Origin of the sequence: Erysipelatoclostridium sp. An15 (assembly GCF_002160675.1) — a bacterium.
In the GTDB taxonomy this organism is placed as follows: Bacteria; Bacillota_I; Bacilli_A; order Erysipelotrichales; family Coprobacillaceae; genus Thomasclavelia; species Thomasclavelia merdavium.
The window spans coordinates 1-57,671 of the sequence record NZ_NFLA01000013.1; the positions used below are offsets into that span (position 1 = coordinate 1).

53 protein-coding genes, 1 rRNA gene and 1 pseudogene (1 of these 55 running past the window's edge) are annotated in these 57,671 nt (G+C 29.9%); 12 read left to right on the forward strand and 43 right to left on the reverse strand.

Annotated features, from left to right (window positions below; genetic code table 11):
- From B5E92_RS05875 to B5E92_RS05915, 9 genes are all read right to left on the reverse strand, one after another.
- Positions 1-79 (reverse strand): 16S ribosomal RNA (locus B5E92_RS05875); the annotation flags it as partial.
- Between the two features lie 270 nt (positions 80-349).
- The gene (gene nifJ / locus B5E92_RS05880) at positions 350-3,868 is read right to left on the reverse strand and encodes a pyruvate:ferredoxin (flavodoxin) oxidoreductase (RefSeq protein ID WP_087300144.1); all 3,519 of its coding nucleotides are present in this window, start codon (positions 3,866-3,868) and stop codon (positions 350-352) included.
- A gap of 621 nt (positions 3,869-4,489) precedes the next feature.
- Complete coding sequence (locus B5E92_RS05885; RefSeq protein ID WP_087300147.1) at positions 4,490-4,945, reverse strand: hypothetical protein; 456 nt, start codon at positions 4,943-4,945, stop codon at positions 4,490-4,492.
- Positions 4,946-5,845 (reverse strand): UTP--glucose-1-phosphate uridylyltransferase GalU, encoded by a 900-nt coding sequence (gene galU, locus B5E92_RS05890; protein WP_087300149.1) that lies wholly within the window; start codon positions 5,843-5,845, stop codon positions 4,946-4,948.
- A gap of 14 nt (positions 5,846-5,859) precedes the next feature.
- Positions 5,860-6,492 (reverse strand): rhomboid family intramembrane serine protease, encoded by a 633-nt coding sequence (locus B5E92_RS05895; RefSeq protein ID WP_087300151.1) that lies wholly within the window; start codon positions 6,490-6,492, stop codon positions 5,860-5,862.
- Between the two features lies 1 nt (position 6,493).
- On the reverse strand, positions 6,494-7,486 hold the full coding sequence (locus B5E92_RS05900) for a DNA-processing protein DprA (RefSeq protein ID WP_087300153.1): 993 nt from the start codon (positions 7,484-7,486) through the stop codon (positions 6,494-6,496).
- A 15-nt stretch (positions 7,487-7,501) separates the two neighbouring features.
- Positions 7,502-8,482 carry an asparaginase gene (locus tag B5E92_RS05905; RefSeq protein WP_087300155.1) on the reverse strand — a complete coding sequence of 327 codons (981 nt, stop codon included), beginning with the start codon at positions 8,480-8,482 and terminating at the stop codon, positions 7,502-7,504.
- Between the two features lie 86 nt (positions 8,483-8,568).
- Positions 8,569-11,235: a pyruvate, phosphate dikinase gene (gene ppdK / locus B5E92_RS05910; protein WP_087300157.1), complete on the reverse strand. Its 2,667-nt coding sequence runs from the start codon at positions 11,233-11,235 to the stop codon at positions 8,569-8,571.
- A 130-nt stretch (positions 11,236-11,365) separates the two neighbouring features.
- Positions 11,366-12,967, reverse strand: a complete 1,602-nt coding sequence (locus B5E92_RS05915) for a DEAD/DEAH box helicase (protein ID WP_087300159.1) — start codon at positions 12,965-12,967, stop codon at positions 11,366-11,368.
- Positions 12,968-13,097: 130 nt separating this feature from the next.
- Here B5E92_RS05915 and B5E92_RS05920 point away from each other — a divergent pair, with 130 nt between their 5' ends.
- Positions 13,098-13,478, forward strand: coding sequence for a PH domain-containing protein (locus B5E92_RS05920; protein WP_087300161.1), 381 nt, complete (start codon positions 13,098-13,100; stop codon positions 13,476-13,478).
- A 102-nt stretch (positions 13,479-13,580) separates the two neighbouring features.
- On the opposite strand, the gene B5E92_RS05925 is transcribed toward B5E92_RS05920, so the two are convergent.
- The 3 genes from B5E92_RS05925 to B5E92_RS05935 all read right to left on the reverse strand — a co-directional run bounded on the left by B5E92_RS05925 (position 13,581) and on the right by B5E92_RS05935 (position 16,662).
- Positions 13,581-14,405, reverse strand: a complete 825-nt coding sequence (locus B5E92_RS05925) for a hypothetical protein (protein WP_087300163.1) — start codon at positions 14,403-14,405, stop codon at positions 13,581-13,583.
- 10 nt (positions 14,406-14,415) lie between these two features.
- Positions 14,416-15,207: a 3'-5' exonuclease gene (locus B5E92_RS05930; protein ID WP_087300165.1), complete on the reverse strand. Its 792-nt coding sequence runs from the start codon at positions 15,205-15,207 to the stop codon at positions 14,416-14,418.
- A gap of 180 nt (positions 15,208-15,387) precedes the next feature.
- Complete coding sequence (locus B5E92_RS05935; protein WP_087300166.1) at positions 15,388-16,662, reverse strand: serine dehydratase subunit alpha family protein; 1,275 nt, start codon at positions 16,660-16,662, stop codon at positions 15,388-15,390.
- Between the two features lie 146 nt (positions 16,663-16,808).
- Between B5E92_RS05935 and asnA the strand changes: the two genes are divergently transcribed.
- From asnA to B5E92_RS05950, 3 genes are all read left to right on the forward strand, one after another.
- On the forward strand, positions 16,809-17,816 hold the full coding sequence (gene asnA, locus B5E92_RS05940; RefSeq protein WP_087300168.1) for an aspartate--ammonia ligase: 1,008 nt from the start codon (positions 16,809-16,811) through the stop codon (positions 17,814-17,816).
- 229 nt (positions 17,817-18,045) lie between these two features.
- Complete coding sequence (gene ppk1 / locus B5E92_RS05945; RefSeq protein ID WP_087300170.1) at positions 18,046-20,085, forward strand: polyphosphate kinase 1; 2,040 nt, start codon at positions 18,046-18,048, stop codon at positions 20,083-20,085.
- 22 nt (positions 20,086-20,107) lie between these two features.
- On the forward strand, positions 20,108-21,175 hold the full coding sequence (locus B5E92_RS05950; protein WP_087373308.1) for a 6-phosphofructokinase: 1,068 nt from the start codon (positions 20,108-20,110) through the stop codon (positions 21,173-21,175).
- 36 nt (positions 21,176-21,211) lie between these two features.
- Here the strand turns inward: B5E92_RS05950 and B5E92_RS05955 are convergent, their stop codons facing one another.
- Positions 21,212-21,493 carry a thioredoxin family protein gene (locus tag B5E92_RS05955; RefSeq protein WP_087300172.1) on the reverse strand — a complete coding sequence of 94 codons (282 nt, stop codon included), beginning with the start codon at positions 21,491-21,493 and terminating at the stop codon, positions 21,212-21,214.
- A 142-nt stretch (positions 21,494-21,635) separates the two neighbouring features.
- Here B5E92_RS05955 and B5E92_RS05960 point away from each other — a divergent pair, with 142 nt between their 5' ends.
- From B5E92_RS05960 to B5E92_RS05970, 3 genes and pseudogenes are all read left to right on the forward strand, one after another.
- A complete protein-coding gene (locus B5E92_RS05960; RefSeq protein ID WP_087300174.1) occupies positions 21,636-22,466 on the forward strand; it encodes an alpha/beta hydrolase family protein in 831 nt (276 codons plus the stop codon).
- A gap of 164 nt (positions 22,467-22,630) precedes the next feature.
- Positions 22,631-22,999, forward strand: a pseudogene (locus tag B5E92_RS05965) (GNAT family N-acetyltransferase); the annotation flags it as partial.
- 65 nt (positions 23,000-23,064) lie between these two features.
- Positions 23,065-23,541 (forward strand): flavodoxin, encoded by a 477-nt coding sequence (locus tag B5E92_RS05970; protein ID WP_087300176.1) that lies wholly within the window; start codon positions 23,065-23,067, stop codon positions 23,539-23,541.
- 9 nt (positions 23,542-23,550) lie between these two features.
- On the opposite strand, the gene B5E92_RS05975 is transcribed toward B5E92_RS05970, so the two are convergent.
- From B5E92_RS05975 to B5E92_RS06095, 25 genes are all read right to left on the reverse strand, one after another.
- Complete coding sequence (locus B5E92_RS05975; protein WP_087300178.1) at positions 23,551-25,161, reverse strand: amidohydrolase; 1,611 nt, start codon at positions 25,159-25,161, stop codon at positions 23,551-23,553.
- Between the two features lie 74 nt (positions 25,162-25,235).
- A complete protein-coding gene (murI, locus tag B5E92_RS05980; RefSeq protein WP_204215259.1) occupies positions 25,236-26,012 on the reverse strand; it encodes a glutamate racemase in 777 nt (258 codons plus the stop codon).
- Positions 26,013-26,084: 72 nt separating this feature from the next.
- Positions 26,085-26,777: a DUF5714 domain-containing protein gene (locus B5E92_RS05985; RefSeq protein WP_087300180.1), complete on the reverse strand. Its 693-nt coding sequence runs from the start codon at positions 26,775-26,777 to the stop codon at positions 26,085-26,087.
- Positions 26,778-26,805: 28 nt separating this feature from the next.
- Positions 26,806-27,603, reverse strand: coding sequence for an SDR family oxidoreductase UcpA (gene ucpA / locus B5E92_RS05990; RefSeq protein WP_087300182.1), 798 nt, complete (start codon positions 27,601-27,603; stop codon positions 26,806-26,808).
- An 81-nt stretch (positions 27,604-27,684) separates the two neighbouring features.
- Positions 27,685-28,239, reverse strand: coding sequence for a sugar O-acetyltransferase (locus B5E92_RS05995; protein WP_087300184.1), 555 nt, complete (start codon positions 28,237-28,239; stop codon positions 27,685-27,687).
- Positions 28,240-28,353: 114 nt separating this feature from the next.
- Positions 28,354-29,703, reverse strand: a complete 1,350-nt coding sequence (rlmD, locus tag B5E92_RS06000; protein WP_087300186.1) for a 23S rRNA (uracil(1939)-C(5))-methyltransferase RlmD — start codon at positions 29,701-29,703, stop codon at positions 28,354-28,356.
- Between the two features lie 106 nt (positions 29,704-29,809).
- Positions 29,810-30,502 carry a hypothetical protein gene (locus B5E92_RS06005; protein WP_087300188.1) on the reverse strand — a complete coding sequence of 231 codons (693 nt, stop codon included), beginning with the start codon at positions 30,500-30,502 and terminating at the stop codon, positions 29,810-29,812.
- A gap of 48 nt (positions 30,503-30,550) precedes the next feature.
- Positions 30,551-31,984, reverse strand: coding sequence for an Asp-tRNA(Asn)/Glu-tRNA(Gln) amidotransferase subunit GatB (gene gatB / locus B5E92_RS06010; protein ID WP_087300190.1), 1,434 nt, complete (start codon positions 31,982-31,984; stop codon positions 30,551-30,553).
- A 6-nt stretch (positions 31,985-31,990) separates the two neighbouring features.
- Positions 31,991-33,439, reverse strand: coding sequence for an Asp-tRNA(Asn)/Glu-tRNA(Gln) amidotransferase subunit GatA (gatA, locus tag B5E92_RS06015; RefSeq protein ID WP_087300192.1), 1,449 nt, complete (start codon positions 33,437-33,439; stop codon positions 31,991-31,993).
- A complete protein-coding gene (gene gatC, locus B5E92_RS06020) occupies positions 33,439-33,729 on the reverse strand; it encodes an Asp-tRNA(Asn)/Glu-tRNA(Gln) amidotransferase subunit GatC (RefSeq protein WP_087300194.1) in 291 nt (96 codons plus the stop codon). Before gatC ends, gatA begins: the two co-directional genes overlap by 1 nt.
- A gap of 9 nt (positions 33,730-33,738) precedes the next feature.
- Positions 33,739-34,851 (reverse strand): CamS family sex pheromone protein, encoded by a 1,113-nt coding sequence (locus B5E92_RS06025; protein ID WP_087300196.1) that lies wholly within the window; start codon positions 34,849-34,851, stop codon positions 33,739-33,741.
- A gap of 46 nt (positions 34,852-34,897) precedes the next feature.
- On the reverse strand, positions 34,898-36,892 hold the full coding sequence (gene ligA / locus B5E92_RS06030) for an NAD-dependent DNA ligase LigA (RefSeq protein WP_087300198.1): 1,995 nt from the start codon (positions 36,890-36,892) through the stop codon (positions 34,898-34,900).
- Positions 36,893-37,010: 118 nt separating this feature from the next.
- Positions 37,011-37,943 carry an HAD domain-containing protein gene (locus tag B5E92_RS06035; protein WP_087300200.1) on the reverse strand — a complete coding sequence of 311 codons (933 nt, stop codon included), beginning with the start codon at positions 37,941-37,943 and terminating at the stop codon, positions 37,011-37,013.
- Between the two features lie 48 nt (positions 37,944-37,991).
- The gene (locus B5E92_RS06040; RefSeq protein WP_087300202.1) at positions 37,992-40,136 is read right to left on the reverse strand and encodes an ATP-dependent helicase; all 2,145 of its coding nucleotides are present in this window, start codon (positions 40,134-40,136) and stop codon (positions 37,992-37,994) included.
- Between the two features lie 113 nt (positions 40,137-40,249).
- Positions 40,250-41,167, reverse strand: coding sequence for a dihydroorotate dehydrogenase (locus tag B5E92_RS06045; protein ID WP_087300204.1), 918 nt, complete (start codon positions 41,165-41,167; stop codon positions 40,250-40,252).
- Positions 41,160-41,915 (reverse strand): dihydroorotate dehydrogenase electron transfer subunit, encoded by a 756-nt coding sequence (locus tag B5E92_RS06050; protein WP_087300206.1) that lies wholly within the window; start codon positions 41,913-41,915, stop codon positions 41,160-41,162. The genes B5E92_RS06045 and B5E92_RS06050 overlap by 8 nt, the downstream gene beginning before the upstream one ends.
- A 9-nt stretch (positions 41,916-41,924) precedes the next feature.
- Positions 41,925-43,193, reverse strand: a complete 1,269-nt coding sequence (locus B5E92_RS06055) for a dihydroorotase (RefSeq protein WP_087300208.1) — start codon at positions 43,191-43,193, stop codon at positions 41,925-41,927.
- Positions 43,186-44,058 carry an aspartate carbamoyltransferase catalytic subunit gene (locus tag B5E92_RS06060; protein WP_087300210.1) on the reverse strand — a complete coding sequence of 291 codons (873 nt, stop codon included), beginning with the start codon at positions 44,056-44,058 and terminating at the stop codon, positions 43,186-43,188. Before B5E92_RS06060 ends, B5E92_RS06055 begins: the two co-directional genes overlap by 8 nt.
- 161 nt (positions 44,059-44,219) lie before the next feature.
- Positions 44,220-44,702: a pantetheine-phosphate adenylyltransferase gene (gene coaD / locus B5E92_RS06065; protein WP_087300212.1), complete on the reverse strand. Its 483-nt coding sequence runs from the start codon at positions 44,700-44,702 to the stop codon at positions 44,220-44,222.
- Positions 44,702-45,253, reverse strand: a complete 552-nt coding sequence (rsmD, locus tag B5E92_RS06070; RefSeq protein WP_087300214.1) for a 16S rRNA (guanine(966)-N(2))-methyltransferase RsmD — start codon at positions 45,251-45,253, stop codon at positions 44,702-44,704. Before rsmD ends, coaD begins: the two co-directional genes overlap by 1 nt.
- Before the next feature lie 3 nt (positions 45,254-45,256).
- Positions 45,257-45,604 (reverse strand): YlbF family regulator, encoded by a 348-nt coding sequence (locus B5E92_RS06075; RefSeq protein ID WP_087300216.1) that lies wholly within the window; start codon positions 45,602-45,604, stop codon positions 45,257-45,259.
- Position 45,605: 1 nt separating this feature from the next.
- Positions 45,606-45,803 carry a YlbE-like family protein gene (locus tag B5E92_RS06080; protein WP_239404279.1) on the reverse strand — a complete coding sequence of 66 codons (198 nt, stop codon included), beginning with the start codon at positions 45,801-45,803 and terminating at the stop codon, positions 45,606-45,608.
- The gene (gene ylbD / locus B5E92_RS06085) at positions 45,778-46,080 is read right to left on the reverse strand and encodes a spore coat protein YlbD (protein WP_087300218.1); all 303 of its coding nucleotides are present in this window, start codon (positions 46,078-46,080) and stop codon (positions 45,778-45,780) included. The genes B5E92_RS06080 and ylbD overlap by 26 nt, the downstream gene beginning before the upstream one ends.
- 26 nt (positions 46,081-46,106) lie before the next feature.
- Positions 46,107-47,333: an FtsW/RodA/SpoVE family cell cycle protein gene (locus B5E92_RS06090; protein WP_087300220.1), complete on the reverse strand. Its 1,227-nt coding sequence runs from the start codon at positions 47,331-47,333 to the stop codon at positions 46,107-46,109.
- A gap of 1 nt (position 47,334) precedes the next feature.
- A complete protein-coding gene (locus tag B5E92_RS06095) occupies positions 47,335-47,601 on the reverse strand; it encodes a UPF0223 family protein (protein WP_087300222.1) in 267 nt (88 codons plus the stop codon).
- Positions 47,602-47,710: 109 nt separating this feature from the next.
- Between B5E92_RS06095 and B5E92_RS06100 the strand changes: the two genes are divergently transcribed.
- Together B5E92_RS06100 and def are read left to right on the forward strand one after the other, a co-directional pair.
- Entirely contained in the window at positions 47,711-47,938 is a 228-nt protein-coding gene (locus tag B5E92_RS06100; RefSeq protein WP_087300224.1) for a hypothetical protein, read from the forward strand.
- Between the two features lie 62 nt (positions 47,939-48,000).
- On the forward strand, positions 48,001-48,570 hold the full coding sequence (gene def, locus B5E92_RS06105) for a peptide deformylase (protein ID WP_087300226.1): 570 nt from the start codon (positions 48,001-48,003) through the stop codon (positions 48,568-48,570).
- A gap of 33 nt (positions 48,571-48,603) precedes the next feature.
- On the opposite strand, the gene B5E92_RS06110 is transcribed toward def, so the two are convergent.
- Both B5E92_RS06110 and B5E92_RS06115 read right to left on the reverse strand, forming a co-directional pair.
- On the reverse strand, positions 48,604-49,887 hold the full coding sequence (locus B5E92_RS06110) for an O-acetylhomoserine aminocarboxypropyltransferase/cysteine synthase family protein (RefSeq protein WP_087300228.1): 1,284 nt from the start codon (positions 49,885-49,887) through the stop codon (positions 48,604-48,606).
- Between the two features lie 136 nt (positions 49,888-50,023).
- On the reverse strand, positions 50,024-50,446 hold the full coding sequence (locus B5E92_RS06115; RefSeq protein WP_087300230.1) for a hypothetical protein: 423 nt from the start codon (positions 50,444-50,446) through the stop codon (positions 50,024-50,026).
- Positions 50,447-50,588: 142 nt separating this feature from the next.
- Here B5E92_RS06115 and B5E92_RS06120 point away from each other — a divergent pair, with 142 nt between their 5' ends.
- Positions 50,589-51,248: a hypothetical protein gene (locus tag B5E92_RS06120; RefSeq protein ID WP_087300232.1), complete on the forward strand. Its 660-nt coding sequence runs from the start codon at positions 50,589-50,591 to the stop codon at positions 51,246-51,248.
- Positions 51,249-51,305: 57 nt separating this feature from the next.
- Positions 51,306-52,544 (forward strand): 6-phosphofructokinase, encoded by a 1,239-nt coding sequence (locus tag B5E92_RS06125; protein ID WP_087300234.1) that lies wholly within the window; start codon positions 51,306-51,308, stop codon positions 52,542-52,544.
- A gap of 20 nt (positions 52,545-52,564) precedes the next feature.
- Here the strand turns inward: B5E92_RS06125 and B5E92_RS06130 are convergent, their stop codons facing one another.
- Complete coding sequence (locus tag B5E92_RS06130; RefSeq protein ID WP_087300236.1) at positions 52,565-53,887, reverse strand: PLP-dependent aminotransferase family protein; 1,323 nt, start codon at positions 53,885-53,887, stop codon at positions 52,565-52,567.
- A 120-nt stretch (positions 53,888-54,007) separates the two neighbouring features.
- Here B5E92_RS06130 and cysK point away from each other — a divergent pair, with 120 nt between their 5' ends.
- A complete protein-coding gene (gene cysK / locus B5E92_RS06135) occupies positions 54,008-54,922 on the forward strand; it encodes a cysteine synthase A (protein WP_087300238.1) in 915 nt (304 codons plus the stop codon).
- Between the two features lie 22 nt (positions 54,923-54,944).
- Here cysK and B5E92_RS06140 read toward each other — a convergent pair whose 3' ends face one another.
- Both B5E92_RS06140 and B5E92_RS06145 read right to left on the reverse strand, forming a co-directional pair.
- Complete coding sequence (locus tag B5E92_RS06140; RefSeq protein WP_087300240.1) at positions 54,945-55,682, reverse strand: YiiX/YebB-like N1pC/P60 family cysteine hydrolase; 738 nt, start codon at positions 55,680-55,682, stop codon at positions 54,945-54,947.
- Positions 55,683-55,693: 11 nt separating this feature from the next.
- A protein-coding gene (locus B5E92_RS06145; RefSeq protein ID WP_087300242.1) for a Tex family protein crosses the window boundary here: on the reverse strand, positions 55,694-57,671 show its 3' portion. 167 nt of this gene lie beyond the right edge of the window; the window shows 1,978 of its 2,145 coding nt (coding positions 168-2,145); the start codon falls outside the window, past its right edge; the stop codon is at positions 55,694-55,696.

The following is a 57,671-nucleotide window of genomic DNA, read 5'->3' on the forward strand; positions in this document are numbered from 1 at the left end:
CCGAAGGCTCGCGTTCGACTTGCATGTATTAGGCACGCCGCCAGCGTTCATCCTGAGCCAGGATCAAACTCTCCATTGTCTTATCCTTTTCAAAGCCTATCGGCTTCTGCTCTCTTTTTCCTTATTAATTGACGTGTGTTCTTTTCGATTCTGTTCAGTTTTCAATGTCCTCTCCGGCTCTTTTGCCGACTAGTTTATCCTACACTCTTTTGTTGAATATTTTCTATTTCCCAAGTGCATTGTTATTCTAGCATTAATATTTACAATTGTAAAGATTTTTATACAATTTTTTTATAATTTTTTTACTTTTTTTCATTTTTAAAGAAAAATCAGAGGTTTCCCTCTGATTTTATACCATTCTTTCTAATCTTTCACGACGTTTTTTAGCATCTAATAAACATTTATCCATTAATTCATCAGCATGTTCTGGATTAACTTTAGATAATTGCGCGAAACGATTTTCTGATAACAAGAAATTTTTAAAGTTATCAAAGTTTGGTGCTTTAGAATCGATTTGTAATGGATTCTTTCCTTGATCTTCTAATCTTGGATCATAACGTAATAAATTAAAGTATCCACAAGCAACTGCTTCTTTTTGTTGTCTTTGATGATTTGCTAAACCACCCTTAATTCCATGTTCAGCACATGGTGCATAAGCGATAATTAATGATGGTCCATCATAGCTTTCAGCTTCTTTTAATGCTTTGATAGTTTGAGCAGTATTAGCTCCCATTGCAATTTGGGCAACATATACATGTCCATAAGCCATTGCAATTTGGGCTAAATCTTTTTTAGCTACAGATTTACCACCAGCAGTAAATTTAGCGATTGAACCAGCTTGTGAAGATTTTGATGATTGACCACCTGTATTAGAATATACTTCAGTATCTAATACTAAAATATTTACATTTTGATTATTAGCTATTACATGATCTAATCCACCATAACCAATATCATATGCCCAACCATCTCCACCGATGATCCATTGTGATTTTGTAACCATGTCACCTTCATGATTTAATAATTCTTTAATATTTTCATTAGCAGAATCATTAACAGCTGCTAAAATCTTTGGTGTTAATTCTCTTTCTTTATTACGGTTACCTTTATTATCTACATATTCTTCTAGTAATGCTTTTAATTCAGGTTCACAATCATCTTTATTTTCTTCAATAATTTTTAATAAATGACCTGTTTTATAGTTTTCAGCTAATTTCATTCCAAAACCATATTCAGCATTATCTTCGAATAATGAATTTGCCCATGCAGGTCCTTGACCATTTGGATCAATTGTACAAGGAGTTGAAGGAGTAGAACCAGAGTAAATTGAACTACATCCTGTAGCATTTGCAATCATCATATCTTTACCAAATAATTGAGAAACTAAACGATAGTATGGTGTTTCACCACATCCACCACAAGCTCCTGATACTTCGAAATAAGGTCTCATGAATCCAACACCTTTAGCAGTAGTTAAAGGATATTTATCATCACGATATTTCACTTTAGCATACATATAATCTGCTAATGGAGCATGTTTTAATTCTTCTTTAACATTAACCATTTCTAATGCTTTTTGACCTTTTTTACCTGGACATTCAGTAACACATAATCCACATCCAACACAGTTATCTGGTGAAACTTGGATACGATATACTAAACCACCCATATCTTTACCCATTGGTGTTAATACGTCATCAGCAATATCTTCTGGTAAATTAGCCATTTCTTCTTCATCTAATAAGAATGCACGAATTGTTGCATGAGGACATACCATTACACAGTTATTACATTGGATACAATTTTCTTTATTCCAACGAGGCACTTGAATTGCAATAGCTCGTTTTTCTTTAATTGCCACACCTGATTTCATAGAACCATCTAATTTATCCATGAATGCAGATACTGGTAAATCATATCCATCTAAGCTATTAATTACAGAAACGAATTGGTCAAAATGTTCATCTCCTGTAGTAGCTCTAGTATTATTAACTGTTAAATCAGACCATGTAGGATCAACAGTTACTTCTTCAATAGCATCTTTTCCAGCATCAATAGCTTTATAGTTTAATTGAACAATAGCATCACCTTTTTTACCATATGTCTTTTTAGCCATTTCTTTCATATATTCAACAGCCTTATCAATTGGTAAAATTTGTGGATTTAATGCAAAGAATGCAGATTGTAAAATTGTATTAGTTCTACGTCCCATTCCAATTTCACTTGCAATATCGTTAGCATTTATAATATAGAATTTAGCTTTTTTATCTGCCAATTGTTTTTTAACTCGATTTGGTAAATAATCTACTATTTCTTCTTTTGAGAATTCAGTATTTAATAAGAATGTTCCCCCATCTTTAAGATTTTTTAACATATCATATTTAATTACATAGTTATCTAATGAACAAGAAATAAAATCAGCATTATTTACATAATAAGTAGCTCTAATTGGAGAATGTCCAAATCTTAAATTAGAACGAGTAGCTCCACCAGCTTTTTTTGAATCATAAGCAAAATATGCTTGTGAATATAAATCAGTATGGTCACCAATAATTTTAATTGATGATTTATTAGCTGAAACTGTTCCATCTGATCCTAAACCATAGAATAAGCAAGCTGTATAATCAGCTTCAACATTGAATGTTGGATCTTCTTTTAATGATAAATGAGTTACATCATCATTAATACCGATTGTAAATGATGTAAATGGATCTTCTTCTAATAAATGATCATAAACAGCTTTAATTTGACGTGGTGTAGTATCTTTAGATCCCATACCATAACGTCCACCAATTATAGTTTTTACATGTTTTGCATCTTTTAATACACTTACAACATCTAAGTATAAAGGTTCCCCAGTAGCACCCATTTCTTTAGTTCTATCTAATACTGCAACTTTTTCAACTGTATCAGGTAAAACTTTTAATAAATATTTAGGTGAAAATGGCCGATATAAATGTACTTTAATTAAACCAACTTTTTCGCCTCTGCGATCTAATTCATCAATTGTTTCTTTAATTGTTTCTGTTACAGAACCCATTGCAATAATTATTCTAGTAGCATCTGGTGCTCCGTAGTATGTAAATGGTGCATAATGTCTTCCTGTAATTTCAGAAATTTTTTGCATATAATCATTTACAATTTCAACAACAGCTTCGTAATGTTTATTTTGAGCTTCACGTCCTTGGAAATAGATATCATCGTTTTCAGCGCCACCTCTTTCAATTGGATTGATATGAGGGTTTAACGCATTTTGCTTGAATCTTGCTAATGCTTCTTTATCTAACAAGCTTTCAAGAACATCATAATCCATTACTTCAACTTTTTGAATTTCATGAGATGTTCTAAATCCATCAAAAAAGTGCATAACTGGAACTGAAGCTTTAATTGCAGTTAAATGTGCAATTCCTCCCAAGTCCATAACTTCTTGAACTGAATGAGAGCAAATCATTGGCATTCCGACTTGACGGCATGCATATATATCTTGATGATCACCAAAAATATTTAGTGCTCTAGTAGCCAATGCTCTTGCAGACACATGGAAAACACCTGGTAATAATTCACCAGCAATTTTGTATAAATTTGGAATCATCAATAAAAGTCCTTGAGACGCTGTAAAAGTGGTAGCTAAAGCTCCTCCTTGTAAAGCCCCATGGACAGCACCAGCAGCCCCAGCTTCAGATTGCATTTCGATTACGTTTACTGGTGAACCAAAGATATTTTTCTTACCTTGAGTGGCCCACGCTTCTGCATTTTCTGCCATTGGAGATGAAGGTGTAATTGGATAAATACTAGCAACTTCTGTAAAGGCATAGGCGACATGCGCAGCAGCAGTATTACCATCCATTGATAAAAACTTTTTAGCCATTTTTTTAAATCCTCCTTTTGCATAACTTCATTATACTACTTTGTTTATATAAATGTCAAAAGACTTTACTTATTGAAAAATCTCAAAAATATCAATTTTTCAAACTTATTTAAAAGATTAAAATTAGAAACCTGAATATCGTATTTTTATTCAATTTATTAATAAGATTTTATCAAAAAATTCAGTCACGTATGAAACACTTTATAAATCAATTGTAGTATATTTCCATAAAAATAACGTTTTCAATTATTACAATAATGTCTAAAAATTTTTAAATAGTTTTTAAATCTAATGAGTCATAACTTTTTAGCAAAAACAACCACTAAACCATATATTATTAACACACATAATAAAACAATTATTTTTATACTATAATTATAATTTTCATTTACCCTTAAGTACAATGCCTATATTACATCGCACTATTACATTAAAACATAGTAAAATTATTTGTATTGCCAACATTAAAATTTTTTATATTAAAAGATAATTTAAAATAAAAAAGCTGTAACTTTAAATAGTCAAAACTACTTAAAGTTACAGTGTTTTTATTAGATTATAGAAAATTAATGTTTTAAAATATCTTTTTTAACATAGTCAATTGATAAAATAACATTACTATTAATCTTTAATTGACAAATAAGAAACAATTGCCCCAAATAAATAAATTATCAGACTTCTAAAATCACCAGTAAACAACAATCTAAGATAAGTCAAAAATAAATCAAATATAATCGAAAAATCATTTATTGGTAAAGTCAAATAACTGTATAGAGTTTGTGAAACAACAATTCCTAAAAAATAAGTTATGACAGAAATAATAGCTAACTGCTGTCCACTTTTATTTAAGACACGTCGTATTGCCTGAGCTTGAATAATTCCAATTACAACCGTTAAAAGCATAAAACTAAATCCAGTTGAAATAAGAAGAACATTTAAAAACGCTGTTACCGCAATACCAACTGCAAAAGCAATTAAATAGTCACTGCCACGAACTTTTTCAGTGTTATGCTGATTAAAAAAAGCTTTTGCTTCTTTTCTTTGCTTATATTCTTGATATTTTTCATTAAATCCCATTTACATTTCTTCCTCTACAATTTTTTTAATATAATCGTGAACTTTTTCTTTTAAATCATCTCTTTTTAAAGCAAAATCAATTGTTGCCTTAACAAAACCAAATTTATCTCCTACATCATAACGAATACCTTCAAAATCATATGCATATACTGCCTGTATATCCATTAATCTTTTAATAGCATCCGTTAACTGAATTTCATTTCCTGCCCCTTTTTGTTGTGTCTCTAACAATTCAAAAATCTTTGGTGTTAATACATAGCGTCCTAACACCGCCATATCACTAGGCGCCTTATCAACTTCTGGTTTTTCAACCATATCATTAAGTTTAACTAAACGGCCATTACTTTCAACAGGATGAGATTTAGATGGACTGACAATCCCATATTTATTAACATCTTTATGATCAACTGTCTGCACTCCTACAACTGAAGCTTCTTTTTTCATAAAACTATCAATCAACTGTTTTAAAGCCGGTTTACCACCTTCATTAACAACTACATCATCACCTAATAAAACCGCAAAAGGCTCATCTCCGATAAACGATTTTGCACATAATACAGCATGCCCTAACCCTTTAGGTTCTTTTTGACGGATATAGTAAATATTAGCCATATTGGCAATATCCTGGATCATTTTAACCTGATCCATTTTTCCAGCTTCAGTTAAACGAGCTTCTAATTCATATGATTTATCAAAATGATTTTCCATTGAATGTTTATTTGAATTAGTAATAATCAAAATTTCTTCAATTCCACTATCAACAGCTTCTTGAATAATATATTGGATTGTTGGTGTATCAACAATCGGTAGCATTTCCTTTGCTAACGCTTTAGTAGCAGGTAAAAAACGTGTTCCAAGTCCCGCTGCTGGAATAATTGCTTTTTTTACTGTTTGTTTCATTTCTTCTCTCCTTATTAATTAACAAAATTATGGTCATTTGGTTTCCAAAATGAAAGAGGCATAAATTTAATCACTAACAAAGTTGCAACAAACCCGCCTATCATTCCAGAAACATGTCCAGATAACGATATTGATGGAATCAATACAGAAATCAAAAGCATCAAAATAACACTAGGTGCAATTTGTTTAAACAGGTAAGCATAAACATTTTTAAATTTCCAAGCCAAAGCAAGTAATGAACCCATTAAACCGAAAATTACCCCTGAGATACCTCCCATTATACTATTAGCACCACTTCCAGTAAACATATAATAAATACATGGTAAAACTGTCGTTGCCAGCGCTGAAGATAATAATATAATTAAATAGCGTTTCATTCCCAACAAATGTTCCATAACTGAGCCTAAATTTATCAAAGAATAACAGTTACAAAAAATATGCATAATTCCAAAATGAATAAAATTTGCTGTTATTAAACGATAATATTGATTTAGTTCAATTACCAAAATCGGATTAAATCCCCCAGCTTCAATTCCCTGATAAGCATTCATTTCAAATCCATATTTTATTGTTGTATATATATAAACAACAATACAGATTCCAACAATCAAAGATGTTGCTGGAAACTTACGATAATCATAATCCATTTTATTCTCCTATAAATTCAAATATTGACATTTGATCAATATTTATCTCATTGTTTTCAATTACTTTTTTATTTTTTTCATAAATCATATCAAATGTATAATCAGATAAAACATCATTTACATACACCGGTGTTACTCCCATATCTAACAAACGATCATTTCCTAAATAAACCCCTTCAATTGCCATTGGAATTGTCCATTTATTATGTAAATTCTGTAATGCAGTAAACCAGGTAGCACCGTTATTAATGCTACTTGAAATAATAATCTGATATTTTGATAAAGCACAAACATAACTATTACGATCAATAGCATTAGTAACATCAAAGTAAGAATTCGGATCTTCTGCACATAACATTACTAATTGCCCATTTTTAATATAACGACTATATTCTTTTTGTTTAGCCGCTAAACGTTCACAGACAAAACTTACACAATTACAGCCATGTTGTAAAGCATATTTTAACGCAACAGTATCAATTCCTTTTGAATCATTAGAAATATATACATAATCTTCATCCACAACTTTATCAATCAAACGTTTAGTATGAATTCGATCTTTTTTTGTTACTTTAACTAACCCCATTAACGAAATACCATTTTTAATTATGCTAATATCACCACAATAAAATAAATATAACGGTGCTCTTTTTCTTAAATGTTTTGTTAAAAGATTAGGGAAATTATCTTCGTATTTTGTAGTGACATTGATACCTTTTTCTTCAAAATTATTCAAGATACTTAAAAATATATTTAATGTTTTTATTCGCTTGCTCATTTTATAAGCAACAAACTCATTGATCTCTAATAATTCCTCTAATTCACTTTGACTCATCGACAATAAACTAGCTGGTCCTTTTAACCCATGTTTTTTAATTGCCTTTTCGACTACAAGCCATTCGTCATTCGATAAAGGCGCTTCTTTATAGGCTTTTAATCGGGCACAAAACAACATCATTGCAATGCTATCAAGATTTAATCTAATTTGTCCCATTATTATGCCCCTTTCCTAATATTCATTAAATATCTTCTTAATTTCCTTAATATCATTAGTATATGCTAATGATAACATCAATAATACCCGTGCCTTTTGACCTGATAAAGTGTTGGCTGGAACACAAATATTATCAGGATCAAAATATTCATCTTCAATGACAATCCCTTGCTGTACTCGAGAAGCACGGACAAAAACAATGCCTTTTGCACTTAAACTTTCGATTTTTTCTAACCAGGCTTTATTGTAATTACCACGGCCACTGCCAATTATGACAATCCCACGATGATTTTGAGCCATAAAATCTAAAATACGGGCATCAGCACCAACATAATAATATACAATTCCTACAGCTGGCAATTTAGCTAAAGTCATCTTACTAAACACTGATAATAAAGTATGTTTTTTAAACATTCTTGAAAACATCATTACTTTATCATCGTTCATATATCCAAGACAGCCAAAATCTTTTTGATCAAAAGCATCAGTTTTAAAGTTATTAGTTTTTTGAATATCACGACCAGAATATATCGTACTTGAAAAAACCGCCATAACACCATGACCAATTGCTTCATCACTTGATGCTAAGCATACTGCCTGATATAAATTCAACGGACCATCAGCACTAGTAGCGCTAGCTGGTCTCATTGCCCCAGTTAAAACTACCGGTTTGTAGGTATGCAAAGTTAAATTCAAAAAATAAGCTGTTTCATCGAGCGTATCTGTTCCATGGGTAACAACAACACCATCAACATCATCTCTTTTTGTTAGTTCATTAATTTTATTAGCTAAAATAATCCAGCGTTCTTCATTCATTTCATTACTATCAAAATTAAACAGCTGGATTGCTTCTAAATCTGCAACATCATTAATTAATGGAATAGATTCTACAATATTTTCGATGGCAATTGTACCAGCATGATAATTAGCTGTTTTTCCAGCTTTACCACTACCTGCAATTGTACCACCTGTTGCTACTATAACAATTTTCTTCATTTAATCACCAAAAACATTATAACAAAATAATTAGACGATAAAAAGAAAAAACGTCTCTTTATTCAAGAGACGTTAAATTTATTATCTTATTTATCAGATACGATAACTTTATCTTTGTTATGTTCTAAGATAATTTGTTCTGCAGCAGCTTGTGCAGCAGCTAAACGAGCTACTAATACACGGTATGGTGAACAAGAAACGTAATTTAAACCTGCTTTGTGGCAGAATTTAATAGATTCAGGATCTCCACCATGTTCTCCACAGATTCCTAATTTAATATCAGGACGAGTGCTACGACCTTTTTGAGCAGCAATTTCAATTAATTGTCCAACACCATTTTGATCTAATGAAACAAATGGGTCAACTTGGAATACTTTTTTATCAATGTAATCTGGTAAGAAGCTTCCAATATCATCACGAGAGAATCCAAATGTCATTTGAGTTAAGTCGTTTGTACCAAATGAGAAGAATTCTGCGTGTTTAGCGATTTGATCAGCAGTTAAAGCAGCTCTAGGAATTTCAATCATAGTACCAATCTTATATTGGATATCAGAGTTTTTAGCTTCTTTAGCAGCTTCAATAGCTTTTACTACATTATTTTTAACATATACAATTTCAGCTTCACTACCAATTAATGGTAACATGATTTCTGGAACAATTGTACATCCTAATTCTCTTTCAACATCGATTGCAGCATCAACAATTGCTTTTACTTGCATATTGTAGATTTCTGGATAAGTTACTGCTAAACGAGATCCACGATGTCCTAACATTGGGTTCATTTCTTTTAATGAAGCACCTTTAATTTTAACTTCTTCTAAAGTCTTACCTAATTTATCAGCAACTGCTTGATATTCTTCATCAGTATGTGGTAAGAATTCATGAAGAGGTGGATCTAATAAACGTACTGTTACTGGTAAACCTACCATAGCACGATAAATTCCTCTAAAGTCTTCTACTTGGAATTTATATAACTCATCTAATGCTTTAATTCTTTCTTCAACTGTATCAGATAGAATCATTTGTCTTACATATTCAATTCTATCTCCTTCAAAGAACATATGTTCTGTACGGCATAATCCAATACCTTCAGCACCAAATTTAATTGCTACTTCAGCATCTCTAGGACTATCAGCATTTGCACGAACTGCTAAAGTTTTAACTTCATCAGCCCAGCTCATTAATTCAGCAAAGTCACCAGTTAATTCTGATTCTTGTACTTCTAAGACACCTTCGTATACTTTACCAGTAGTACCATCTAATGATAATTCAGTTCCTTCTGGATAAGTTACACCATCAATTGTAAATGTTCTTGCATCATAATCAATTGATAATGCTTTAGCACCTACGATACAGCATTTACCCATACCACGAGCAACTACAGCTGCATGGCTAGTCATACCACCAGTAGAAGTTAAGATACCTTCGCAGTCAACCATACCTTGGATATCTTCTGGTGAAGTTTCATGTCTTACTAATAAAACATTTTCTCCAGCTTCTTTCATTTCATGAACTTTATCAGCTGTTAAATATACTTTACCTGAACCAGCACCTGGTGAAGCAGGTAAACCTTCTGCTAATTCTTTACCATTTTTCAAAGCTTCTTCAGTGAAGTTTGGATGTAATAATTGAGATACTTGATCAGCTTCAATTCTAGTTAAAGCTTCTTGTTTTGTAATTAATCCTTCATGTACTAAATCTACTGCAATTTTTAAAGCTGCTTGACCTGTACGTTTACCATTACGAGTTTGTAAAATGAATAATTTTCCATTTTCAACTGTAAATTCACAGTCTTGCATATCACGATAATGAGTTTCTAAGCCTTTAACAATTTTTACTAATTGAGCATAGATTTCTGGCATATCTTCTTCTAATTTAGCGATTTTTTGAGGTGTTCTAATACCAGCAACAACGTCTTCACCTTGTGCGTTAATTAAATATTCACCATAAATATGATTATCCCCATTAGCAGCATTACGAGTAAATAATACCCCAGTTCCTGAGTCATTACCCATATTACCAAATACCATTTGTTGAACGTTTACTGCAGTACCTAAATCATGAGAAATACCGTTTAAATTACGATAGATAATAGCACGTTCATTATTCCAAGATCTAAATACAGCTAGAACAGCCCCCATTAATTGTTCTTTAGCATCTTGTGGGAAATCTCTTCCTAATTCTGTTTTGAAAATTTCTTTATATTGAGGAATAATAATATTTTCAAAATCATCTGCAGTGATATCCAAATCACTTTCATATCCATTTTTAGTTTTTAATTCAGTTAATTTTTCTTCAAATTTTTCTTTGTCGATTTCACAAACGACATCACTGTACATTTGAATAAAACGACGATAACTGTCATAAGCAAATCTTCTATTGTTTGATTGTTTTGCTACTACTTCAACAGTTTGATCATTTAAACCTAGGTTAAGAATTGTATCCATCATACCTGGCATAGAGAATTTTGCCCCAGAACGTACAGAAACTAATAATGGGTTTTCCATATCTCCTAATTTTTTACCAGCTAATTTTTCAAGTCTTTCTAAGCATTCATCAATTTGTTTTTTCATTTCATCATTGATGATTTGTCCATCAGCATAATATTCATTACATGCTTCTGTTGTAACAGTGAAACCTTGAGGTACAGGTAATCCTAAATTAACCATAGCAGCTAAGTTAGCACCTTTACCACCAAGAAGGTCACGCATCATTTCGTTCCCTTCACTAAACATATAAACATATTTTTTCATCTAATCTAATCCTCCTTAGAATTAATCCATGAGTATATTATACACATCTTATTCAATCGGTTCAAGTGTAAGCGGTTTAAAAATTATTTTTTCCAAAAAAAAGATTGCGCTTTCACACAATCTTTCTATCTTACTTTTGGTTTGCAATTTCTATTTCAATTCGACGATTATTGATCTTTTGACGATTACATTTTTTTAACACCTTACTAATTACCTGTTCATTAATATCGACAAAAGTAAATTTTCTTTTAATATCAATATCACCAATATCATCTTTTCTAATTCCAGCTTTAGAAACAAAGAAATTAATAATATTACTTGCTTTAATGCGATCCATACTACCAGCAGTTATAAAAATTCTTACATAACCATCTTCATTTCTTTGCCGTTGTTTTTTAGAATTAGTTATCTCTTGAATTTCATCACGTTTATAATCATATCCTAATTGTTGACGATATAACATATGTAATAATGCTGCAGCAAAATCTGGTAATAATGTTGGATCTAATTCATTGATAATTGATTTAAATTTCTTATGATTTCCAGCTAAAATTTCATCTTCGACCTGACTTACTAATGTTCCAATCTTATTTTCAGAAATTTCTTGAAGAGTAGGTATTTTAGCTTTAGAAATAGTTGTTTTAGTTACTCGTTCGATTTGTCTTAAAAAGCTTTTTTCGCGTGGCGTAATGATAGTATAAGCCTGTCCTTCTTTATTAGCACGACCAGTACGTCCAATTCGATGAACATAAGATTCGATATCTTGTGGTAACTCGTAATTAATTACGTGGGTTACGTTTTCAACATCGATTCCTCGAGCAGCTACATCAGTAGCAACTAAAAAATTAATAGTTCCATTTTTAAACTTTCTTAACGTATTCAAACGATGATTTTGTGATAAATCACCATGCATAGCTTCAACATTATATTTTGCCTGTTGCATTTTTTCTGTAACTTCATCAACACTTCTTTTAGTACGGCAAAAAATAATACCGGTTTTAATATCAGCAGCATCGATTAATCTACACATCGCTTCAAAACGATCTTTATGCTTTACTTCATAATAATATTGTTTAACTGAAGTTGCTGTAGTTTGTTTTGAAATTACCGCAACGTGTTTAAAATCATCATGCATATAATTTTGAGCAATTTTTTTAATTCCTGCTGGCATTGTTGCTGAAAATAAAATCGTTTGACGATCATCATCGACTTTTTCAAGGATCGTTTCAATATCTTCAACAAATCCCATATTTAACATTTCATCAGCTTCATCTAATACAACATACTTGATATTGTCTAATTTTAAAACATTACGGCGCATTAAATCCATAACCCGTCCTGGTGTTCCAACAATAATATCAACACCTTTTTTAATATTACGAATCTGTCGTTCAATTTCACTGCCTCCATACACACAAGTAATTCGACAATCACTGAATTTACCAATTCGTCCCAATTCTTCATGAATCTGCATTGCCAATTCACGAGTTGGTGATAAAACAATTGCCTGTGGCAATATATCATTACCAGCTTTTAACTTTGATAATAAAACACTTCCAAATGCTAATGTTTTTCCAGTCCCCGTTTGAGCCTGCCCAATTACATCAACACCTGTTAATAATACTGGTATTGCCTCTTCTTGAATCCGTGAAGGGTTAGAAAATCCCATTGTTGCAATTGCTTTTAATACATTTTTACTTAATCCTAATTCATTAAATTTATTTTCAATCATTCTACATACCTTTCTAAATATTTCTGTGAGAGTATATCATATAATTTTATCTTATACAATTTAATTTTTTATTTTAAAACACCAAAATTATTGATATAATTTTTAAAAGCAAATAAAGGTGGTGAACTTTATGAATAACAATACTGTTTGGAAAGATCGAAAACATTTTATGTGGTTTCCAATTAGTTTCACTAAATATGAAATTAAAAATGAACGTTTATATCAAGAAACCGGTCTTTTTAATACTCACTATGATGAATTACTTTTATACCGAATCACAGATCTATGTCTTAAAAGATCATTAGCACAAAAAATCTTTGGTACTGGTACAATTGTTTTATCTACTAAAGCAGATAGTGATAAAGAAGTTTTATTAAAAAATGTAAAAAATCCAAAAGAAGTAAAAGATCTAATTTCACATCTTGTTGAAGAAGCTAGAGATCGTAAAAAAGTAGTTGGCAAAGAATTCTTTGATGATAGTAGTGATGATTTAGATGATTTTGATTTATAAAAATAAAGCTATTGGTTAAGCAAAGTTACCAATAGCTTTATTTGTTAATTTATCGACAATCAATTATATCTATCCTTTAGTTTTCATTAATATTAAACATTTTTATTTTAGCACTTGTTCAGTTACAAAATCATATACTAAAAAATTTTCATGATTTTTAAATAATATATCACTATCAACAGTAGTTAACATATATGTAATTCGATTCAAAATATTAAATACATTTTCAAAATCACTATTTTTTAAAGTATTATCACGATGCAAGACAAAAATATTACGATGGCTGCCTTGATATCCTTTAAAATAAGCTCGATCCTCACGGTAAAAAGTTATCAAATACTCATAATCATCATTTTCTTTATCATCTAAATTATTATAAATCCATAATTCGTATTTATCATCTAAAATATAATAAATAAGCTTAACAACTGAATAATTTTCATTATTTTTCAACAAATGAAAATTATAAATACCACTAAAATCCAAATCCTTTAAGACACCATAGCAATCATATAAAGCTTTATCAATAAAATTCTGTTTTTTTACCGATAAATAATATTTTTGTTTAGGTTTGATTGCTTCTAAATGCTTAGCCATCTGGATAAATTTTTCCATTGTTTTATTATCTGATTCAATAATATAATCCCAAACAATTACTTTAATACTATATGCACGCTTATTATCACTAACAGTATATAATAATTTATCTTCTAATTTTAAATTTCCAGCCAGCTGCCAAAAACGAGTATCCAAGTTATTGGCAGCTAATACAGTTTTTCCTTTTAAAAAAGTATAATCGTGATATTTTTTAATTCCCACCATAGTATTAATAATATCACTTAGTTCTTCAAATGATTTATCTTGTTCAATATCAAAAACTTCATTTATATCTTTATATATAATTTTTAATCGATATTTATTTGCCATAATTCCTCCACTACTCATTGATTTTCATCAATAAAGCTGCCATATGCTTACATTTATTACCACGCATTGCATAAGGACAATTACATGCCATCTTTTTTATTTTACCCTGTTCAACAATAATTGACACTAAATAATCTTGACTACCTTTAACACTAGCTACAATCTGTTGTTTTTCTTGATATATAATATCTACACTGTTATTGTCATATATTTGTTGTCCATTATTTATTATCTGTTTTCTAAATAAACTTTGCCAATTATCAATTGTTGCTTCTTGCAATTGTTTTTTATGATTTTTTAATTCCTGAATCTTATCAAAACAATAACGAGTAGCCTTTACATCTTCTAAAGCATCATGTGCTTTAAACTCAAAACCAAAGTACTGAGCGCAAACAGTCAGTGATTTCCATTTATAACCACCACGATAACTTTTTTCTCCATAAATTGGAGCAAACTCTTTCATTGGATCACGAAACTGGTATTTTGAAACATCAATACCATAATTTTCCAACATTCCTTTTTCAAAAGCAATATTGTAACAAACAATAAAATCATAATCTTCAAATATACTAATAATCTGTTCTAAATAATGTTCAAAAGGCATTTTATTTTTTACCACAGCTGGTGTAATCCCATGAACTTTTTGAGCATCTACCCAAGAAAAATGATGCTTAGGGCAACACAACTCATGTAATAAAATTTCATCATCTTGATTAATAATAGCTACTTGTACTACTTCATCATCATGATATTTATTGATTCCGGTAGTTTCAAAATCCATTACAACATAACGCGCGCTCATTATTTCACCTCACATATGACTAGTTTATCATAATAATTAATCTAAAGCCAATAATAAGTATTTATTTAAAAAATAAAAAAATAGTTGTTTATTTTAAAATATTTTATCTTTACAATCTATTTTTACTAGTTTTCAAATTTTCTAATAAAAAAGCCATCTAATAGTCTAGACAGCTTTTAACTAACAATTTGTCATAATCTTGATTATTTCTTTATCAGTTTCTTTCATGCCTTCTTTACCAAGTCTAACAACATTAGCGATAGTATTTTCAACTCCTTTTTTAACGATACCGTCACCATCTTTAAACTGCTGTCCTTCAATATACATTCGATATCCTAAAATCCCAGCATCAACACTTGCAGCAATTTTAGCTGCACAAGAAGACTTTGCTCCATCACAAATAATTCCTGAAGTTATCGCCAATGAATTTACAATAGTGTGAGCAATACATTTATAATCGCCACCATATAAATAAGCAATTCCACAGCCAGCAGCACAACCAGCACTTACTGCCCCACAATATGCTGATAAACGACCCATTCCGGATTTTTGATGAATTGCAATTAAATTAGCTAGTACTAAAGCCCGATATAATTTTGTTTGACTAACTTTTAATTCTTTAGCATATTCGATTACCGGCAATGAAACAGTCAACCCTTGATTACCACTTCCAGAATTGATTACAACTGGTAATTCACATCCACTCATTCTAGCGTCGCTACCAGCAGCGGCCATAGCTTTAGCTTTGATTGCAATATCATCACCAGTCTTTAATAATACACTACCAATATTAGCACCATAATCATTTTCTAATCCTTCTTTAGCTATAGCACTATTATAGTTTATTTGTCGTTCAATCGTTGCTTTGATATCATCTATCTTTACAGTATTTGCAAATTCATATATATCAGCAACATTTAAACAATCACGATTATTATTTTCTTTTTGACATTTGCAATTTTCATCTTTTACAAATATTTTTTCATCATTTTTTTCAATTAAGATAATATTAGTATGTTGATCAACAATTCTAACTACTACCTTATCATTATTATTGAACAATGTAATTTTAATATCTAAAATATGATCACTATCCAACGGTTTAATTTCGATACAATCTTTAGCTAAATATTCTTCTATTTTACTAATCTGTTCCTTTTTTACATCTGCAATTACCTCTAGGATTCGATCTGTTTTACCAGCAATTATTCCAGCTGCAACAGCTGCTTCAATTCCTTTTAAAGAATGGGTATTGGGAACAATTACACTTTTAACGTTTTTAATAATATTCCCACTAACTTCTACTAAACAATGCGTAGGAACAGCATTTAAAACATCACGCGCTTTACTTGCACAATAAGCTAATGCAATTGGTTCCGTACAACCCATTGCCGGTACCAATTCTTCTTTTAAAATTTGCAAATAAGTCTGATACTTTTTATTATCGATTACCATTTTTATTACACTCCTTTATCACACACGTACAATATTAGCGGTTTTTTTAGTCTTTTACAATAAAAATCCACTATTTTAGTGTTGTAACCTTGTCTTTATACATGTTACAATGGATAAAAATTAATCAAAGGAGAGTTAATACTACAATGAAACTGATTTTACCAGAAAACTATGATCCTGTTTTAGACTTGCGTCAAACACAGGAAGCAATTAAATACATTCGTGACACATTTCAAAAAGAAATAGGAAAAGTTTTAGGAGTATCAAGAATTTCTGCTCCATTATTCGTACCTAGAAACAGTGGTTTAAATGATAACTTAAATGGTTTTGAATCTCCGGTTTCTTTTGAAATTAAAGAAATTCCTGGACAAACAATTGAAGTTGTTCATTCCCTTGCAAAATGGAAAAGAATGGCATTAAAAAAATATAACTTTAAAATGCATGAAGGTTTATATACTAACATGAATGCCATTAGAAAAGATGAAGAAGTCGATAATTTACATTCATACTATGTAGATCAATGGGATTGGGAAAAAATCATTGCTAAAGAAGAACGAAATGAAGAAACTTTAAAACATCATGTACGTGAAATCTTTAAAGTAATAAAACATATGGAACACGAAGTTTGGTATAAATACCCTCAAGCTGTTAATCCATTACCTGATCAAATACATTTCATCACTTCTCAAGAACTTGAAGATCGTTATCCTGATTTGGTTCCTACAGAAAGAGAAAACAGAATCTGTAAAGAATTAGGCTGCGTTTTTGTAATGGGAGTTGGAAAGAAATTAAAAAGCGGTATTAAACATGATGGCCGCGCTCCTGATTATGATGATTGGGATTTAAATGGTGATATTTTATTCTGGTTCGAACCATTACAATGTGCTTTAGAAATATCTTCAATGGGAATTCGTGTTGATGAAGACACTTTAGTTAAACAATTAAAAGCAGAAAATTGTTTGGAACGATTAGAATTACCATTCCACAAACAAATTTTAAATAAAGAATTACCATATACAATTGGTGGTGGTATTGGTCAATCACGTTTATGTATGTTATTATTAAATAAAGTTCATGTTGGCGAAGTACAAGCTAGTATCTGGCCTCAAGAAATGATTGAAGAATGCGAAAAGCATAATATCCATTTATTATAGAAATAACACCGTTTTAAATTACGGTGTTTTTTTTAATAAATTAAGTTGTCATCTAATAAAATCAAAGTATAATTAAAATAGACAGTGGCATATTATGGTAGAAATTCATGTCAAAATGTTAAGGTTATCTAAAGAATTGGTTATGGTTTTGTAAGATAGTCTTTTTTACTTGAATAATTTCTAAAATAATATTATGTTATTTCTAAGAAAAATTAGGAGGAATTTTTTTATGGATATATGCATGGAAAACAGAGAGTTATCTTGGCTAAAATTTAATAATCGTGTTTTATTGCAAGCCAAAGATAAAGATGTTCCATTAGGAGAAAAATTAAGTTTTATTTCAATATTTCAATCTAATTTAGATGAATTTTTTATGGTTAGAATTGGATCATTATATGATCAAATGTTATTCTATCCAGCATCTAAAGATAATAAAACAGGAATGACTGCCCAACAACAGCTAAACGCCTGTTTAAAAAGAATTACATATTTAAATAAGAAAAAAGACCAGATTTATCAACATATTTTAGATGAATTAAATGTTTTAGGTTGGGGAATTGTTAAATATAAAGATTTAAAAAACAAAGAAGATCGCAAATATTTTGGAGATTATTTTGAAAGAGAAATCTTGCCTTTAGTTTCTCCACAAGTTATTTCTAAAAGACAACCTTTCCCTTTTTTAAAAAATCGTGAATTATATATTGTTGTTCAATTAGAATCTAAAAAAGGAAAACGTAAAATGGGAATTGTTTCTTGTTCTAATGCTATGGATCAAAGATTAATTGCTATTCCTAGTATGCAAGGAAAATTTATTTTAGTAGAAGATATTATTTTACATTTTGTTTCTAAGATTTTTTCTAAATACAAAATTAAAAATAAAGCATTTATTCGCGTTACTCGTAGTGCTGATATTGATGAAGATGATCATTCTTTAGAGGGACATGAAGATTATCGAGAAATGATGGAGACATTAATTAAACAAAGACGAAAATTAAATCCAATGCGTTTAGAAATGACACCAGGATTAGAAGATTTAGAAGTCTTAATGCTAATGAATTTCTTGAATTTAAAGAAAAATCAAGTATTTACTAGTAATGCACCATTAGATTTATCCTTTACAAGCAAACTTCGTGATTATTTACGCTTTATTCATCCTGAAATTTTTTATAAACGTTTGGAAGCTCAAAATAGTCCATTAGTTGAAAATAGAGTGCCAATGATTAAACAGATTTTAAAGAAAGATATTTTACTGGCATATCCATTTGAATCAATGTCACCATTTTTACGATTACTTGATGAAGCTAGTCGTGATCCAAATGTTGCTAGTATTAAAATGACTTTATATCGGGTAGCTAAAAAATCTAAAATTATTAAATCATTAATTGAAGCAGCTGAAAACGGTAAAGAAGTCGTTGTATTAGTAGAGTTACGTGCAAGATTTGATGAAGAAAATAATATTGACTGGTCAAAACGATTAGAAGAATCTGGTTGTCGTGTTATCTATGGTTTAGATGGTTTAAAAGTTCATTCAAAATTATGTTTAATAACATATAAAAACAATCAAGGGGTTCAATATATTTGTCAAATTGGTACTGGTAATTACAATGAAAATACTGCAAAATTATATACCGATTTATCTTTAATGACTTCTAATCATGAAATTGGTGAGGAAATGAATACTATTTTCAATCATTTATCACTTGGGGAAACTGATAATGATGAAAAATTATTAATGGTTGCTCCAAATTGTATGATTTCTAAGATTTTTGAACGAATTGATAAACAAATTGCCTTAGCAAAAGAAGGAAAAGAAGCATATGTTGGTTTTAAATGCAATTCAGTTACTTCAAAAGAAATGATTGATAAATTAATAGAAGCTAGTCAAGCTGGTGTAAAAATTGATATGATTGTTCGTGGTATTTGTTGTATTCTTCCAGGTGTTCCTGGACTAACTGAAAATATTAATATTATCTCTATTGTTGGTCGTTATCTTGAACATTCAAGAATCTATATTTTTGGAACTGGTGAAGATCAAGAAGTATTTATTTCTTCTGCTGATTTGATGACTCGTAATCTAGAAAGACGTGTTGAAGTTGCAGCTCCAGTTCTAGATGAGAAATTAAAGAAAAGAGTTGTAGGTATGTTTGAAACTATGCTTCAAGATAATGTTAAAGCTAGTCGACTTTTAAGCGATGGTACTTATAAAAGAGTTAAAAATAAAAAGCCGCCATTAAACAGCCAAGAATATTTTTTCAAAGAACGTCAATAAAATAAAAGAAGGAGTGATAAAATTGCGTGTTGGATTATTAACAAGCGGAGGCGATTGTCAAGCCTTAAACGTAACTATGCGCGGCTTAGCAAAAACATTATATCGTAATGTAGAAGATGTAGAAATTATCGGTTTTTTACATGGTTATAAAGGTCTAATGTATGGTGATTATCAAAAAATGAAACCAAAAGACTTTTCAGGAATAATAAATGTTGGTGGTACTATTTTAGGTACTTCAAGATGTCCATTTAAAAAGATGCGCGTAATTGAAGATGGTTTTGATAAAGTAGCAGCCATGAAAAAAACATATCAGGATTTAAAACTAGATTGTCTTGTAGTATTAGGTGGTAATGGTTCTATTAAATCTGCAAATCTACTATCTGAAGAAGGATTAAATGTCATTGCCTTACCTAAAACAATTGATAATGATACTTGGGGAACTGATTATACATTTGGCTATCAATCAGCAATAAATATTGCTACTAATTATTTAGATCAAATTCATACTACTGCTGCTAGTCACAATCGTGTCTTTATAATCGAAGTAATGGGTCATAAAGTTGGACATATTTGTTTATCAGCAGGTATCGCTTCAGGTGCTGATGTTATTTTATTACCAGAAATTCCTTACGATATTAAAAAAGTAAGTAAAGCAATCAAACAAAGAGAAAAAGATGGTAAAAAATTTAGTATTATTGCTTGTGCTGAAGGAGCTATTTCTAAAGAAGATGCTCGTCTTACAAAAAAAGAATATAAAGCAATTGTTCAAGCTCGTAATGGCCGTTCAGTAGCTTATGAAGTAGCTGAAGAATTAGCACAATATATTGATAGTGAAATCCGTGTTTCTTGTATTGGCCATGCACAACGTGGTGGTCAGCCTTGCCCTTATGACCGTCAAATTTCCACAAGATTTGGTATCGAAGGAGCAAGACTAGTTATGGCTAATGACTATGGAAAATTAGTGGTATTGAAAAATAATGAAATATCTGCTATTCCGTTAAATGAATCAGCAGGTAAATTAAAATTTGTTGACCCTAATGGTCCTGAAGTTACTGATGCAAAATTACTAGGTATTTCATTTGGAAATTAAAAAATAGTCTCTTGAATTATTTTCAAGAGACTATTTTTATCTAGCTAAAGCTTGATCTAAAACTCCTTTTACGTGAGCTTTACATTCTTCATAAGTTTCAAACAAATAAGCTTCATATAACTTTTCTTGACCAATAAACATACTAGGTGTTGCATAGTAATCATATTGATCAATAATTTCTGGATTTCTTGATTCTTCAATCCAATCTATTTCTACTTGACCATAATCAGGATTTTCATCAATCAATTCATCTAAGGCTTTTTTTGCTTGAATGCAATAAGGACATTTTTCTAAATAAAAACAAGTTACTTTTTTCATCTTAATTCTCCTCTATCTTCTATAAATTATTCTACAATGATTTTTGATTCCAAACAATTAATATGCTTATCTAAATATTTTCAGAGTATTTTTTTATCATCAATTTTATGATAAAATTTTAAATAGCAAAGGAGATTTTAATATGGCATTAATTAAAGTAGATTTTTTAAGTAAATATTTAATGAGAACAGTAAGTTTTCAAGCAATTATTCCCGTAGATAATTTCGATGAAACTACATATAATCAAGAAGTAAAACCTTTTAAAACATTATACTTGCTTCATGGTATCTTTGGTAATGATACTGATTGGGTTAGTGGTACAAGAATCCAGGCTTGGGCAAACGACTATAATTTAGCTGTTATTATGCCAGCTGGAGAAAACAAGTTTTATTTAGATAATAATTATAGTGGTGAAAGCTGGAGTAAATTTATTGGTGAAGAGTTAGTAACTTTTACCCGTAAATTATTTCCATTATCAAATAAAAGAGAAGATACTTTTATAGCTGGACTTTCAATGGGTGGTTATGGTGCTTTAATCAACGGATTAAAATATCATGAAACTTTTGGTTATGTTGCTGCACTTTCACCAGCATTAATGTTAGATGATTATCTTAACGGTACGCTTGAAATTCCTTTGATTCCTAAAGAGTCACATTATTTTGAATTTATATTTGGCAAAGCTGAAGATATTAAAGGTTCTGATAAAGATTACAAGCATTTAATAAAAACATTAGTTTCACAAAATGTAACTTTACCTGAATTATATATCTGTATAGGTAAAGATGATAGCTTATTAAAAAATGTAGATGATTTTGATGAATATTTAAATCAATTACAAGTAAAACATACATATGTTATTGATAGTGGTGGTCATGAATGGTACTTCTGGGACAAATATATTCATAAAATTCTAGACTGGTTACCACTTACAAGTAATAACATGGGAATTAATTCTGGAAATGTAACTAAATAATTAAATGGTCTATTTATAGACCATTTATTGTGTAGAAAGGATAAAACTATAATGATAATAAGAAATGCAAAAATAAGTGATTTAGATCGAATAACCGAAATTGGAAAAAATGTTATCCTCCAAATGAAGCAGCTACTAAAGAAGAATATTATTATCGCTTATTAAGCTACCCTGATCATTTTTGGTTATTGCGAGATGGAAATAATATTACTGCATTTATTAATGAACCAGTTACTAATTATGACACTATTTATGATGAAATGAATCATGATCCTTCTTTTCATCATGAAGATGGCTTATACCAAGCTATTTTAGGGGTAAATACTGACCCTCTTTATCAAAATCAAGGCTACGCTTCAAAAATTATGAAACAGGTTATTAGTGATGCTAAAAAGCAAGGTCGTAAAGGTTGTATATTAATATGTAAAAAAGAACTAATTGCTTATTATCAAAAATTTGGTTTTAAAAATTACGGTATTTCTAAATCATCATTAGCTAATCAAACATGGTATGATTTAAAGTTATTATTTTAAATAAATTGTATTGACTTATAGTATACTTTAACATTTAAAATAATAATATATTGGAGGTAAAAAATATGGATAAAAAGATTTTAGTTGCTTATTTTTCATGTACTGGCACTACTAAAAAAGTAGCAAGTGATATCGCTAAAGCTACAAACGGAACACTTTTTGAAATTAAGCCAGAAATACCATATACTTATGCTGATTTAAACTGGATGGACAAAAAAAGTCGTAGTACGATCGAAATGAAGGACCCTGCTTCACGCCCTGCTATCGCTAATAAAATTGAAAACTTTGCAGATTATAATTATATATTTATCGGTTTTCCTATTTGGTGGTATGTTGCACCAACAATAATTAATACTTTCATTGAAAGTTATAATTTTGCCGGTAAAACCATTATTCCATTTTGTACATCTGGTGGTAGCGGTGTTGGCAAAACGGATGAAATTTTACATTCATTATGTGATGATTCTGTTAATTGGCGACCATGTAAACTTTTAAATGGTAATTACGACTTAGACAGTTATATCAGTGATTTAAATCTATAATAAAAAATCTTACTCACCAGTAAGATTTTTTTCACTTTTATAAACAGTTTGTCCATCTTTAATAGTTTCAACTACTTTAATTTTATCTAAATTTAAAGGCTCTGTTTTTAATGGGTTTTGATTTAAAATTACTAAATCAGCTTTTTTACCAGCCACTAAACTTCCTTTAATATTTTCCTCATGATACATATATGCACCATTTATCGTAATAGCCTGTAAAGCTTGATATACAGTTACAGTTTCTTCTTTGCCTAAATCGATACCAGATTTAGTTTTTCGATTAACAGCACACCAGATTGTTTTCATCAAATCGCATGAAATTACAGGACTATCATTATGAAAAGTTACTTTTAATCCTTGGTTAAAAGCCGTTTTTGCTGGGGAAATTTGACTAGCTCTTTGATAACCTAGATTTTCAATATGTACATCACCCCAATAAAAAGTATGAGCGATAAAAAACGATGGAATCATTTGAATTTTTTTCATTTTATCTAATTGTTCTTTAGTAACTAATTGAGCATGTATCATTACAGGATCATAACTTTTAGCACCTTGATAATTATTTAAATATCGCTCAAATTGACTAATATATTGTTGGCAGGCTCTATCACCATTGCAATGTGCTAATAGTTGTTGATGGTCTTCTATTGCTTGAGCTATCAGCTGATATAATTGATCGTCACTAAATTGAGGATAACCACAATATCCCTGACTATTTAAATACGGTTTTATCATCCAGGCAGTTCTTCCTTGAGGAGATCCATCTAAAAAAATTTTATAGCCCCCTATTCGAAAATGATTATGATAATCTTTATTTTCAATATTATCTATTAACAAATCACGATCCTTTAACAAATCAATATAACCGATTAAATCAAGCTTAAATATTTTTTTACTCGCAGCTAATTTAAGCAATTGAAACAGTTGTCTATTTACCATACCCTCTTGAACAGTTGTTATACCATTAGAACTATATAAATCCTGCGCTTTTTTCATCAAATCTAATAGCTTTTCAATTGGCAACATTCCTCGCTGTTTATTAAATTCAATAAATGCTTCTTCTTCAAGATAACCATTTAACTCACCACTATTTACATCTCGACCATAATGTCCACCTTCTGGATCAGATATATCATTAGTAATATTCATTTTTTTCAATGCTAATGTGTTAACTACACCCATATGTGAAGAAACATGAATCAAAATAATTGGATGTTTAGTTGAAATGGTATCTAAAAAGAAACGATCAGGATGACAATGCTCTTGTAGATTATTATGATCATAATTAAATGCACAAACCCAATCGTTTTCTTTAATCTTATTTATCTTAATAAAATCAATGATTTTTTCTTTTATTTGCATAAATGATTTAGCGTCTTTTAAATCACACTGTCCAAGCGAATTAGCAACACCAGTAAAATGACTATGACTATCAATAAATCCAGGTAACATAGTTTTACCTTCTAAATCAATCATTTCAACATCTTCATTAGCTATTTTTATTGCTTTTGATAATTCACCTGTAAAAATAATACTATCATCTTCAATTAAAATAGCTGGAACTGTTTCATTAATATCATTCATTGTAATAATGTCGCCATTAAAATATATTTTTTGCATTTAATCATCCCTTTTATTTTTAATCTTGGCAATTAATTAAATATTTATACAAATTAAAAATATTTATCAATAATTTAAATTTCTTGATTATAAAACCATTTATATAACTGTAACTCCTCTACATTATTTTTTGATGATTGAAACTCAATTATTCCATTATTATGATTATTTGTTAAAAGGCCATTGATTTCTAACCGTCTTTTTAACTCCATTACGGTTCCATGATTTCCATCATAAAAAGGAACATCTCCCAAAACTTTACGAATCTGTTTTTTTATAAATGGATAATGTGTACATCCTAAAACAACACAATCTATTTTACCTATGTATTGTGATAACAGATCATTTAACAATTGATACATATCATCATCATCTAAATTTCCTTGTTCAATTCTTTTAGCCAATCCTGTACAAGCCACCGGAATAAATTTAGAAATCTCTTGTAACTTATTAGATAATTGTTGATATTTATCTAATCTTAAAGTAACAGGTGTTGCCATAACTAAAATATTATGATGAGGTTGTTCCATGGCTGCTAATTTAATTGCCGGTTCCATTCCAATAATAGGAATATTAGGATATGTAGCTCTTAATTGACTAATAGCAACACTTGTTGCAGTATTACAAGCAACTACAATTGCCTTGACTCCCTGATTAACTAAATCATCAGCAATTCTAGTTACTAAAGTGCTCACCTCTTCCGTTGATTTTTCCCCATAAGGTGCATTAGCTGAATCACCAAAAAAAATAAAGTTTTCATTTGGTAAAATTTTTGTCAATTCTTTTAATACACTTATTCCACCAACACCAGAGTCAAAGACTCCTATATAATCCTTATATTTATTTAACACAATCTATTCTCCTTTATACAATCTATTTTTATAATACTACTTTTTAGAACCGATTTAAAGAAAAAGAACAGCTTAAACTGTTCTTTGATTAAATGGACATCTTTGTTTAATACATTGATTATTAGAACTTGAATGTGTGCACTTAATTGAACTTGATTCCATCACAATTCCTAAATTTTCTTTTACAAATTCTATCGCTGATGTCATTGCCAAAAAAGAATTACGTTTGCAACATCTAGGTCCACCAATTCTACCTATTTCACCTAATGATTTAGCCGTCATTAAATTAGATAATCCCCACTCTTTTACTTTTAATGGTGTCGATCCAGTAATAATAGATATAAATATTCCAGAACTAATAGCCGCTCCACAAGCACCCCAAAATCCACATGTTCCTCCTGGAACTTGTTTTCCTCGAGATTGCATTTCAATTAATGCTTTTTTTAATTCAATATCTCCACCAGAATTTTTATATGCAGTCAACAAAGCAGAACCAACTATTATATGATGTTCCGGTCCATGCATATGACAAAATGGCAATGATACTAATTGTTCAAATATATCATAAGGATTTTTACTTGTTTGATGTAAGCAAGAATCAATAATTATATCAATACCAGCACTATGACACTCATTACAAACATAATGTCCATTAACACATTTAGTTTTACTTAACTCTTTTTTATGGCAAAACTCACACTCCATCATTTCATCTTCTTCTAGATAAATAAGTGGTGCTTTACAAATTAAACATTCTTCTTTCATAACTTTTTTGACCTTCTCATTTATTTAATTAGTTAGTTCCGATACTCATTGTTTCTGGAAGAGTACTTCCGCCATCAATTACAATCTGTGAACCAGTAAGATAACTAGATTCATCACTACCTAAAAAAGCAAATAATTCGCCTACTTCAGTTGGTTTAGCAAGACGGTTCATTGGTACCCCTTTAGCAATATCATTAATTGCACTTTCAGGATCATCTGGATTAGATTCAATAGCCATTTTTTCAACCATTGGAGTACGAGCATATCCTAATTGTGAACAATTTACACGAATATTTCTACTAGCATATTCAACTGCTAAAGACTTTGTAAGACCTACTAAAGCTGATTTAGTCATTGCATAAGCTGCTTCACCAGCATCAGCAACAATATCACCTGTAACACTAGAAGCAATTACAATACTACCGCCACCATTTTTTAACATATATGGAATTACCGCCTGACAAGTATTCCAAACTCCTTTAATATTTACATCGATATGAAAATCCCGAATTTCATCACTCATCTGCTCAAACGGTGCTAAACGACAAACTCCAGCATTACAACAAGCTATATTAATTTTGCCAAATTTTTCAACTGTTATTTTTGCTGCTTCTTGCATTTGTTCTTTATTGGCTACACTACCAACATAACTAATTATTTCTGTTTGAAATTTTTCTTGTAATTGTTTAGCAGTATTTACAACTTCCTTATCAATATCAATTAAACACATCTTAGCTCCATACTTTGCATAAACTGTCGCAATTCCTTTACCAAGTCCAGCAGCTGCCCCAGTTATAATTGCAACTTTTCCATCTAATTTTGCCATATGCTTTCCTCCTCTTTGAAACATTATATTTATATTCTATCCTATTTAATACTAAGATTCAAATTGGATAAAATCATAATACTAATCACTATTTTTTCTAATTACTTTACATGGATTACCAACCGCTACTACATTTTCAGGTATATCTTTTGTAACTACACTACCAGCACCAATGATAGTATTATCACCTATTGTTATACCTGGCAATATACAACAATTTCCACCAATCCATACATTTTTACCGATAATAACCGGTTTTCCCCACTCAATATCAGCTTTACGTTCCATAGCATTTAAAGAGTGACACGCTGTATAAATATGGGTTCCCGGTCCAATTAATGTATGATCTCCAATTCTAACTGGACAAACATCTAATATAACACATCCATAATTCAACATTACATTTTTACCAAGAAAAACATTATAGCCATAATCAACATAAAATGGTGGTTTGATCCAAAAATTACCAGTAGTATTTAACAGCTTTTTCATCTTTCTTGAGCGCATATTAATTTCATTAAAAGCACGTCGATTATATTTAGTACAAATACGGTTGGCTTTTGCCCTATCTAATACTAATTTCCAATTAGCAGGATTATATTTTAGACCATTAATCATTTTTTCTTTTTCAGTCATAGAAGTTCCTCCTAATAATATTATATATTTTACTATAAATAAGTAAAAAGTTGTTTTTAATAAATAAAAAAACTTAAGATAGCTAAATAGCTATTAGCATCTTAAGTTAATCTTCTAAACACGATTTAAACGTACAATATTTTCAATATGAGTTGTATGTGGGAACATATCCACCGGCTGACAAAGATCTACAAAATAATTATGTTCTTGTAAATATTTAATATCACGTGCCTGTGTTGCTACATCACAAGAAATATATATGATTTTTTTTGGATTAGCTTTAATTAAATAGTCTAAAAATTCAGTTGAACAACCTTTTCGTGGTGGATCAACAAAAACCACATCTAAATGTTGTCCTCTATTCACTAATTCAACCATATATTTTCCTGCATCATCACATTTAAATTCAACATTATCAATATTATTTAATTTTGCATTATTATTAGCATCATTAATTGCAGCTTCGACTATCTCTACACCATAAACTTTTTTTACATATTTTGCCAGAGAAAGTGTTATTGTTCCAATTCCACAATAAGCATCTAAAACAATATCATCGTTAGTTAATTGAGCAAATTCTATTGCTTTGCTATATAGTTTTTCTACTTGGATTGGATTAATCTGATAAAATGATTTTAACGAAATCTTATATTTATTATCTAGTAAATAATCATAAATATAACCTTTACCATAAAGAATAACTTCTTGATCACCTAAGATAACATTATCTACACGAGGATTAATGTTTTGAACTACTGTTTTAATCATTGGATATTCTTTAGTAATTATACTGACTAGTTTTTCAACATTATTGATCTTATTTTGAAAACTTATTAAAACTAACATTATTTCGTTAGTGTGATAACCATGTTTTGTTAAAATATGCTTAATATTCCCTTGACGAGCCATTTTATCATAAGGGTGGATTTGTAATTCTTCCATCAACTCTCTTACTCGATTAGTTATAGCATTAGATAATTTATTTTGAATTAAACAATTATCACAAGGAATAATCTGGTTAGACTTTTGTTTATAAAATCCTGTAACTAAATGTCCATCTTTTATTCCTATTGGCATTTGGACTTTGTTTCGATAATACCATGGATCATCCATCATAATACAATCATTTACTAAAACATGACAATTACCAATTCTTTCTAAGCAATCACGAACCCTTTTAGTCTTGAACTTTCTTTGTCCACCAATATTGATATGCTGTAATTGGCACCCACCACAAGCTTTAAACACCGAACATTGTGGTTCAGTTCGATACTTAGAAACCTGATCTAATTCAATCAAGCGAGCAATTGCGTAATTTTTTAAGACTTTAATAACTTTTAATTTACCAGTTTCACCAACTAACATTCCTTTTACAAAATAAGTAAAATTATCAACTTTTACGATACCCTGACCATCATATGTTAAATCTACGCATTCGCCATAAAAATAATCATTTTTCTTCATAATTCCTCCCATCCATCCGCTTTTATTACTCGGATACAAACTTCATATTAAAAATACATCTTAATAATATCGCTTTTTTACTTTAAAAAAGACGAGCCTAGCTCGTCTATTGACCTGATTGATTTAGTGTACTATTAGCACGATCAGTAGCTGCCTGGTCAACCACATTAGCTCCTGTAAAAGTAATTTCATCACTGCTTGGATGTTTAGTACCAAACATTGGAAAATTACTATCACCATTACTTGTCAAAACAAATTCAACATTGTATTGACCACGACCATTTGCAGTACCAAATAAATTACTATATACACTACCTTCTTCTTTTGTTTCACCTAACGAATCATCTAAAGTATGTAAGGCATTTGTTGCTAGTTGAATAGCAGTATCTGAAGTTGTATTATCAATAAAATCCATTGATATTTTAATGATTCGGCAATCAACTTCAATATTAACACTATTAATATTGCCATCTGCTTCAATTGTATCTTCAATACCATCAAACTTCGTTTCATCTATTGCAATTAACGAAGCACAACGATCACCATAAACCGGTCCCTCGTTGCTACCAGCTACAAATACATAAACAATAAAGATAATTATCAACAAAAGAAAGATAATCAATGCAATTTGCCATTTCTTTATTTTAAATTTTCCTTTTTTCTTTTTTTTCATCTTATTTTTACCATTTTTTGAATTAGCTGTAACAGAGCGATCATTTAAAGAATCCTGACCTTGAGAAACAGAAACATTACTTGTATTTTCAAAATCATCATCAAAGCTAAATCTTTTTTGAGACATACTTATCCCTCCTTTGATAATTGTACCAAATATCTTAATATTTGTACATTATGAAATTCTCTGTTTTAATAACTCTACTAATAATTTGTTACTAACTGCAGGATTTGCTTGACCACCTGTTTTTTTCATAATCTGACCAATTAAAAATCCAACTGCACGATCTTTACCATTTCGATAATCTTCAATTGATTGGCTATTAGCATCTAAAACTTCATTAATAATAACAGTTAATTCTTCTGGTGAAGATATCTGTTTCATATTATTTTCTTCAATAATAATTTCTGGATCTTTACCTTCTTTTATTAAAATCTCAAATACTTTTTTACCTTGTTTACTTGAAATTGTACCATCTTGAATATAATTGATCATTTTAGCTAAATATTCAGGTGCCATTTTAGTATCAGTAATAATTAAATTATTTTTATTTAGATATGCTTGCACTTCACCTAACATCCAGTTACAAGCAATTTTGTAGTATTTAGTATGTTTAACTACAGCTTCAAAAAAATCAGAGATTTCTTTAGTTTGAACAAGAATCAAGGCATCAGTTTTAGGAATTTTATACTCATTGATATAACGTTCTACTCGAGATTCTGGCATTTCTGGAATTCTAGCAATAATATCTTCAACCCATTGATGATCTAATCTAATTGGTAAAATATTTGGTTCTGGATAATATTTGTAATCTACAGCATCACCTTTAGCACGCATTACAACTGTTTCTTTTTTATCTTCATCATAACGACGTGTTTCTTGAAGTACTTCACCGCCGCTAATTAATACTTTTTCTTGACGTGCTACTTCGTATTCAATTGCTTTTTGTACATTAGAAATAGAATTTAGGTTTTTAATTTCTGTTCTAGTTCCAAATTTATCACTACCAAATGGACGAATCGAAACATTAACATCACAACGCATTGAACCTTCTTCCATCTTAGCATCACTGACATCAGTAAATAATAAAATTTGTCTTAATTTTTCTAAGTATGCTGCAGCTGCTGCGCCACTACGAATAGTAGGACGGGTAACTATTTCTATCAAAGGAATTCCAGCACGATTATAATCGATTAAAGAATAATCATCAAAATGCAATTGTTTTGCTGTATCTTCTTCCATATGTAAACGTTCAATTTCAATAACTTGCTTTTGACCATTTACCTCAATATTCATTGTTCCATTACGTCCTATTGGATGACGATCTTGAGTAATTTGGAAACCTTTAGGTAAATCTGAATAATAATAGTTTTTACGATCAAAACAAACTAATTCATCAATTTCCATATTTAAAGCACTACATACTCTAATAGCATATTCAACACCCGCTTTATTTAAAACCGGCATTGCTCCTGTCATTCCCAAATCAACAATGTTTACATTAGTGTTTGGTGCTTGACCAAATGTTACCGGGGCACCCGAAAACATTTTTGATTTTGTTTTAAGTTCACAATGGACTTCTAAACCAATAACTGTTTCAAAATTCATCTTTTCTTACCCCTCTCTTGAATATTGATTTGCAAAACCAAGTGCTTGTTCTAAAGCATATGCCGCATTTAATACAGTTTGTTCTTCAAAAACTCGCCCCATTAAATTAACTGCAATCGGCATTTTATCACTAAATCCAGAAGGAATAGAAATACTTGGTGTTCCTGCAAAATTTCCTAGTGCTAAATGATTTTCTAAAATAATATATTCATCTGACAAACGATCATCATTAGCTTCATCTAATTTTGGTGCTACACTACCACTATTAGGTGTTAAAATAATATCATATTCACTATAAATTTTATTTAATTCTTCAACAATTAAACGACGTACTCGTTGTGCTTTTCTAAACATTCTTTCTTGATTTTCTGTTGCTAAAGCTAGGTTTCCTAGAATAAAACGACGTTTAATATGAGCCCCAAAACCATCAGTTCTTGAGTTGATCATTACTTCATCTGTTGAACTTCCAGGCTGGCGGTCACCATATTTAATACCATCTAAACAAGAATGATTACTTGTTGCCTCACTATTTGCAATAATTGTATATGTTGGTAAGATTGCTCTAGCTAAATATTGAGGAATAGTTACTTCACCAACTTCAGCTCCTAATTCTTTTAAAGTTGCAATGACATGTTCAAAATTTTCTTTAATATCTTTATTTCTAATTTCATCGCTAACTGTTGTTAAAACAGCAATCTTCATTCCTTTAATATCACTAGTTAAATTTTCTAAATAATGAGGTACTGGTAGATTACTAGAAGTCATATCACGATCATCACGACCTGCTAATGCTTCAGTTACAATAGCCATATCACGAACATTTCTTGTAAATGCTCCCACATGATCTAAACTTGAAGCATAAGGGATTACTCCAAAACGAGAAATTCTACCCCATGTTGGTTTAAAACCAACTACACCGCAAAAACCAGCTGGTTTACGAATTGAATCACCAGTATCACTACCTAAAGCAAATGGTACAACACCACTTCCTACTAAAGCCGCACTTCCACCTGAAGAACCACCGGCAATTCTTGATGAATCCCATGGATTGAAAACTGGCCCTGTTAAGGCAGATTTATTAGTACCACCCATAGCTAATTCATCCATACTTGATTTTCCAATTAAACTAATTCCTGCTTCATATAATTTATCAACAACAGTTGCGTTATAAACTGGAACATAATCTTCAAGCATTTTACTAGATGCTGTTGTCTTAATTCCTTTAGTATTATAATTATCTTTAAACACACCAGGAATTCCTTTTAAAATTTCATTTTCTTTTACATCTAAATTTTCAATATTTTTCAATGCTTCATCTTTAGTAACTGTTACAAAAGCATTAAGTCTTTTTTGTTGAAAATCTACTTCTTCAAATAATTCTTGATAATATTCTTTTACATCAATTTCATGATTAACAAGTTTTTGATGCAATTCTTCAATTGACATTACTTTCATTATTTTACCACCTTTGGAACTTTAATTTGATTATCTTCAACGCATTTAGCATTCTTTAAAACATCTTCACGACTAATAATATCTACTGGTTCATCCTCACGTAAAAAAGCTGTTTCAATTTCATAAGGATAAGCCAACGGGTCAACACCCTCTGTATCAATTTTTTCCAATACAGCAACATGGTTCATGAAGATATCATACTCTTCTATTAACTCAGGCATTTCTTCATCACTGATATTAAACATTGTCTTAAGTCCCAGCTTTTTTAACATTGCTTCTTTATTTTCCATACTTTCCTCCTAATATAATAAGATACTTCTAGCATCTTCACCCTGGTCTTTAATAATAATCGCTTCTAATTGATCTTGCGAACTAACTTGTACTGTTATATCAAAGTCATTACTAAACTGTGAATTAACCTCATCAGCAGCCGTTTCAACTAAATAAACCAATTCAGTATAGGTTTTAACATTTACATTAATATTAATTCTCATTGACTGAATTTCACCATCTTTATAACGACCATAACCAACTACACCAACAGCTTCAAATGAAGCGTTCTTCATATTATTTTTAAATATTTCAAACTGTGAATATGTTTCTTCATCAGCTTGTGAAGCTTCGCTGCTTGTAAATAAGTAAGTATGGTAGTCTAATGTTTCAATATCGCCAAGGCTTCCATCACAATAACTTTTTAAAATATATCTTCCATCAATATCACTTTCATTAGTATTGGTTGCATAATAAACAGTTATAAGAAGCGGTTGATTTTTTAATTCTTTAAAACCACTAATAGCATTTTCATCATCTTCATTGTAATTTTGAATTTCTTCATAAAGATTTCTAATTGTCTGTTGTCCAAATTCAACTACCGCAGATTCATCCATATAACTTAATAAAGCATCACCACTAGCATCTGTTGGATCAAGAACAATTGCTAGACTAGCACCTTTTAAAACATAATCATCACCAGATTTTTGATAAAAATCTTGTTCATAGATAGTTGTAATCATATTAGGACTATCGATACCCCCAATAGCTGTTCCAACTTGATTTTCTAATGTATGAGGATATTTATCAGGATTACTGTCATCACGCTCTACTAATTGAGCAACATTTGAACGAGTTAAATTTTGTCCTTCAGACATATAATAATCATCAGTAGAAAAATACTCGGTTGAAATTGTCTGTAATTCTCGTCCTATCGTTTGAAAATCATCAGTATTTCCAAATGAGTTATAATAATCATCGCGCTTTTCATATCTATCTAATTTTACAATTCGGTAAAAATCTTCATCTAAACTATCAGCCGATGAAACATCATTAGCTGTTTGAGTTTCTACTGTTTCTTTAGCATCACTACATCCCGCTAACAACAAAACTAATACTAATAAAGTAATCAATTTTTTCATATTGGCAGTTTCCTCCTTTATAGAGTGCATTATAACACTATTTTAACTACTTCACCATTTCTAGTAAAGTTTCTTCATTAATTACATCAATTCCCAAACTTTGGGCTTTAGTAAGTTTACTCCCGGCATTTTCCCCTGCTAATAGATAATCTGTTTTTTTAGAGACTGAACCAGCTACTTTACCACCATGTTTTTCAATCAAAGCAGCTGCTTCTTTTCTAGATAAATTTGGTAAAGTTCCTGTTACTACAAATGTTTTTCCATCAAAACGATCATCACTATCTTCATCTTCGATTATTTCCATATTAACCCCATAATCTTTTAATCGCTGAATAACTTCCTGGTTATAAGGATTTTTAAAATAATCAATGATTGCCATGGCACTAATATCTCCAATATCATTAACTTCAATCAACTGAGCATAAGATGCATTCATTAAGTTATCAATACTTTTAAACTTCTTCATTAAGCTTTTAGCAGCCGCTTTACCGACATTACTAATTCCAAAGCTAGTTAATAATTTAGTAGCATCATTATTTTTGCTACCTTCAATAGCATTCAATAAATTATCAGTACTTTTTACCAAACCAATAACTTTTTTATCCAGCAATTCTTGTCGTTTATCGATTAGTCCATAAATATCACTAATATCTTTAATATAGCCATGATTTACTAAAGTTTCAACATAAGCTAGTCCAAAACCTTTAATATCCATAGCATCACGACCAACAAAATTAACGATATTCTTTACTAATTTACTTGGACAATTATCATTAGTACATTTAATATCGGCATTATCACCATAACGAACAGCTGGAGCTCCACAAACTGGACAAGTATTTCCAATATGATATGGAACACTATCTGCAGGTCTTTTTTCTTTGATAACTCGTTTTACTTTAGGAATAATTTCACCTGATTTATAAACAACAATAGTATCACCTATTCTAATATCTAAATCATCAATAAAATCCTGATTATGCAAAGTAGCTCGAGAAACTGTAGTACCACATAAACGAACTGGTTCAAAAATAGCTGTTGGCGTAATTCTACCGGTTCTTCCTACCGATAATTCTATGTCTAATAATTTAGTTTCTTTTTCTTCGGGAGGATATTTATAAGCAATTGCCCATCGTGGTACTTTTGAAGTTGAACCTAATTTTTGACGATCTGCAAAACTATCAATTTTAACTACTGCTCCATCAATATCATATTTTAATTTATCACGATTTTCACCAATAGCCTCGATGGCCTTCCAAACTTCATCAGCAGTTTTACAAATATAATAATCTTCAATTATTTTAATTCCTTGTTGTTTTAAATATTCATATCCTTCACTATGACTGACAAACTGGCGTCCACGGGCATCTTGAATATTGAAAACAAACATTGATAAATTACGTTGTTTAGTTATGGCACTATCAAGCTGTCTTAATGTTCCAGCAGCACAATTTCGTGGGTTAGCAAATAATTTTTTACCCTTAATTTCCTGCATTTCATTTACTTTTTCAAATGCTTCATTAGTCATATAGACTTCACCACGAACCTCAAGATATTCAATTGGATCTTTTAATTTCTTTTTTACATCCTTGATTACTCGAGCATTAGCGGTTACATCTTCTCCTTGAAGAACACCATCACCACGAGTTACCGCTAAATTTAATTTTCCATCTACATATCTTAAAGCCATTGATAAACCATCTATTTTATATTCAACAACAAATGTTGGATCATCAAGCTGTTCTTGCATTTGTTCAACAAATTCATAAACTTCTTCTTTAGAAAAAACATCTTGTAAAGATAACATTGGTACATTGTGACGAACTAATACCCCGGCTTCTCTTTTAGCACTTCCCCCAACTTTTTGAGTAGGTGAATCACTAGTAATATATTCAGGATGTTTTTTTTCAAGCTCTTTTAATTCTTGCATCATCATATCATATTCATAATCACTTATTTCCGGATCATCTTGATTATAATAACGATCATTATGATATAAAATCTGCTTTTTCAATTCTTCGTATCTATTTAGATCATTCATTATCTCACTCCTAATTAAATCTTTACCATTATACCAAATTACTTTACAGGATAAAACAATAAAAATTCTATATTTACTTAAAAAATCTAAATAATTAGCTTACAACAATAAAATGAGGCTAAAACCTCATTTTCTCCCACAATTCAATTTTCTCTAATGGACTATATTCACTATGAACCATAACTGCCTCATTTATATTTGTTAAAAATTCACCATTAATATTTACCCTTTGATAACCAATGACAAACCAAAAATCAGTTTTTATTCTCTTAAAATATTCTCTATTAGCAACAAGAACAAATCCATCATCACAATTTAAATCATATGCATATTTAGTTAACTGTTTGATCAATATTCTAATTGCTGGTTTTATCATTTGCTTATTAAATATTCTTACTTGGTAGACTAATAATAGTTTTCCTCTTGAACTATGACTATATCGATATTTACTAGCTAATATTTTCTTATCATCATACCATAAATAAATATCATTATCTAAAATAGTAAATCGATACCGTCTTTGTAAAATATCTTTAGCCATTAAACAATCTTCATCACTAATTACATCATTACTCTGGACTAAATAAAAACCATAATTTTGAGCCAGATACCAATAATCCTCATCGTCAATAATAACAAAATCAGTTACTTCTGGATGATTATTTAAATATTTAGTAATCCCATCTAATTTATCCTTGCCATAAGCAATATTTAAATAAAAATCTTTTAATCCCGCCATTGCCAATAATCCAGGCATATTTTTTTCATTATATGAATGAATCCATGAGCTTTCCATTACGATTTTACTATCAGTAGCAAGTAATAAATTCTTTATTTTTTGCATGGCTAAAGTAGACCAGCACGTATCTACTACATACATATCATAGCTATCTAAATAACTCATATTATATTTCTGTCTATGTTTTTTTGCAGCTTCCAGGTAATATTGCTCGTCATAATGTCCAATTCTTTCAGGATGTAATACCTCATGACCACTACTTTCTGTTGGCGAAATAACACCATCGATATCTAAAAAAACTATTTTAGTCATAGCAAGACCTCCTTTTTTTAATTATAACAAAAAAAGCACACTTAGTGCTTAATTTGTTAGCTTCTTTAATGCCTTATGATTAGACATCAACGTCTTTAAACCAGCTGGCAATTCAAAAGCAATATCTAATGTTCGGTCGTTGACTTTAACAACAACACCTTTTCCAAAGGTATCATGAACAACAAAATCACCAATTGCCCAATCACTAACTTCATTATTTCCAATCAGTTCTTCTTTACTACTTGCTGTATTGATATAATTAGAAGTCTTAAATCTTGCTTTAGTTCCAACGTGTTTAACCCCTTCAACACCCATTTCATCAATGAAACGACTAGCCATTTTAGGTGAATCAGTTACAAAACTAAAACCTTCACTATCTGTCAAAAATAATTGTTTTTTAGCTCTAGTAAAAGCTACATAAGCTAAACGCCGTTCTTCTTCTAAACCATCATCAGACTCACTTAATGTTCTAAAGCTAGGGAAAATACCTTCTGACAACCCTAAAACAAATACATAGTCAAATTCAAGACCTTTAGCCATATGAATCGACATTAAGCTTACATATTGACCATCATCTAATTTATCATTATCAGTATATAAAGATATTTCTTGTAAATAGTTTTCAATTGTCGCTAATTCTGGATTTTGATTAACAAATGTATAAATTGAGTTTTGTAATTCTTGAATATTATTAATTCGGTTATCTTCTAAATCTCTTTTTAACATATCAATATATCCAACATCTTCAATCAAATTTTCAAACATTTGATGTAATGGTAATTTTGATTGTTTTGCAGTTTCAATCGCTTTAACAAATTTTACGATTTCTTTTTTAGCTTTACCTGATAATTTAATTTGATCACTAAATAATGTTAATGCTTCATATAAACTAACCTGGTTATTTAAAGCTACTAACTGAATATTTTCTAGTGTTTTTTTACCAATACCACGAGCAGGAACATTGATGATTCTTTCAAAAGCTAGATCTTCATCATTACATACTAATTGTAAATAACTTAAAGCATCTTTTACTTCTTTACGGCTAAAGAATTTTAAACCACCAAAAATCCGATAGTCAATACCATGTGATATTAATGATTGTTCTATTGTTCGTGATAAATAATTTGCCCGGTATAATATAGCAAAATTACGATAATTAACACCATCGACTTCACTAATTATTTTTTCAATTTGACCACAAATATAATCCGCTTCATCCTGTTCATTTTTTCCAGTATAATGAATAACTTCAGCGCCACCAGTTTCTTGGGTATAAAGATCTTTTTTTAAACGATTTTGATTTTTTCTAATCAAATTATTAGAAACATTCAAGATATTTCCAGTAGAACGATAGTTTTGATCTAAAATAACTGTTTTACATGGTTTAAAATCTTTATCAAAATCCAATATATAATTAACATCAGCCCCTCTAAAGGAATAGATAGTCTGATCAGGATCTCCAACAACACAAGTAATTGCATATTTTGACATTAATTTAACAAGGCGATATTCAATGTTTCCAACATCTTGAAACTCATCAACATGAATATATTGAAATTTACGTTGCCATTTTTCTAATACATCAGGGTAATTTTCAAATATATATACTGTTTTTAATAACAAATCATCAAAATCAAGCATAAAATGATTTTCTTGATAATCAACATATTCCTGATAAATCTTAGCCTTTTTTATCTCACCTTCAAATTGACCAGCTAATTCTAAGGCTCTTTGTGGTGAAACATTAGCCATTTTATAATTTGAAATAGTTGTTAACATACTTTTTAAACTGATTGCTTTAGAATCAATTGTCAATTTATTATAAATCTTTTTTAACAAAGCTTTTTGGTCTTCTTCATCCATTATCATAAAATTACTTGGATAATTAATAACATTAATATGCTGTCTTAAAATTCTTACACATAATGAATGAATAGTACAAATCAAAGTCCCCATACTATGAGGACCTAATAAATTAGCAACTCTTTCTTTCATCTCATTAGCTGCTTTATTTGTAAAAGTTATTGCTAAAATCTTGTAAGGAGCAACACCAATTTCATCAATTAAATAAGCAATCCGGTAAGTTACTACCCTAGTTTTACCAGAGCCAGCACCAGCAATTATTCTAAGATTACTATCTAGATAAACAGCTGCTTCTTTTTGATTTTTATTTAATAATTTATCTAAATCCATTTAACCACCACCATTTTTACATTATATAATATCTTTAAAATAAATGATATATCTTAATTTTCATTTTATTTTAAAATAAAGAGAGAATTGGAAAAGCCAATTCTCTTTATTTATTAAAACTGATGTGAACGTCCGACAATTTCGTTAATATCATCAACACCAAGTTCTACTAGTAAATCTTCTAATTCTTCAATAATTTTTTTACAAGCATACGGATCAATTAAATTTTGGCAACCAATTGCTACAGCACTAGCTCCAGCAGACATCATTTCAATAACATCACGACCGCTTCTAATACCACCCATACCGATTACTGGAATTTTAACTGCTTGACTAACCTGATAAACCATTCGTAAAGCAACTGGGAAAATTGCTGGACCAGAATATCCTCCGGTTTTATTAGCAATAATTGGTTTACCAGTTTTAAAATCAAATCTCATTCCAACTAAAGTATTAATCATCGTAATTCCATCAGCACCCGCACTTTCTACTGCTTTTGCCATTTCAACAATATCAGTTACATTAGGTGATAACTTAACATAAACTGGTACTTTTGAAACCTCTTTTACTCGTCTAGTTAAATCTGCAGCCATTTCAGGATTAGTACCAAATTGAATTCCACCACTATGAACATTTGGACAAGAAATATTTAATTCTAAAGCCCCTACCATGTCATGAGTTGAAATTAATCTAGCTGTTTCAACATAATCCTCAGGTGCACTACCACCGATATTAGCAATTACTTTATCTTGATAAAGCGGTCTAAGTTGTTCTAACTCTTCATTCATTACCGCTTTAACACCAGGATTTTGTAAACCGATGGCATTAAGCATACCACTAGGTCCTTCTGCAATTCTTGGTAAAGGATTACCATAACGAGGTTCTAATGTAGTTCCTTTAAGCATTATCGATCCTAAAATATTAATATCATAAAATTTTGTAAATTCATAACCAAAACCAAAAGTTCCACTAGCTGGAATTACTGGATTTTTCATTTCTAATCCTGGCAATGATACTTTTAAATTAACCATTAACAATCACCTCATTACTTTCTAGAATTGGTCCTTCAACACAAATTCGTTTATATGGCTTAGTTTTTACTTTACATGAACACCCCATACAAGCACCAAATCCACATCCCATTCTAGCTTCAAATGATAATTGTCCATTTTCTGGATAATTTAATGCTAATGCATCCAACATTGGTTCTGGTCCACATGTATAATATTGATCAAATGTCAAATTTTCATTTTTTATTACATCAACTACAGTACCATTTGTACCAACACTACCATCCATAGTAGCAATATATACTTTAGAAAATTCTGCAAATTTTTCTTGATAAAAAACATCTTTAGCACTATTAAAACCTAAAACAGTAACTACTTCATGACCAGCTGCAGCTAGTTTTTTACCTAAATTATATAGAGGTGGTGTTCCTAATCCACCGCCAATAAGCAATGCTTTACCATCACGGATTGTAAAACCATTTCCTAAACCAATTAAACAATCTAATTGGCTACCAATTTCCTTATCTTTTAAAATCGTTGTCCCTTCACCAACAACTTTAAAAACAATTACGATATGATTATCATCATAATCACTTATTGACATTGGACGTCGTAAATATGGTTGCAAACTATCGTTTATTTTAATATTAATAAACTGACCTGGGGCACTAATATATTTAGCTCCATCACCCTCTAAAACCATTTCATAGACATCATCAGCAATATTATTAATTGCTGTAATTTTCATCATTCCTTGAAAGTTCGCCATAATTTCCTCCTAAATTTTAGTTATCTTACCATCTAAAACATGATACTTCAATGCCCCAAAACATTTTGTTTGTAAAAATGGTGTATTGGTTGATTTTGACTTAATACTTTCTTTTGTAATTAAATATTCTTCATCAAGATCAAAAACTGCTAGATTAGCCTTATATCCAACCTCTAAATCATGTTTAATTCCAATCACCTTAGCCGGATTAATACTCATACATGCTAATACTGTTTCTAAAGGAATAAGACCTTTTTTTACTAGATAAGTATACATTAAACTAAATGCATGCTGGCTACCAATAATTCCAAAAGGTGCCTTAGAGATATGCTGTTGTTTTTCATTTTCAGCATGAGGAGCATGATCAGTAGAAATTACTGTTACAACTCCTTCATTAATTCCTTCAATTAAAGCTTCAAGATCTTCTTTGCTTCTAAGAGGTGGATTCATTTTATAATTTGGATTTAAATCTTTAATATTTTCATCTGTTAAAATTAAATGATGCGGACAAGCTTCCCCACTTACAAGCGGATTAGTTTGACGTGCTTTTTTTAAAGCCGCAACAGTTTCTTTAGTCGAAATATGACAAATATGATAACGATTTCCTATTTCGTTTGCTAACTGTAAATCACGCATCGCATGTTTATATTCAGAAGCATTATTAATACCAACAAGATTATTTTCTTTAGAAAAATCTCCTAAATTAACACAAGCTCCTGGCTGTAGTTCACTTTCATCTTCACAATGAGCAACAATAATACTATTAACTGATTTGGCTGCTTTCATTGCTGCTTCCATCATTTCTGTAGACTGAACTCCTCTACCATCATCAGAAAAACCAGCGACGATATCTTCTTGGCTATTTGCTTTAAAATCGACTAATTCTTGACCTTTTAAATCAGTAGTAATTGCACTATATGTATAAGTATGAATCTTAGCATCTTTTTTTACCCGATTAGCAAAATCTCTAATTGTTTCAACATCATCCATACAAGGTTTAGTATTAGCCATTGCTACAATATGACTATAACCACCATATTTAGCACTATTTGTTCCTGTTGCAATTGTTTCTTTGTGTTCAAAGCCCGGTTCTCTTAAATGAACATGAAGATCTACAAAACCTGGTGTTAATAGTTTTCCTTGTAAATCAATTACTTGATCACCTTCATCAATTGATTTTGCAACTTTTGAAATTAATTCATCTTCAATTAATACATCCAATTTTTGTAATTTTCCATGGTAAAATACATTACCATTTTTAAATAATGTCTTAGTCATTGCTTAAAACCCGATTTAATAATGCCATCCGCACATATACACCATTTGTCATTTGTTTAAAAATACGACTCTTTGAACATTCAACAATATCATCAGCAATTTCTACATTGCGATTAAATGGTGCTGGATGCATTATTATTGCTCCTTTCTTCATTTTATCAACTCGTTTTTGATTTAATCCAAACATATCATGATATTGTTCAGTTGTTAAACGCATTAATTCATGATGACGTTCATGTTGAACTCGTAATAACATTACAATATCTACTTCTGGTAATATCTTATCAAAATCAACATAGTTGTATCCTGGTTCTTCAAATTGTTTAGGTCCACTTGTATATACTTCCATTCCTAAACGTTTCATAATTTCATAGTTACTATGAGCAACTCGTGAATGAACTATATCACCAACAATTACGATCTTTAAACCTTCAAAATGTCCAAATTCTTCACGAATTGTCATTAAGTCCAATAAAGATTGACTAGGATGATTTCCAGTTCCGTCACCACCACTTACAACTGGTATGCTAATTCGTCCTACTAAATCATTATAATAATTTTCTTTAGGGTGTCTAATTACAACAGCATCACATCCAATTGATTCAAAAAATTTAACAGTGTCATAAAGGCTTTCTCCTTTTTGAACACTAGAATTTGCTGCTTCAAAATTTTGAGTTCGACAGCCAAGATTAAAAGCAGCTTTATCAAAACTATAATGAGTTCTTGTTGATGGTTCAAAAAATAAGTTTGCAACAACTTTTTGACCCTTAAAGTCAACTTTCTTCCCTGCTTTAAATTCTTCTGCTTCATCTAAAATCTGATTGATTTCATCAACCGAGAAATCTTTTAATGTAAATACGTTCATCTGTTTGCCTCCATAAAAAATACCTCTTGCGAGGTATAATTGGGAAATAATATTCATTATACCCCAGTTGCCTTATTTCTTTTTTCATCATATCAAATTAATGTTCATTTGACAATTAATATCCATCAAAAATAAGTTTAATTAAAACAACTAAAGTATTATTATTCATATTTCTTTTGTAGCGCTGCTTCCACACATGGTGGCACTAGTCCAGCGACACTACGATGATGACTAACCATTTCTTTAACCGCTGATGATGAAATAAAAGAATGTGATGGTTTAGTCATTAAAAAAACCATATCTACTTCTTTATCTAAGTATTGATTAGAAAAAGCTAATTGTAATTCATATTCAAAATCCATAGTAGCCCGAATACCACGAACTAAAATTTTTGAACCAACATCACGAGCATATTCTACTGATAATTTATCTGAAGCATCAATAATTACATTTTCAAAATCTTTACACGCTTCTTTTAATAATTCTTTACGTTCTGCAACTGTAAATAATCCCTGTTTATTAGGGTTAATACAAATTGTTACATATAAAGTATCAAACATCCTGCTAGCTCTTTCAATAATATCAAGATGCCCGTTAGTAACTGGATCAAAAGTTCCCACATATACTGCAATATTTTTTTTCATTATTCTACCCCGTATTTAAAAATATTTAAAGCAGTAATTCCATATTGATATTTTTTTACTAATTGTAAATTATCAAAGGCTGGAAAAACTACTTCCTTTAACTCTTCAACAACAACTATACAATTATCTTGCAACATTTTTTTATCAATCAAAAATTCTAAAATCCCATTTACCATATTTTTACCATATGGTGGATCTAAAATAACTAAATCAAATTTAATTTTCTCATCAGCAAATTTATGCAATGCCTTTTGATAATCAAGTTTAAATACTTTAGCATTATCAAGTTTCAATAACTCAAAGTTTTCCTTTATAACTTTAAAAGCAGCATATTGTTTATCAACACTATATAATTGATGACACCCTCTTGATAAAGCTTCAATTCCTAAACCACCACTACCAGCAAATAAATCTAAAACTACCCCTCCATCAAAATAAGGACCAATAATATTAAACATATTTTCTTTATTTCGATCAGTTGTTGGTCTAGTCAAATTAGATTTAACTGTCTTTAATTGTCTACTTCGATATTTACCTGCTATAACTCTCATATCTTAAAATTCATATGGTGATAAGTCTAATTGCTTGGAAATATTACCAAAAACAATTTTTGTGATTTGTTCTAGAAAATCATTTAAATTATGATATTTTTGATAATAATCAATAATGACCGGATTTTCACCAATCTCCTTTTTTAATTTTCTAATTTCATTTTTTATCTCTTGATTATCTATATATTGCTCATATTTTTTTAAATCTTCATATTCACTTAATTTATCTTGATATTCCTTCAATAATGATTCAATATCATCATCATGCAATTTCTTTTCAGCTTCAATATAATCAAGATAACGCTGATCTAATTTAATTTGTTCAATTAATCTATCTAATATCTCTTCCACTTTACATCATCATTTCTATCATATTTATTAACATTGATACTTGTTCAATTTTATCAATAAATGCTTTATTCTTACCATCTTTGTACTCTTGAACTAAACGTGAATACTCTTTAGGATATCTAGATAAGATAAGATACCATTTAGGATTATACCGTAAATAGTATCTTATCTGATCATTCATCGTACCATTTTCTTTCATGCTCTGGCTCTTTTCTTTCAATAAAAGTATTAACTACATTCAATACTTTTTCTAAAGAAGTTAAACTGTTAGATAAAGCATTTAAATCAATGTTTTTAATAACATCAATAAGTACATTTAAATTTAAATTACCATTTGTTTTATATGGTTGCCAGAATTTATCATCTTTTCCATACATTACATAAATTTCATACAATTGCTGCCATGTATAGCGGCCATTTAATACATCCTGTTTTATACTAGGGATTGTTTTTAAAAACTCTTTAAACTCATCCATAAAATCACCTAGTATATTATATGTATCTACATTGATTCGGTGTCTAATTTTTGACGATTATAACGAGCGATAATCGCTTGAGCAATTCCGATAGCTACAAATGCTGTAACAGTTGATGATCCCCCTGAAGAAATAAATAATAAAGGAACCCCTGTCATTGGAATCAAACCAGAAACACCACCTAAATTAATTAATAAATGTAAGAAAAAATAAGATGCTATTCCTAATAAAATAATTCTAGATTTATTTTCTTTTATTTTTTGTGAATAATTTAATAATTTAAAAATAATAATACATGTTGGAATTATAATTAGTCCTAACCCGATTATTCCTAATTCTTCATAAATTATTGCTCCAATAAAGTCATTATGGGCTTCAGGGATGTACCCAAATTTTTGAGTCGAATTTCCTAACCCTAACCCAAATAAACCACCATTTTTAAAAGCAATCAAAGCATTAACTAGCTGTTGACTAGTGTTATAAGGATCAGATAGCGGATCTAGCCAGGCAGTAATTCTGCTTACCTGGTACCCTTTTAATACTGTTGTTCCCACAATTAATAAAATAACCGCACATAAAGCAATAAAAGCCCAAACCATTCGTTTATACTTTTTAAAATACTTACGCGGGGTAGCAATAAAACAAACAAAACAAATCCCAACAATTATTACCGTTGTTCCAAAGTCATTTTGGATAATTAACCCTACTAAAGCAGTAATTATTACTAACATCATTGGTAAAAAGACACAATTTAAAAACTTCTGTTTATAAAAAGCACTTTTTACTTCCTGATTTTTAAATCTTCCTTTAACAACAAAAGCTTTATCACTTTCTGTTAAAAAATAACTCATAATTAAGATCATTGCAATTTTCATAAATTCAGCCGGTTGAATACTAAACAAACTGCCAAATTTGATCCAAGCATGTGATCCTTTTGAATCACTCCAAAAAATACAAATAAGCATCAGGAAAATCCCTAATAAAAATAAACGCATTGACGAACTATATGTTATATACCTTGTCTTAAAAACTCGGGCAATAAAAATCATTACCCCCGCTCCGGCAATTACGAAAACAGTTTGACTAATCATATTCTTCAATGCATAAGTCACACCATATCTAGTTACACTTCCTACTGAAGCTGAACCAATCATAATAATACCAAATACTGCTAAAATAAAAGTGCTCAAATAAATACTCTTATCAACACCACGGCTTTTAAATAATTCTTTAATTTTTCTAATTCCAGCCATTTTATTTACCTAAACGAATAAAATCTTGTTCTTTTGCCGCTTTAACAACCTGGTAAATTGAATAATGAGACACTTCATAAAATTCCTTATCAATTTGTTTTTCAGCACTTTTACTATCAACAATTTTTTTAAACTTTTGATATGCAGCCATAAATTCTTTTTTACTAATTCCACTTTCATACGCTTTTTCAACTGCATTATATAATCCAATAACATCGATTATCTCTTCAGTTGACCATGTATAATCTAACGGATAGTTATATTCCATATTCTCACCTCTTAATGTTTTATATTATAACTGAAAATTTATCGATTATCTACAATAACCCAAACAAAAGATAAATATTAGAATAGGATATACTAAAGGAGGCGATAATATGAACTGCGGATTTAATTATTCTGGTTGCGGATGCAATAGCTATAATCCTTTTGTTACTAACCCATTTAGTTGTTGTGGATGCAATAGCTGCTCAACTGGTTTTTCTAATTGCGGTTGTAGCTGTGGTAGTTGCGGTGGTTTTAGTTCTACAAACTGGTTTGCAATTGTATTAGTAGTATTTTTATTATTAATCATTTGCGGAAATTCTAGAATTAGAGTCGGATAACTATTTATTTCACCTCATTTTGTGATATAATACTATCAGAATTTTAAATGAGGTGAAAATTTATGATAACAATGCAGGATATAATCGATGATAAAAATAAATTAATTCGTGAAGTTTCTAAAGAAGTAGAATTACCTCTTAGCGATGAAGATCGTAAACTGCTTTTAGATATGCATGAGTTTTTAGTCAATTCTCAAGATCCTGAAACATCTGAAAAATATGATTTGCGACCTGCAGTCGGAATCGCTGCTATTCAGTTAGGAATTCCTAAACGTATGTTAGCTGTTCACGTCTTAGATTTTGATGAAGAAGGAAATGTTACTAAAGCTGATGATTATGCTTTGGTAAATCCAAAAATCGTTTCTTACACTGAAAAAAAATCTTATTTAAAAGATGGTGAAGGTTGTTTATCAGTCAATTATGATGTTCAAGGATACGTACCACGCTACGCCAAAGTTACTGTTAAAGGTTACGATGTTTTAACTGATCAAGAGGTAAAAATTGTAGCTAGAGGCTTTTTATCTATTTGTTTACAACATGAACTAGATCATTTTGAAGGCGTTTTATTCTATGATCGAATTGATAAAGATAATCCATTAATGCCAATTGAAAATGCATTGATTATAAAATAAATACTGATATCATTTTGATATCAGTATTTTTTATTATTGAATTTTAGCAAAAGCTTGTTTTAAATCAGTGATTAAATCTTCAACATCTTCCAAACCAACTGACATTCTAATAGTTTCTTGTTTTACTCCACCAGCTAATCGTTCTTCTTCAGACATTTGAGCATGTGTAGTACTTGCAGGATGAGTAAGTAATGAACGTGAATCAGCAAAATTAGTTACATGAATAAATAATTTAATATTATTAATAACTGTTTTACCACCTTCAACGCCACCTTTAACACCGAATGTATATAATCCACCAAAACCATTAGGGAAATATTTTTTAGCTAATTCATAATTAGGATTATCAGGTAATTCAGCATAGCTAACCCATTCAACATCAGGACATTCATTTAAAAATTTAGCAAGAGTTCGTGAATTTTCAACATGTTTTTTCATTCGAAGTGATAATGTTTCTAACCCTAATAATGTCATATAAGCATTAAATGGTGACATACATCCACCTAAATCACGTAAAGTTTTTGCTACTGCTTTAGTACAAAATGCTCCTTGTCCTAAATTAGCATAAACGATATCATGATATGCTTTATCTGGTGTATTAAATAATGGATAACGTGGATTATCTTTCCAGTTAAAATTACCAGAATCTACAACAATACCACCCATTACATTACCATGACCTGCTAAATATTTAGTAGTTGAATAAACTACCAAATCAGCCCCATGTTCGATTGGTCTAAATAAATATGGTGTTGGTGTTGTATTATCGACAACAAATAAAATTCCATATTTTTTAGCAATGGCACTAATGGCATCAAAATCAAGCATATCACCATTTGGATTTCCTACAGATTCAACAAAAATAATTTTAGTTTTATCATTAATCAATTCTTCAAGAGCTGTTAAGTCTTTAGGATCTACAAAATGTGATTTAAATCCCATTCCTGTCATTGTTCCTGATAAAGATCCAATTGTTCCCCCATATAAGTTGTTAGCAGCAATAATTTCATCACCACTTTGACAAACTGTCATGATCATTCCCATGATGGCTGCTGTTCCAGAAGCAAAAGCTACTGCATCAACACCACCATCTAATGCTGCCATTCTTTTTTGTAAAGCATCAACAGTAGGATTTGATAATCGTGAATAAAAATATCCCCCTTCTTCTAATGCAAAAATTCTAGCTGCTTGATCAGCATCTTCGAATGTAAAAGCATTTGATAAATATAGTGGCAATCCTGTTGCTTTTGTTACTGGGTCAGGTTGTTGCCCGGCATGTATTTGTAGTGTTTCAAAACCATATTCTTTATTATCCATAATAATTCCTCCTAAAATTGATAAAATTGTATCATAGATATTATCATTTTTCTATATATAATCTTGGATTTAATTATTTATCTACAAATTAAAAAAGACAATAAATCCAGTTAGCTAATCAACTGAATTATTGCCTTTAATAATAATCACGTACTATATTAACCATATCTTCTATATATAATCGAGCCCCATCAATTACACATTGATCAATTTCTTTTAACTGCTTAAATGTTAATTTAAATGAATATTGTTCTCTCATCAGTGGTAAATTAGTTTCCTGACATAATTTAATCATATTGGTCATTTTATGATCATTTAAATAGAAAGCATTAAATAGTGCAATATTATGGACATTTTTTCGATCTAAATTTCTAATAAAATTTTCTAACTCACTATCTTTTCTTACTGAATCATCAAAACCAATCAGTAATAAATCAATAGTAGCATTTTTATCAAAATCATTAATTGATTTAGCATATGTTTTAACCCAGCGAGCCATCGCTTCGGCCACTGGTTTAATATGTTTGGATTTATTCGTATATATTACTTCTACTCTCATCGATATCACCATTTTTATTTTAAATTGCTAATGTGAACTATATGTTAACCATATTAAAATTATAAACAATAAATTTTTTCAAATCTATATTTTAATTATATAAATCAAAGAATGTGGCACAATATTATTTGAGGTGTAAATAATGGTCAAAAAAATCATTTTAATTGTTTTTTCACTCCTTTTCCTTAGCGGCTGTGTCAAAGGAGATGTAAATATTAAATATACTAATCTAGAAAAAGCTAATTTAATTATTGAATTATTATGCCAGAAAGAAATACTTTCTACATATGATACAACATTAGAAGATATTCAAAATAAACTTGCAGTAAACCAGTTAAAAAACTGGCAAATTAAAGAATTAAACGAATCAATCAATGGTGTAAGTTATGTCGGTTTTGCTCTTAATGCCCCAGATAATATTAATAACATGCTATTAAATTATATTAGTTATGATCAAGAAAATAATACCTATCAAGTACTATTTCCTAAAGATCTTATTGACAGTTTATTAAATAGCAGTGAATTACAAGACATCAATAATTCATCTCTTTTATCTTTAGAAAATATGGGATTAGAAATTAATTTAAAAATTTCTCTACCGGGTAAAATCACGGAAACTAATTACGGTAACATAAACAACAACGAAGTTAAAATCAATTTATTAGATTTTATTACGCAAAAACAAACAACCGAAATTAAAATCACCTCTAGTAAACAAAATTTTGATAGTCGCCTAATAAATATTCTTTTAATTATTATTTTAGTAACATCTTTATATTTCTTATTACGAAAAAAGCATTAACTACTTTTTTTTAATGTCTAAAAATGTTAGAATGTGTTCGTAATAAAGGAGAATAAAATGAAAAAGAGAAATTGTATTATTGGACAATCTGGAGGACCCACAATAGCAATTAATGCAAGCTTAGCTGGTATCATCCATAAAGCAAAATCAACAGCAGAATATGAAAATGTCTATGGAATGATCAATGGTATTAAAGGACTTTTAGAAGGCCGTTATATGGACTTATTAAAAGAATTTGATACCGGAGAAAAAATTAATGCTTTAAAACAGACTCCAGCGATGTATTTAGGATCTTGTCGTTTTAAATTACCTACATATAAAGAAAACGAAGAAACTTATGTCAAATTATTTGAAATCTTAGAAAAATTAGAAATTACTGATTTTTTCTATATTGGTGGTAATGATTCTATGGATACTGTTATGAAATTAGATGATTACGCCCAATCAATCAATAGCCCAATTAAATTTATCGGTATTCCTAAAACTATTGATAATGATTTAATGGGAACTGATCATACCCCTGGTTTTGGTTCAGCAGCTAAATATGTTGCTTCATCAATTCTAGAAGTAGTTCATGATAGTTTAATTTATCAATTACAATCAGTTACGATCATTGAAATCATGGGACGTAATGCTGGCTGGTTAACTGCAGCAGCAGCATTAGCTCGAAATGAATATAATGATGCCCCTGATTTAATTTATCTACCTGAAGTTGTCTTTGATAAAGATAAATTCTTAGATGATATCCGTGAAGTCTTTAAACGTAAACGTTGTGTTGTTATCGCTGTTAGTGAAGGAATTAAAGACAAAGATGGTCATTTCCTTGATGATAATTCAAAATACGCTAAAAAAGATGCTTTCGGTCATGTTCTTCACTCAGGAACTGGTAAAATGCTTGAATCATTAGTATTTAAAGAATTCCAATGTAAAGTACGTAGTATTGAATTAAATGTTCTACAAAGATGTGCTATGCATATTGGAAGTAAAACTGATTTAAATGAATCTTTTGTAATTGGTCAAAAAGCAGTAGAAACTGCAATGACTAAAAAATCTGGTCAAGTAATGGGATTTAAACGAATTTCTAATAACCCATATGTTATTGACTATATTTCTACTGATGTTCGTGAAGTAGCTAATTTAGAACAAAAGATTCCTACTGAATGGATCAATGATGATCATAATGGTATTACTAAAGAACTATATGATTATTTATTCCCATTAATTCAAGGTGAAGTTCATATTACTTATAAAAATGGTATTCCAGCTTATTATAGCTGCAAACATTTAAATCATTAAAATAGTGGTTAATGCAACCACTATTTTTTTGACCATATTTTTTTTAATAAACTTACCGCTTCATCAATATCACTTTCTAGGATTCCAGAAAATGAAAGTGCTAATTGATTACTACTGTTTTTAGTAACATTTATATTATTCCTTTTAGCAGTTTCAATATAATAATCTATTAAATCATCTTCTATTGCCATTGTGATTTTAAGAGCTGTTTCATATAATTCAAAATGATGATTAGGAAAAGCTTTCTTCAATTCATTCAATAAATGATTTCCTTTAAAACGATAGTGCTTACGCAAACGTTTTAAATGCCTAGCTAATTGACCATCTTCAATATACATTGCTAAAGCTAATTGTTCTAGTTTTGAAGCAGTTTGATGATAATCATTAACTTTTAAAAGAAAATCACTTACTAAATTATTTGGTAAAACCATATAACTAATTCTAATTGATGGTAACAACAATTTAGAAAAAGAACCAATATAAAATATCCGATCATTATCTAATTTAGACATCGCATCAATTGGTTTGCTATTAAACTTCAATTCACCATTATGATCATCTTCAATTATATAAACATTATTAGCACGAGCATAATTAATAATTTCTAATCGTCGCTGTTGTTTAATAGGATGACCATGATATCCCCCTGAAGAACTATTTAAATAAAGCAGTTTTAAATTAGTCCGCTGCAATCCTTCAATCGTTATTCCCTGATCATCAACTGGTAGTTTAACAACTTGCATATGGCAGTCATGAAAAACCGCTTCAGCCTGTTTAAAACCGCCTTCTTCTATACCTACTAAATTATCTTTTTTAAATAAACTGCAAATATGATATAAAAGAATTTGAAAACCAGCTCCAATGATATAATGGTCAACTGGTCGACTCAATCCTCTAAATTCATGACAATATTGCTGTAAAGCTGCTCTTAAAGCCTTTTCCCCTAGAGGATCGCCATAGCACATTAAATCATCAGTTTGATTCAAAGCTTTTTTTATGTATTTTTTCCAAATATCTAAATTAAAACTTTCATTATCGACTAAACGTCCACTAAAATCATAACGATAGGTATGATTATCTAATGCTAATGAATTTTCTGCTTTAACTGTTTTTTTTGATTGATTTTGATATTGAACATCAACAAAATAACCAACTTTTTCTTTAGCAAAAATATATCCTTCGACCAATAATTGTAAATATGCGCTTTCTACCGTTGTCCTGCTTACATCTAAACGTTTAGCCATTTGTCTAATTGATGGTATTTTTTCCTGATATTTTAAATAACCATTTTCGATATCATCGATGATTGTTTGATAAACTTGTAAATATTTATAATCTTTCATAATCAATCCCCTTTAAAATTATTATAAATAACAATTTTTTCCATGACAATGAAATAAATTTATTATTTCTCTACCATCTTTTCATAAATAGTGGTATAACTAAAAAAAGGATGTGAATTTATGAGTATTAAAAAAAGTGTTTTAGAAACAATCGGAAAAACACCATTAATTGAAATAGAACGTTATAAAGCAGCAAAAAAAATCAATAATAACCTATTTGCGAAAGTAGAATTTTTCAATCCTGGTGGCAGTGTTAAAGATCGTGTTGGTCTAAAATTAATTAAACAAGCTTATCAAGATGGATTAATTAATGAAAAAACTACTATTATTGAACCAACTAGCGGAAATACTGGCATTGGTTTAGCAATTGCTTGTGCCATCTATGGTAATGAGTTAATTTTAACTATGCCAGAAACGATGTCAATTGAAAGACAAAAATTATTAAAAGCTTATGGTTCTAAAATCGTACTGACTCCAGCCAAAAAAGGAATGCAAGGTTCGGTTGATAAAGCTAACGAATTAGCTGATAAAATTGAAAACAGTTATATTCCTGGTCAATTTGTCAATCCTAATAATCCTCTAGCTCATCAAGAAAGCACTGCTTTAGAAATCATAGAAGATTTTAATGATGACATTGATTATTTTGTTGCTGGTATTGGTACTGGTGGAACTATTACTGGAATTGCTCGGGTTTTAAAAGAAAAGTATCCAGATATTAAAATAGTTGGAATTGAACCTGAAGATTCGCCATTAATTTCTAAAGGAAAAGCTGGTCCTCATGATTTACAAGGGATTGGAGCAAATTTTATTCCTGATATTTTAGATTTAGATTTAATCGATAGTATTATTACCGTTTCTAGTGAAGATGCATATCAAGCCTCAAGATTATTAGCTAAAAAAGAAGGTTTATTAGTGGGTATTACTGCTGGAGCTGCTTTACATGGTGCTAGTAAATTACCTGGTGAAGATAAAAATATTGTTGTTTTATTACCAGATACTGGTGAACGTTATTTATCAACTGAATTATTTAAATAAAAAAGATGCCATGGCATCTTTTTTATGTTATTACTATTTGTTCATTATTTTTTTCTAATAGATAGACATGCTCTATATCATCTAATGTTTCTAAAAAATCACTTAAATCCGTCGGAGTAATAACTATATGATCAACTATAGTACTTGTTTTATTTATCTCGATATCATTAGCTAACAAGGCATAATAGACTAATTCACTGCAATATAAAGCACTATCATCATAAGTTGTCATACTATAATCATAAGGCGTATCTAAATAATCTAAAGCTCGATTTAAATAATTTTTTATGAAATTTTTATCTTCATTAAAACGATATCCGGTTAACGCTTTTAAATAAGATTCTTTTTTTAAATTAGCCATCTGATCAAGAGTCCTGATTTTCACCCCGGTAGAGTTGCTATCTAAAACCAAAATTTCATCTTTAGTTTGATAATGATTATTTATCTCTTGATAATATTTATCATCAACAGTAAATACTTCATTGAACTGCTGATATGTCCCTAAATAAAATATTGAATGTTTCCAACGGCCTGGAATAGCATATGAACTTAAATAATTAGAATTTTCAATATTAATAATATCCCCCGTTTTAAATAGTTCAATATAGCTAGTTAGTTCGTCATATTCAATTACTTCAGTTTCTAAAGTTGTTGTCTTAGGTAAAGCAACTTCTTGATCCTGGTTTGATTTTAAATTTGATAAACTAACTACACTTAACAACAAAACAACTATTCCTAGTAGAAACAATCTTTTTTTCATCAACTCATCCTTTAATTTTTAATCATACTTAAGGCAACACGATGTTTTTTTACATCAACATCAATGACATATACTTCAACAATGTCACCTATGCTTAGTTTATCCAAAGGATGTTTAATTCTTTCATTAGAAATCTTAGAAATATGGACTAAACCATCATTTTTTAACCCGATGTCAACAAATGCTCCAAAATCAACAACATTTCTAACTGTTCCTTCTAATTGCATTCCTGGTTTTAAATCTTCAATTTTTAAAATGTCTTTTTTCAACAATGGTGTTGGATAAGCATCTCTTGGTGAACGATTAGGTTTAATAAAGCTATCAATAATATCATCTAAAGTATAAGAATCAATTCCTAAATCATTAATTACTTTTTCTTTATCAATTGTTTCTAATTTTTTACTAATTTCTTTAGAACCAAGCATACTTGTATCAGCGTTGATTAGCTTTAACAATGCTTTAGCTTGATTATAGTTTTCAGGATGAATAGCTGTAGCATCAAAAGGTTCATTAGCACCTGGTATTCTTAAAAAACCAATTGCCTGCTGATATGTTTTAGCACCTAACTTACTAACATTTTTTATTTCCTTACGATTAGTAAATTTACCATGTTCATCGCGATATTTGATAATATTTTTAGCTACACCACTATTTAAACCTGAAACATATTGTAATAATGAAGCAGAAGCAGTATTAATATCAACACCGACACTATTTACCGCCTTTTCAACAACAAAATCTAGCTGTTCTTCTAATAGCTTAGGATTAATATCATGTTGATATTGACCAACACTGATTGCTTTAGGTTCGATTTTAACAAGCTCAGCTAAAGGATCTTGTAATCTTCTTGCAATCGATACTGCTGAACGTTCTTCAACTTGAAAATCTGGAAATTCCTCTTTAGCAAGTTTGCTTGCAGAGTATACTGAAGCACCAGCTTCAGAAATTATCGCATAATCTACATCAAGATGATTATCTTTAATTAATTTAGAAATAAAAGCTTCACTTTCACGGCTAGCTGTTCCATTACCAATAGCAATAATTTCAATCCGATATTTTTTAATTATATCTAATAAAATTTTCTTTTCTTTATCGTAATTATCTTTAGGAATCGTAATAAATACTTTATCAATTTTTAATACTTTTCCGGTTTGATCAACTACTGCTAATTTACAGCCAGTTCGATATGCTGGATCGACTCCTAAAACCATCTTATCTTTAAGCGGTGCTTGCATTAATAATTTTTCTAAGTTTACTGAAAAAACTTTAAGCGCCTGTTCACTAGCTTTTTCTGTTAATTCATGACGAACTTCACGTTCAATTGATGGTAATAATAATCGATTCAAACTATCTTCAACAGCTTTTAAAATATATTCATTAACGCTGCTGGTTTTATTTCTAGTTACGCCTCGATTTATATACTGAATCAAAAATTCTTTATCCATCACGATATTTACAGTAATAACCTTCTCTTTTTCAGCACGATTTATTGCTAAAATTCGATGTGAAACAATTCGATTTACTCGTTCATGGAAATCATAATACATTTCATATACTTTATCTTCATCAGGATTTTTCTTTTTTACTTTAGTTTCAATTGTTCCTGATTTATACATAATATCTTTAACAAATTTTCGATATTTAATATCGTCACTAATTACTTCAGCAATAATGTCTAAAGCTCCCTGGATAGCTTCAGCTTCGCTTGTTACTTTATCATTTAAATATTTTTTGGCAACTTGTTCAATATCACCATTTGGTAAACTTAAGATCCATTTACTCAATGGCTCTAATCCCTTAGCTTTAGCTTCAGTTGCTTTAGTTTTTCTTTTTTCTTTATAAGGACGATATAAATCTTCAACGATATTTAATTTAGTTGCCTGTAAAATATCTTTTTTTAACTGGTCTGTTAACATTCCCTTTTCATCAATTAAACGAATAACATCTTCTTTTCGTTTCAATAAATTAACCTGATATTGATAATATTTA

Coding starts and splice junctions, on each gene's coding strand:
- nifJ (WP_087300144.1), bottom strand. CDS start 3,868: ATGGCTAAAAAGTTTTTATCAATGGATGGTAATACTGCTGCTGCGCAT.
- B5E92_RS05885 (WP_087300147.1), bottom strand. CDS start 4,945: ATGGGATTTAATGAAAAATATCAAGAATATAAGCAAAGAAAAGAAGCA.
- galU (WP_087300149.1), bottom strand. CDS start 5,845: ATGAAACAAACAGTAAAAAAAGCAATTATTCCAGCAGCGGGACTTGGA.
- B5E92_RS05895 (WP_087300151.1), bottom strand. CDS start 6,492: ATGGATTATGATTATCGTAAGTTTCCAGCAACATCTTTGATTGTTGGA.
- B5E92_RS05900 (WP_087300153.1), bottom strand. CDS start 7,486: ATGGGACAAATTAGATTAAATCTTGATAGCATTGCAATGATGTTGTTT.
- B5E92_RS05905 (WP_087300155.1), bottom strand. CDS start 8,482: ATGAAGAAAATTGTTATAGTAGCAACAGGTGGTACAATTGCAGGTAGT.
- ppdK (WP_087300157.1), bottom strand. CDS start 11,235: ATGAAAAAATATGTTTATATGTTTAGTGAAGGGAACGAAATGATGCGT.
- B5E92_RS05915 (WP_087300159.1), bottom strand. CDS start 12,967: ATGATTGAAAATAAATTTAATGAATTAGGATTAAGTAAAAATGTATTA.
- B5E92_RS05920 (WP_087300161.1), top strand. CDS start 13,098: ATGAATAACAATACTGTTTGGAAAGATCGAAAACATTTTATGTGGTTT.
- B5E92_RS05925 (WP_087300163.1), bottom strand. CDS start 14,405: ATGGCAAATAAATATCGATTAAAAATTATATATAAAGATATAAATGAA.
- B5E92_RS05930 (WP_087300165.1), bottom strand. CDS start 15,207: ATGAGCGCGCGTTATGTTGTAATGGATTTTGAAACTACCGGAATCAAT.
- B5E92_RS05935 (WP_087300166.1), bottom strand. CDS start 16,662: ATGGTAATCGATAATAAAAAGTATCAGACTTATTTGCAAATTTTAAAA.
- asnA (WP_087300168.1), top strand. CDS start 16,809: ATGAAACTGATTTTACCAGAAAACTATGATCCTGTTTTAGACTTGCGT.
- ppk1 (WP_087300170.1), top strand. CDS start 18,046: ATGGATATATGCATGGAAAACAGAGAGTTATCTTGGCTAAAATTTAAT.
- B5E92_RS05955 (WP_087300172.1), bottom strand. CDS start 21,493: ATGAAAAAAGTAACTTGTTTTTATTTAGAAAAATGTCCTTATTGCATT.
- B5E92_RS05960 (WP_087300174.1), top strand. CDS start 21,636: ATGGCATTAATTAAAGTAGATTTTTTAAGTAAATATTTAATGAGAACA.
- B5E92_RS05970 (WP_087300176.1), top strand. CDS start 23,065: ATGGATAAAAAGATTTTAGTTGCTTATTTTTCATGTACTGGCACTACT.
- B5E92_RS05975 (WP_087300178.1), bottom strand. CDS start 25,161: ATGCAAAAAATATATTTTAATGGCGACATTATTACAATGAATGATATT.
- B5E92_RS05985 (WP_087300180.1), bottom strand. CDS start 26,777: ATGAAAGAAGAATGTTTAATTTGTAAAGCACCACTTATTTATCTAGAA.
- ucpA (WP_087300182.1), bottom strand. CDS start 27,603: ATGGCAAAATTAGATGGAAAAGTTGCAATTATAACTGGGGCAGCTGCT.
- B5E92_RS05995 (WP_087300184.1), bottom strand. CDS start 28,239: ATGACTGAAAAAGAAAAAATGATTAATGGTCTAAAATATAATCCTGCT.
- rlmD (WP_087300186.1), bottom strand. CDS start 29,703: ATGAAGAAAAATGATTATTTTTATGGCGAATGCGTAGATTTAACATAT.
- B5E92_RS06005 (WP_087300188.1), bottom strand. CDS start 30,502: ATGTCTCAAAAAAGATTTAGCTTTGATGATGATTTTGAAAATACAAGT.
- gatB (WP_087300190.1), bottom strand. CDS start 31,984: ATGAATTTTGAAACAGTTATTGGTTTAGAAGTCCATTGTGAACTTAAA.
- gatA (WP_087300192.1), bottom strand. CDS start 33,439: ATGAAAGTAATGTCAATTGAAGAATTGCATCAAAAACTTGTTAATCAT.
- gatC (WP_087300194.1), bottom strand. CDS start 33,729: ATGGAAAATAAAGAAGCAATGTTAAAAAAGCTGGGACTTAAGACAATG.
- B5E92_RS06025 (WP_087300196.1), bottom strand. CDS start 34,851: ATGAAAAAATTGATTACTTTATTAGTATTAGTTTTGTTGTTAGCGGGA.
- ligA (WP_087300198.1), bottom strand. CDS start 36,892: ATGAATGATCTAAATAGATACGAAGAATTGAAAAAGCAGATTTTATAT.
- B5E92_RS06035 (WP_087300200.1), bottom strand. CDS start 37,943: ATGACTAAAATAGTTTTTTTAGATATCGATGGTGTTATTTCGCCAACA.
- B5E92_RS06040 (WP_087300202.1), bottom strand. CDS start 40,136: ATGGATTTAGATAAATTATTAAATAAAAATCAAAAAGAAGCAGCTGTT.
- B5E92_RS06045 (WP_087300204.1), bottom strand. CDS start 41,167: ATGGTTAATTTAAAAGTATCATTGCCAGGATTAGAAATGAAAAATCCA.
- B5E92_RS06050 (WP_087300206.1), bottom strand. CDS start 41,915: ATGGCGAACTTTCAAGGAATGATGAAAATTACAGCAATTAATAATATT.
- B5E92_RS06055 (WP_087300208.1), bottom strand. CDS start 43,193: ATGACTAAGACATTATTTAAAAATGGTAATGTATTTTACCATGGAAAA.
- B5E92_RS06060 (WP_087300210.1), bottom strand. CDS start 44,058: ATGAACGTATTTACATTAAAAGATTTCTCGGTTGATGAAATCAATCAG.
- coaD (WP_087300212.1), bottom strand. CDS start 44,702: ATGAAAAAAAATATTGCAGTATATGTGGGAACTTTTGATCCAGTTACT.
- rsmD (WP_087300214.1), bottom strand. CDS start 45,253: ATGAGAGTTATAGCAGGTAAATATCGAAGTAGACAATTAAAGACAGTT.
- B5E92_RS06080 (WP_239404279.1), bottom strand. CDS start 45,803: ATGAAAGAAAATGGTACGATGAATGATCAGATAAGATACTATTTACGG.
- ylbD (WP_087300218.1), bottom strand. CDS start 46,080: ATGGATGAGTTTAAAGAGTTTTTAAAAACAATCCCTAGTATAAAACAG.
- B5E92_RS06090 (WP_087300220.1), bottom strand. CDS start 47,333: ATGGCTGGAATTAGAAAAATTAAAGAATTATTTAAAAGCCGTGGTGTT.
- B5E92_RS06095 (WP_087300222.1), bottom strand. CDS start 47,601: ATGGAATATAACTATCCGTTAGATTATACATGGTCAACTGAAGAGATA.
- B5E92_RS06100 (WP_087300224.1), top strand. CDS start 47,711: ATGAACTGCGGATTTAATTATTCTGGTTGCGGATGCAATAGCTATAAT.
- def (WP_087300226.1), top strand. CDS start 48,001: ATGATAACAATGCAGGATATAATCGATGATAAAAATAAATTAATTCGT.
- B5E92_RS06110 (WP_087300228.1), bottom strand. CDS start 49,887: ATGGATAATAAAGAATATGGTTTTGAAACACTACAAATACATGCCGGG.
- B5E92_RS06115 (WP_087300230.1), bottom strand. CDS start 50,446: ATGAGAGTAGAAGTAATATATACGAATAAATCCAAACATATTAAACCA.
- B5E92_RS06120 (WP_087300232.1), top strand. CDS start 50,589: ATGGTCAAAAAAATCATTTTAATTGTTTTTTCACTCCTTTTCCTTAGC.
- B5E92_RS06125 (WP_087300234.1), top strand. CDS start 51,306: ATGAAAAAGAGAAATTGTATTATTGGACAATCTGGAGGACCCACAATA.
- B5E92_RS06130 (WP_087300236.1), bottom strand. CDS start 53,887: ATGAAAGATTATAAATATTTACAAGTTTATCAAACAATCATCGATGAT.
- cysK (WP_087300238.1), top strand. CDS start 54,008: ATGAGTATTAAAAAAAGTGTTTTAGAAACAATCGGAAAAACACCATTA.
- B5E92_RS06140 (WP_087300240.1), bottom strand. CDS start 55,682: ATGAAAAAAAGATTGTTTCTACTAGGAATAGTTGTTTTGTTGTTAAGT.